Genomic DNA, 54624 nt, shown 5'->3' with positions numbered 1-54624 from the left:
GAGAACAACGACTTCAACCGGGGGAACACCAACCACTGGCTCGACCTGCGCTCGGACGACTTCGACCTGCGCAACAACTACTGGTACGACGGCAGCGGCGGCCAGACCAACGACAGCATCGACAACGAGACCAGCTCGGTGAAGAACCGCCGCGGCTGCGACGTCATGCTGTGGCAGGACGTCGGCGGCACCGGGGCCCACACCAAGTCGATCAGCGGCACCGACGACGGGTTCCTGGAGAACAACGCCATCGGGGACAACCGCCTCAGCGCCGTGGACGTGTGCGTCTAGGCCCGACCCGCTCCGCCGGTGGGGCCCACCCCCTCGGGCCTCACCGGCGGCCCTCCCGGAGGTCGCATGCCCGCGAAGGTCTTCGCCGCCGCCTTGGCACTCTTGACGCTCACCGCGTGCGGAGCCGAGCCGGTCCCGGCCACCACGTTCCCCGCGGAACGGCTCGCGCTGCCCTTCGACCGCTACCGCCCGGCGTTCGCCGAGGAGACGGAGGTCGGGCGCGCCCGTGCCAAGCTGGTGCGAGCCTGCCTGCACGACCACGGCGTCGAGCTCGACGTGCCGCCGGACGACCGCACACCCGGGCCCCTCGACCGGTCCCCGAACCTGCGCCGGTACGGCGTGATCGATGAACCGACGGCCACGGAATTCGGCTACCACTTCCCGCGGACGTCCGAGGAGCGCAAGAGCCAGGCCGAGCGGCGCCGCTGGTCGGCGGCCCTCACCGAAGCCCAGCGCACGGCGCTGTTCGGCGACCGGGGCTGCACGGCCGAAGCCGACGCCCGCCTCACGAACGTCGACGACGATTTCCTGACCGACGCTGACTTCCGCTCGCTGCGGGCTTCGGAGCGGGACCCGCGCGTCGCGAAGGCGGTCGCGGTGTGGCGAACCTGCATGGGGGAGCGGGGCTACGGCTACGAGACCCCGTCGGCGGCGATCTCGGACCCGCGCTGGAACCTCGACGCGGAGGTGATCCCCGCGGGGGAGAAGCAGACGGCCGTGGCGGACGTCCACTGCAAGGTGACGGCCCACCTGGTGGAGGAATGGCACGACGCCGAGGCGGCCGTCCAGGAGCAGGAGATCCAGCGCGACCGGCCCCGGTTCGACGCCCTGGCCGCGGCGAGGGCGGCACGGTTGGCCTCCACGCGGCGGGTGCTCGGATCGCCCTGACCGGTAAGCCGGCGGCGGCCAGGAAGTCCACCGCCCGATGCCCGCGCTGTCGAACGCACCGCTTTCAGCTGTGGCTGCCGGAGGTGAGGGTCGCCCAGACGACCTTGCCGCCGGACCAGCGGCGGCTGCTGCCCCAAGCCTGGGCGGTCTGGGCGATGATGCGCAGCCCGAGTCCGGGGTCGCGCAGGTCGGTGCGCTCGATGAGCGTCGCGGGCCGGGGACTGTCGTCGGCGACCGAGATCGTGAGCAGGTCGCGGCGGAGGTCGAGGCGGACCTCGGGTGCGGACGTCGTGTGCCGAAGCGCGTTGCCGACGAGCTCTCCGACGATCAGGGTGCCGTCGTAGACCAGCGTCGGGATGTCCCAGTCCGCCATGATCTCCCGGAGGAACGCGCGGGCGAGCTGCGTCGCGCTGTCCGTGCGGGGAAACGCCCGCAGGGCCCACCGGCGGATCGGGATCGTCTGCTGTCGTTCGGCGGCCTCCACGTCGGTGTGCACGGCGACGAACCGGTCGATGCCGGAGCGGTGGAAGGTGTCCAGGTGGGCCGGCTGCCGGGTGATCAGGGAGAACGGGATGCCGGGCCAGTTGCCGATCCGGCGGGCGACCAGGGGGAACACGGCGGCGGGGGACAGTTCGCCGATGCGCAGCCCGTCCACGTCGGCGATCAACCCGGGTGGGCCGTCGGCGGCGACCTTCAGCAGGCCGTCGCGCAGGAATCCGTAGCCGGAGAGGTCGAGGTCCCCGGTGACGGTGACCAGGGTGCTGGCCAGCCGGGCCGAGGGCTCCAACGTGACACTCCGGTCACGGCGTCCGGTCACGTTCCCCCGCTGTCAGCGCCGGATCGAGGTCGGGCGTCCACGCTCTCAAGCTACTCCCCGGCGAGTCACCGCGATACCGGCTGGGCGGCGGCCGGGGTCTCTTCCATGAGCAGCAGGGCGCCCTGGCTCTCGCCGCCGGCGGACCGCAATGCGCTGCACATCAGCCGGACGACCGCGGGCCGGCCCCGGCGGTTGATCGCCTTCAGCGTCAGCTCGGCCTGGAAGCCGGCGTCGGCCAGTGCGTCGCGTACGGCCGGCCGAAGCTCGGTCAGGGGCAGCCCGATGTCGAGGTTGAGCAGGTGCGTGCCCTCGGCCTCCTCGCGGCGCACTCCCCAGAGGTCCTCGGCGCCGCGGTTCCAGGTCCTGATCCGCATTTCGGTGTCGATCACGACGATCCCGGCTTGGATCGAGGTCAGCACGGACTCCAGGAAGTCGTTCAGCTCGTCCAGTTCGACGCTGCGATCGCGGAGGGCGTCGTTGATGGTCTGCAGCTCGTCGTTGGTCGACTGCAGCTCTTCGTTCATGGTTTCGAGCTCTTCGTTGGTGGACTGGAGCTCTTCGTTGGTCGTCTCCAGTTCCTCCACAGTGGACTGGAGCTCCTCGTTCGTGGTCTCGAGTTCTTCGTTGGTGGACTGGAGTTCCTCGTAGGCGGACTCGAGCCGGCGGTTCGTGTGTTCCAGTTCCAGCAGCAGCAGGTGCGCCCAGCTGACGTCGTGGAACACCACCGAGACGCCGAGCAGGCTCTTGTCCCGGCCCACCAGCGGGTTCACGTGCACCTCGTACCAGACCGTCTCGCTCCCGCGCCGCCACTCGACGTCCTTCACCCGCAGCGACCGCCGTTCCAGCCGGGCTTGCTCCACGTAGGGGCGCAGGCCGACCGGCCGGTAGGACACGTCGAGGTTCCACAGCTTGCGCCCGATGTCGCGGTCGTTGAGCCCGAACGAGAGTTCCGCCTGCCGGTTGATCAGGGCGACCACCTCGTCGGCGGTCACCACCAGCTGGGCCACCGGGCTCGCAGAGAAGGCGTGTTCCCGCAACTCGTCCAGACCCGACACGTCGATCGGCGTCCGTCCGGGAGGACCGGGGGAGGCGAAGTGGTTGTAGCCGGCCGCGCTGCCGGCCACCTTGCGGAAGACGCGCCGCTTGAGGTCGAGCGGCTCGAAGATGCGGGAGTGGCTGAGCAGCATCTCGGCCTTGCCCAGGAACATCAACCCGTGCGGCGCCAGCGCGAAGTGGAACCGCTCGAGGATCTTGGTCTGCGTCTCGGCGTTGAAGTACATCAGCGTGTTGCGGCACACGAGCAGGTCGATCCGCGAGATCGGGGCGTCCTGGACGAGGTCGTTGCGGCCGAAGATCACCGACCGGCGCAGATCCTTGCGGAAGCTGTACCGGCTGCCCTGGAGTTCGAAGTACCGCTCCAGCTTGTCCTCGGGCAGCCCTTCGACCTCCGCCGGGGTGTAGGCCGCGTGCCGGGCCTGGGTGAGGGCTTCCTCGTCGACGTCGGTGGCGTAGATCTTGACGCGCTGCCGGAACGCCTCGACGCCGATCGCGTCGGCGAAGGCGATGGCGAGGCTGTAGGCCTCCTGACCGGCGGCGCAGCCCGCGCTCCACACGCGGATCGGCTCCGCCGGGCTGCGCTCGGCCAGCAGCGCCGGGATCGCGTGGCCGCGCAGGTATTCCCAGGCCTCCGGGTCGCGGAAGAACCCGGTGACGTTGATGAGAATGGTGTTGAACAACGCGACGAACTCGTCGGCGTTGACCTGGAGCTGGTCGATGTATTCGGCGTAACTGCCGGCCCCGGCCTGGGTCATCCGGCGCTGGACCCGCCGTCGCAGGCTGCTGCGCTTGTAGCCGGTGAAGTCGAAGCCGCGCGACTCCTTGAGGTACGCGAGAACCGACTCGAACTCGCTGTCGTCTTCCGGCTGGGGCTCCGTCACGCTCCGCACGCTACCCGCCGAACCCGTGGTGGGATCGGCCGCGCCGGGCCAGCACGGCCCAGACGACCTTGCCCCCGGTCCAGGACCGGCTGCACCCCCAGACCCGGGAAGCCTCGGCGACCAGCCGCAGCCCGAGGCCGCGGTCCTCCCGGCCGGGCAGCTCGAGCATCACGGCCGCCCGCGGATCGTCGTCGGCGACCGCGACGGTGAAGACACCGCTCCGCAGCTCCAGCCGGAGCCGCGGGCGCGATGTCGTGTGCACGATCGCGTTCTCGACGAGCTCGGTGGCGATCATGAGGGCGTCCTCGGTGTGGCCCGGCACGCCCCATTGCGTGCAGACCCGTTCGACGAACGCCCGGGCCAGGGCGGACGAACGCGGCGACGCGGCCAGCACCTGCACCGCCCGCCGCCGGAACGGCCGGTCGCGCGCCTGCTCGGCCGCGGCGACGTCGGCGTGGACCGCCACGAACCGGTCCACCGCCTGCGTCGCCAACCGGGCGAGGTGGTCCGCGCGATCGGTCACCACCGCGAACGGGATCCCCGGCCACTCGCCGATCCGCATCGCGATCACCGAAAACACCGTCACCAGGGTGTCGTCGTCGACCTCGAGGCCCTGGATGTCGGCGATGACGCTCTCCGGCGCTTCGGCGGCCACTTTGAGCACGCCATCGCGCAGCCGCGCGTAGCCGGCCAGGGTCAAGAGGCCGGTCAAGGTCGCCACGGTCGACTCCGGCCGGTACCGCGGTACCAGCCGTAGGTCGCCTTCGGTGTTCACGAGCGCGCCTCGGGCGCGGCGTGGGTCTGGCGCAGCGCCTCGCCGCCACCCGCGGAGGCACCGATCACCACGACATCGCGTCGGAGGCCCACGGCGGTCACCTCCTCATCCCGGTCACGGTAGTCGCCTACGGGTGACTCCGCTGACGGGGAATCGGAACACGGGGCGTTACGCCCGTTCGCCGACCGGCGCACGCACCGCGCTCGATCGACAGCAGCGTCCACACAGGAAACCCCACGACGCCCAGAGGGATGCGCCGGCCGGAGCGGTCACGACCGGAGGACGAACTCGGCCACGTCGTGGCCGAGCTGCCGCCCGGCTTCGTGGTCGAGCCGGGTGTGGACGCCGGCGGCGATGCGGCTCAGTCCCGCTTCGTCGGCGGCGGCCTGGAACGTCGTGAACCGCCGGGTCACGCCCGGCAGCGCTTCGGACGTGACCGCCAGGGCCCAGCGCGGCCCGTACTCCTGGCGCAGGACCCGCGCACCCGCTTGCGAGATGACGCTGTGCGCGCCGGGGTACGCCGGGTCGGCCGGGGTGGTGGCGAGGCTCGACCAGTCCGGGACGCCGCCGGTGGCCGGGTTGCCGTCGTCTGCGGCCAGCCGGATCGCGGTGACCGGCCGCCAGATCCGGTAGTGGTACTTCGCGTCGTAGAAGGCGATCACGGCGTCGGCGAAGCTCAGGTTGAGGCGCGCGAACACCCGGGCGGCGACGAGCAGGCCGCTGCGCGAGCCGCCGACCACCGACTGCGTGATCTCGTTCCAGTGGTTCCAGATCGGCGCGGCCCAGAACCGCGCCTCCACGGTCTCGTCGGCGGTGCGGGTCGTGCTGGTGTCGCGGCCGGTCGCGGCCACCTCCCGCAGGGCGGCCGCGTACCGCGCGCCGCCGAGCGGGGGGTACGGCCCGGGCCGGAACCGGCCGGCCCGGTCGAGCACGAACGGCGTCACGGCCGCCCAGTGGGTGAACGCGGCGGGGGCGAACGCGGGTGGCGTCGGCCGGTACTGCCCGGGTGCGGTGCCCGGCGGCAGGACCGGCGGGACCGCCGTCGACCCGTCGTCCGCCCGCAGGCCCAGCAGCAGCCGGGCGACCAGCCGCCCGGCCCGGACGCCGGCGTCCCGCGCGGCCGCCTGCGGCACTTCCGCCAGCTGCCCGGCCAGCAGGCCGGTGAGCTCGCCGGCCCGGGTGGGGTAGAGCGCGGCCAGGACGTCGTGAGCGGCCTGCGCCGCCGCCGCTTCCGGCGCTGCCCGCTCCGGGACGTCGACGGTGAACAGGTACGGCCGCCCGGTGCCCGTCGTCGCGACGACGGCGTCGTGGATCGCCGCGTGCAGCAGCGCGAAACTGCGGGTCGGGTGCACGGTCGCCGGCTGCAGGCCGGCCGTGCGCACGATGGCCAGCAGCTCGCGGTTCCAGGCGAGGACGACGTCCGCGCCGCCCGGCCGTGCGGGCGTCGCGGCGGCGGGTGCCGGCAGGCCGGTGGTGGCGAGCACGGCGGCGGCCGCCCCGCCGGTCACGAGCATCGTCCGGCGCGACATCGGTGTGGTCATTTCGCTCCCCAGGTCGTCGGAGGGTTCGCCTGCCGATACGGTCCGGGGTTACGGCTGTAACCCGGGACCGTATTCCTCAAGTGGCGGGAAGAGTCGGTGGGGAGAAGGCGGGCGGTGCCGGTGGCACAGCGGTTCCGGCGCAGGCGCGCCGAGCAGGACGAAGCGGGCGTGGCGCCGCGCCCGCGGCTGCACGCGGTCGGGGCGGACGTCTACCCGGACTGGGAGGCGGTCTACCGCGACAACGTCGACCGCGTGTACCGGCTGATGTTCTCGAAGGTGGGCAACCGGCCGGACGCCGAAGACCTCACCACGGAGGTCTTCCTGACCGCGTTGCGGCCGCTGCGCGTCTCGGCGAGCGTGGGCGAGGTCCGGGCCTACCTGCTGGCCACCGCGCGGACCGTGCTGGCCGGGCACTGGCGGCGCACGCTCGGCCGGGAGATCACCACCCTGGACGAGGAGCACGACGTCGCCGCTTTCGAAGCAGGCACCGTCGACCCGGCCACGCTCGCCCGTGCCGAAGCGATTCTCGCGCTCCTGCCGGAGCGGTACGGGCGGATCCTGCGGCTGCGCTTCTTGCAGGCTTGCTCGCTCAAGGAAGCGGCGGAGCAGCTGGGCACCACCGTCGGCAACGCGAAGGTGCTGCAGCACCGGGCGTTGCGCCAGGCGGCCCAGCTGGCGGAAGGGATGGAGACGTGAGCACTCGAGGCGTCCGCCGGTTCGTGAAGGACCTCCTGCGGCGGCGACGGCCGCGCCCGTTCGCGGCCGGCCCGGACGACGAGGCCGAGCTGCGCACCGCGGTGCTGCTGCGCGCCGCCCGGCCCGGCGGCGCCGCGGCGAGCGAGGAGTTCGTCGCCGGGCTGCACCGCCGGCTCGCCCAGGAGCTCGGCGAGCCGGCGGCCGCGCCGGGCGGCAACCGTCGCCGGTTCATCCAGGTGTCCTCGGCCGCCGCGGTGGCGGCCGCGGCGGGTGCCGGCGTCGAGTACCTGGTGAACCCGGGTGCGGAACCGGCCGCGACGCCACCACCGGAGGAGACGACGCTGCGGCCGGAGAACGGCGAGTGGCGGGCCGTCGTCGCGGCGCAAGACCTGCCCGAGGGCGGGGTGCGGCCGTTCGACTTCGGGGCGGTGGCCGGGTTCGTGCACCGGTCCGGCGGCCAGGTGCGGGCGGTCTCGGCGACCTGCACGCACCTGGGCTGCCGGCTGAACCTCGACGCGCCGGCGCGTCGGCTGAACTGCCCGTGCCACCGGACGTCCTTCGCCGTCGACGGGGTCGTCCTGACGCACCAGCTGCCGGTGACGCCGCCCCCGCTGCCGCACCTGGTGGTGCGCGAAGCCGGGGGAGTGGTCGAGGTGCTGGTGCCGTCCGCCGGAGCGTAACCCGCGCGCATATTCCTGGTATGAGGATTTCCGTTGGGGTGAAACACTTTCTTCTGGTGGGTGCGGCGGCGCTGGCGCTCACGGCCTGTGCCGCGCCACCGCCGCCCGGCGCGTCGCCGCCGCCGCCGTCGTCGATGTCCGGCATGACGAGCATGGCCGCGCCACCGTCGCCGTCCGCGGCCGGGAACGCCACCTCGAACACGGTGGCCATCAAGGACTTCGCGTTCGCGCCCGCGGCGACGACGGTGACGAAGGGCACCACCGTCACCTGGACCAACTCCGACCAAGACGCGCACACAGTCACCAGCACCGGCTCCGGTGGCCCGCTGCGGTCCCCGACGCTCCAAACCGGACAGTCCTATTCGTACACGTTCGCGACGCCGGGCACGTTCGAGTACCTGTGCACCATCCACCCGTTCATGACCGCGACCGTGACGGTGACGCCGTGACCGAGGACGACCACGGCCCCGAAGGCATGACCCGGCGCCAGCTGCTGCGCCACACGGCGTGGTTCGGCGCCGCCGTGGTCCTCACGGTGGCCGGCGGCGAGGTGATCAGCCGGATCGCCGCACCGGGCGAGGCGGCGGCCGTCGACGACCCGAACGCGCTGCGGTTCGTCCAGATCAGCGACAGCCACCTCGGGTTCAAGGGCCCGGCCAACACCGCCGTCGAGTCGTCGTTTTCCGGGGCGCTCACCCAGATCAACGGGCTGGGGTACCGGCCGGACTTCGTGATGCACACCGGCGATCTGACCCACCTGTCCACGCCGGCCCAGTTCGACCAGGTCAAGCAGATGATGGGCACGCTGAACACCGGGCACGTGTCCACGGTGCCCGGCGAACACGACTCGGTCGACGACGCCGGGCAGAAGTACCGCCAGGCCTTCGGGGCCGGCACCGCGGGCGACGGCTGGTACAGCTTCGACGTCAAGGGGGTCCACTTCATCGCGCTGGTGAACACGCTGAGCCTGGAGAAGCTCGGTCACCTCGGCCCGGACCAGCTGGAGTTCGTCCGCAAGGACGTCGCGAAGCTCGGCTCGGACACGCCGATCGTGGTGTTCAGCCACATCCCGCTGTTCGCGATGTACCCGGCGTGGGGCTGGGGCACCGACGACGCCACCCAGGCGCTGTCGTACCTGCGGCGGTTCTCGTCGGTGACGTGCCTCAACGGGCACGTGCACCAGCTGTTCACGAAGACCGAAGGGAACATCACCTTCCACAGCGCGACGACGACGGCGTACCCGTTGCCGCAGCCGGGCACGCGGCCGGCGCCGACGCCGGTGACGCTGCCGGCCGGCAAGCTCGCCGATGCGCTGGGCATCCGCGAAGTGACCTACCGGCCCGGGCAGCCGGGCCTGGCGGTGAAGGACGTGAAGCTGGCATGAACCTCCTCCTGCGGATCGCGACGGCGGGGTGCCTGGCGGCCACCGGTTTCCTCCACGCGCAGCTGTACGTCGGCGGGTACCGGGTGATCCCGGTGATCGGGCCGGCGTTCCTGGCCCAGGCGTCGGCGTCGATGGCGGTGGCGTTGCTGCTGCTGGCGGGCAGCCCGGTCCTCCTGCGGCTCGCCGCGGCAGGCTTGGCGGCAGGGGCCTTGGCCGGCTTCGTGCTGTCGCGGACGACCGGGTTGTTCGGCTTTTCCGAGCGGGGCTTCCAGCCGGCGCCTCAGGCGTTGCTGAGCGTCTTGGCCGAGGTGGCGGTCCTGGTCCTCGTCGCGGTCGCGCTGCACCGCGACGGTTTCCGGTGGAGGGAGGCGGCCGGGACGGAAAAAATGCCGTCTTGACTTCATTGACGGAATCTGCGGTTCTTTGTCTCCGTCACGATGAGTGCGTTTCTTGTCGGTTCCGATGGTGCCGGGGTATTGTCCGCCCGTGCCGGATATCGTGTGGTCGCTCAGTGCTGCCGAGCAACAGCGGGCTCGCAGTTTTCAGTCGGTGAACGGGATCGGGCGGGTCCTGCTCGGCCCGACCGTGCCCGATGCGTCGGGATCGCAATTCAAGACGGCGTGGATCAGCATCGTGCTGCCGATCGTTCCCATCGCCCGCTACTACCTGATGGAAGAGGGCTCGCAGACCTTCGGGACCAAGACCACCACCCGGTACCGCATCGCCGGCCGCTCCCGGCTGGTGGGGGCGGAGATCGCGCGCACCTACCTGTACTGCTGGCTCGTCGCCCCGTTGATCGGTGCCGGTCCGGCCGCGCTTTTGTTGTCCCAGGCCGACGAGCTGGCCGATTCGATCGGCGTGTTCGGATTGATCGCGCTATTCCTGGTCACGTTGTTCGCATCGGTCGCGGCGCTGTCTTATGGGACCAAATTCGTTCGGCAACGGTTCTTCACGCCGCGATCGGTGGTTGTTCGACCGGAGCCGTGATTGACGACGGATTGTCGACGGTTTGTCGACGCGCTGGGGGACAGTGTGGTCGTCCGCGGGCCACGCGGGGAAGTCCCAGCACGTCGGGGAGGACGGATGAAGAAAGCACGCATCTTGACGGTGGTGACCGCGGTAGCCGGCTTGCTCGCCAGCGGGGTGGCCGCGGCCGGCGCCGCCCAGCTCGACGAGGTGATCGGCGCGGCCCACGGCACGGTGTTCCCGGGCGTCGGCGTGTTCGGCACCCCGTTGCTCGGCCGCTTCCAGTACCACTTCACCGGCGGAGACCACCACATCCGCCAGGTCGCGGCGATGCCGCTGCCGCAGCAGTCCGCGGTCGAGGTCACGTTCGCCGACGAGAACGGCGACGACGACTACAGCTACCTGGTCGCCCACGAGGTCGTCGACCCGGCCGGGATCGTGCCGGCGTCGTTCCACGGGACCTGCAAGGGCCAGTGCACCATGCCGCTCTCCACGCGCCCGGCCGGGGACTTCGTGTTCGTGCTCAGCGGTTTCCGGTTCGGTTTCGACAACGGCGACCACCACCTCGACATGATCGGGGTATCGGAGAGCGGCAGCCGGCTGACGGTGCAGTACAAGGACACCAACGGCGACGATCCGTTCACCTACGACGTCAGCTACGCCTGGGTGCCCCGGTCCCGGCTCGGGTTCCTGGTGTCCGTCCTCAACACCGTCCACGCCACCGGCACCGCGAACGCCGCCGCCCTGGGCGGGGAGAAGGTCATCCGGGGGTTCTTCCTGGACAACACCGCCAGTGGCGACGCGGGTGACAACCACATCCGTGATCTGGGCATCCAGGCCGAGGCCACCAGCTTCGACGTCCAGTACGGCGATGACAACCCGGCGGACTCGGCGGATTGGCGCTACCTGATCCAGTACGCGACCTTGGCCTGACCGAGCGGTGCTCGTGGGGGCGCGATTCCGGCGCCCCCACTTCACCGGAAGATCCGCCGGGCGAGCAGGCTTCGAACACACGCGGAGGTAGGGCATGAAGCTACTTGCCGTCTTCGCTCGACGTGACGGGACCGAGTTCCTGGTCCAGCCTGGCCGGCCAGTCATCGTGCGCCAGATCTGCGGCGACGAGCACGTCACGCCAGTCCTGCGTGCTCAAGGTGACGGCATCACGGAATCGCCGGATGTCCCCGCGGGCCAGCAGAACGATCGCCGCCTGCACGCGCTCGCCACCGTGGATCTTGCTGCCGGTTCGGCGGGGCAGGTCATCGAGGAGACGGATGATCTCCGGCGCGGAGCCGGGTTCGAGGAAGTCCCGCCGGATCCGGCGTTCCAATCGTGTTTCGCCCGTGGTCATGAGGCTCATTCAACCCAGCGACTGGCCGGACGCGCAGCAGCGATTCTCTAACGCGCCCCCGTGGACCACCTGACCGCGTGGAAGTGGCCGTCCGCGGTGATGGCGTACCCCGCCACCTGGCCGTTGTCGTTGACAGCGTTGGCGGTGGCGTCCTTGCCGTCCGCGAGCGGGGCGAGTTGCGAGACCGTGCCGTCGGCGTCCCAGCGCGCTGCGTGCCCGGTGTTGCCCGACGTGAACGACTTGCCGGCCATCACCCCGGAGGCCGCGATGCCCGACGCCCAGCTGGTGGCGTCCCCGGGCAGCGGGTTCAGCAGGGTGATGCCACCGGCGCCGTCCCAGCGCGCGACGCGAGAGGTGTCCGTTGTCTCGTAGCCGGAGACCGTGCCGTCGTTGTTGATCCCGGTGGCGATGCTGGTCGACGAGCCGGACCCGATGCCCAGCGCGACGATCGTGCCGTCCGGGGCCCACTCCACGGCCCTGGTGCCGGGGCAGCAACCGTACGAGTCGCCGACGATCGTGCCCGTGTCGTTGATCGTGCGTGCCTCGCTGCTGTGCTGGCCGGGCAGGGTACCGAGGTTGTCGATGGTGCCGTCGAGGTTCCACCGCACCGCGTGCCGGACGCCGTCCGGCTGCTGGGAGAAGCCGACGATGACGCCGGCGGAGTTGATCCCGCGTGCCTCGCTGGCGATGTCGCCGGGCAGCGTGCCCAGGTCGTCGAGGGTGCCGTCGAGGTTCCAGCGCACGGCGTGCGTGTGGAAGGTGTGCGCCGCGTCCCGCATGCTGCCGTGGCCGGCGACGACACCGGCGTCGTTGATGGCCATCGCCGTGCTGTCCACTCCGGTGGGCAGGATGCCGAGGTCGGTGCTGGTGCCGTCCGGGTTCCAGCGCGCGGCGTGGTCGCTGATTCCCACCGCGGACTCGCCTACGACGGTTCCGCTCGAGTTGATCGCGAAGGCGAAGCTGGAACTGCCGCCCGGGAGAACGCCGAGATCGGTGACCTGCGTGGTGGCCGTGGCCGGCGCTGGTAGGACGACAGCGCCCGCCAAGAGCGTGACGAGGCTGCCGGCCGCCAGGATGCCGGCGCGCGACAGTACTTGTGGACGTGCCATGGACGTTCCCCCCAAGACGTGACGCGTGCCGCTTGGCCGCACGCGGTTGCGTTCCGCCCCAAGTCAAGCGGTAACCAACTGCGGGGGCAATCCGTCATTCGCCGTAACGCACGGTGCCGGTGGTGACGCGATCGAGCAGGTGCCGGTGCAAGAAGGACAGTTCGGCCTCGACCGCCTGCTCGTGGCCCTCCAGGAAGGGGGCGTAGTGGCCGCCGGGCATGCGGACGAGCTCTCCGCGGGGTGCGCGCCCGGCCGCGCGGACGCCTGGCTCGGCGAACGCCGTCTGGTCCTCGTCGCAGACCAGGACCAGCAGCGGGCATCGCACGCGAGGAGCGGCACGGCCCGGCCGGTAGAAGCCGAACCAGAGCGGGGTCCGGGCGGCGATCGCCTGCTGCCATTCCGGATACCGGTTGCCCGGGTTGAGCGCCCGGTCGCCGTCGAGGCCGTCCGGCGTGGTCACGAACGCCACCGTGGCCGGCTCCCCGGCGAGCGGCACGAGCAGGGGCTGCCTGCCGAACAGGCCGCCCACGGCGTCGCGGAGACCTCGGCCGAGAAGACGCAGCATCGGGAGTGGCTTCCGGTGCCGCATCGTCCTGAGCGCGGCCACCCGGCCGTCGGCCAGCGGGGTCTGGGCGATCGCCGCGGCCAGCCGGGGGTTGCGCGCCGCGAGGCGGAGGGCGTGGCCGCCGGAGAGGGAGAAGCCCCAGATCGCCAGCTTCGCCGGGTCGACGTTCGGCAAGGTGGGGGCGAAGTCGATCGCCGCCTGCCAGTCGGCCAGTTGCTCCTTGACGCGGATGACCTGGCGCGGCCGGCCTCCGCTCTCCCCGAAGTGCCGGTAGTCGAGGGCGAGGACGGTGAACCCCGCCTCGTGGAATCGCGTGGCGAACGGGTCGGTGCCCGGTTCCTTGGTCACCCCGCCGCCCGGCGTCATGATCACGCAGGCGCCGTTGGTTCCCGGATAGTGCCAGGCGACGCACTCGGCGTCACCGCTGACGAAACGGACCTTTTCCCGGTCCTCGGACCTGCGCACAGCGACCTCCCGGTTGATGCGACTCGTTGGTGGCAAAAGCTTTCTCGCGGGGTCACCCGGCCGCCTCGAACTCGGCGGTGTGGTCGGCGGTCCATTCGGCGAAGGTGCGCGGCGGGCGGCCCAGGATCTTCTCGAGTTCCGGCGTCGGCGGGAACTGCGGGCGTGTGCGGTGCGCGGCGTAGCGAGCCATCATCGCGGTGACGAACGGCTCCGGCAGCCCGCTGGCCACCATTCCGCGTGCCGCGGGTTCGGCCGGGACTTCGTAGAACCGCAGCGGCCTCCCGAGCGCGACCCCGATCCGCCGGACCATCTCCTCGTGGGACAGCGACTCCGGACCGGTGAGGTCGATGCGCCGGCCGAGCAGGTCGTCGCCGGTGAGCGCCTTGTCCAGCGCCTCGGCCAGGTCGCGTTCGTCCAACGGCGACTCCTCGAAGCCGGCGTACACGTAGCGGACGTCGTCGCTCGCGCGGATCTGCCCGCCCCACGCGGTCAGCGCGTTGCCGGCGAAAGAGCTGGGCCGCAAGCTGACCCAGTCGAGCCCGCTCGTCGCGACCGCGTCGTCGGCTTCTTTGTTGCGGTCGCCTCGGAAGCGCGACGGCTGCGCGTCGAGCCGATCGTCCACATTGGCCGCGGCGAGCGCCACGACCCGGCGGACGCCGAGCTCCCGGGCCAGCGCGACGACGTCATGGGCGGCATCACCGACGGCGCGCGGGTGGAGGAACAACGCGTCCGCGCCGCGCAACGCCTTCATGAGGGTTCCCGGCCGTTGCGGGTCGCCCTCGACGACCTCGACGCCGGCGGGCAGCCCCGCGTGCCGCGGCGAACGCGTGACGGCGCGGACCTCGTGGCCTTCGGCGAGTTCGGCGGCCAGCAGGCGTCCGACGAGTCCGGTCGCCCCGGTAAGCACGATCATGGCAAACCCTTCCCTGGCTCCTCGACAGCTAATACGAGGAACATATCATATGAATCTCGTAGTATTTGGGTAAGGGTGTACCGATGATCGTGCGGTCGGACCCGGGGACGTGCGGTCAGTGTTCCCAGGCGGCGGCGCCCCGGAGCAGGTGGTGGTCCGACATCCCCGCCGTGCAGGCCGCGGCGTCGCCGCGCACGGTGGTGAACCAGTAGGCGCTCAGGAAGACGTAGTCGATCTTGCCGGGCTCGGACACGCGCGGTGAGCACGACGGTTCGGCGGTCGCTTCCCCGCTGCGGCACCGGTCGCCGGACTGGGGGCAGTCCGCGCCGGTGAACTCGGACTTGTCGTTCTCGTCGACCTCCTGGAAGATGCCGGTGCCGCCGCCGTGGTCGTAGAGCGGGTCCAGCCGGGCGTCCTTGGGGAGCACGTTGAAGTCCCCGCCGAGGACCACCGGCTCGCCCTGGGCCGCGTAGCCACGGGTGAGCGCGGCGACCTGGGCGATCTGCGCCTCCGGGTCACGGCCTCGGTAGTCGATGTGGGTGTTGCACGCGCGGACGCCCCGCCCGCCGATGGTCGTCTTGGCGCACAGCAGGATTCGCTGTTCGCCGCCGCTGGGGTTGGGGAGCATGGCGACGCTGCGGGAACCGTTGTCGATCGTGCCGGATCCGCCCTTGCTGAAGGTGGCCAGGCCGTACCGGGTGTCGCTGCCCCACTTCTGGCAACCGGGGTTGGCCGGCAGTGCCGCGCCCCAGACCGAGTCGTAGGCCGGGCCGGACGCGCGGTTCGCCAGGGTGTCGCGCAGCAGGGTCCATTGCCCGTAACACATTTCCTGGAACGTCACGAGATCGGCGTCCCAGTGGTCGATGGCGTCGATCATGGTGTCGCGCCAGGCGGTTTTCGAGCCCTGGTAGATGGCGCAGACCCCGCCGCAGACGTTGTAGGTGACGAACCGCGGGTGCGGCCAGTTCCGGGCATCGGGTTCGTCGGCCCGGGCCGGTGCCGTCGCGAACAGGAGGCCGAGGGAGAGGAGCAGGGACATGATCAGTTTGCCGGCTGGACGCACGAGTCGTGCCTTTCCGGAGCGTTCGGGAACCGAGGTGGTCGTCGCGAAGTGAACCACGTGGTTCGCAAACTGTCCAGAACGCGGTGTGGCACAGGGCGCGGGCTGCGAGGCCTATCGGGACCCGGCGCCGGCTTCCGGAACGGCGGTCTAGCGGCAGATCCAGCAGCTGCTGGCCACGATCCTGCTCCAGGCGAGCCGGCTCCCACCCCACGGAGAGCCGGAGTCCGACGGCGAGGTGTACGGGGCTTTCGAGCCGAACTGGAGCGCTCCACACCGGAACGACCCCGGGAGCGTTCCGCCGCGCCCACGAGACCTGGCTGGACGTTCCGATCAAGTGCCGTACGCCGGCTTCTCCGTGAGGAACGCGCGGGCCTCGGCGACGGTGGCTCTGATGGTCATGTCCCGGTCGAGTTCGGTCAGTTTCAGGTGCCGGAGCATCGTGCGCTGAGCACTGACCAGGCAGAACGCGACACCCGCGGAGTCCGCCGCGTGGGCGAAGATCTGGAGTGCCGCGAGCCCGGAGGACGAGAGAAAAGCAATGCGGTCGAGGTCGGCGATGACCGCGGCCGGCGAGCCGACGAGGGTTGATTCGAGGTGCCGGGCGAACACGCGTATCGTGGCGAGGTCGATCTCGCCGGACGCCGTCGCCAGGACCACGTCGGCGTCGCGGGTGATGGACAAAGCGAGTTTGTCCCCGTGGGAAAGGCTCACGAAGCCGTCGGGGAAAAGGTCCCCGGCAGGTGCGCGTTCACCGTCCAGCACCGCGAATTCGGGCCGGAAGGTCGCTGGCACCTGGTCGGGTGCGGCGGACGAATCGAACAGACGACGCATTTCCGTGCTCCATCCCGCTGGCGGCCGCACTGCGGATGCCCGCACGCGCGCACCGTTCGTTGTCTTGGAAACTCTTGGTTCAGTCCACTCCGGTCAATACCGTCCCGCCGGCGTGCGGGCGGCGGGAATCCGGTACGTCCAGTGGGGTGCCCGGCGTTCGCGCCGCGACCGCCGGACCAGGACCAGCAGCCACAGCACGCCGATCAGCGCGATCACGCCCTCGCCCAGCCACGTCGTCACCGTGTACACCGTCGCCACGTCCTCGGGCGGTACGACGAGGCCGCGCGGCTCGAACTGCGCCACCTGCCCGGTCAGCACCAGGGTGATCACCAGCGCGATGGACGACATGGAATCCCACAGCGCGTGCAGCAGCGCGACGCCGAGGAACGCCAGCGCCAGGCGCAGGCTCAGCACGAAGTGCTCGCGCGTGCTCCACGCGAACAGCAGGCCGCCCAGGATGGCCGTCCACAGCCCGTGCCCGACCGGCGCGAGCAGCCCGCGCAACAGCTCGGTCGTGACCAGGTCGTCGAGCGACAGGCCATGGGCGGTGAACAACGACGTGAGAGCATAGCCCGCGGATTCGAAGGCGGAGAAGCCGAAGCCGACCGTGGCGCCGAGAATCATCCCGTCCCGCATGGACTTCACGGCCAGTCCGCGCGTCAGCAGGGCGAGGGCGACCAGCTTGACCGCCTCCTCGATGAGCCCGACGCCCACGTACAGCCACGTCGACGGGTACAGCAGGTAGGCCTCCAGTACCGAAGCGCCGAGAACGCCGAGCACCCCGCCGACGAGGAAGGTCCGGAACACCAGCTCGGCGGTGATCTCCCCGGAGTCGCGGCGCTCGAACGCCCACGCCACGAACGTCACCGGCACCAGGAAGCTGCCGAGCAGCACGAGCGTGGGCAGCAGGTTGGGGTTGCCGGTCGCGTACGTCACGACGACCGACAGCACCCACAGCAGCAGGCCGATCACGAAGATCCGCGCCCACGTCCGCTGCCGGGGGCGGCGACCGACGGTGGTCATCGGCGCCTCCCGAACCGCTCGCCGCGCCCGGTGGCGCCGGTGTCGACGAACGCGCGGAAGCGGGCGGGGGAGCCGGGTTCGGCGACCCCGTCGAAGCCCTGCGGGCAGCGCAGCGCCGCCCACCGCCGCAGGCCGCTCTCGAAGGCGGCGCGGTACTGCGCGAAAACCTCGCCGAGGGCCTGGTCGTCCAGCTCGTGCAGCACCGGTGGGGTCAGCCCGATCAGTTCCAGCGCGCCGCCGTCCGCGACCAGCCGGTCGCCGAAGCGGCGCAGCAGGCCGAGGAGGTCGTCGCCGGGCCGGTCGACCCGGGAAAGGTCGATGACGAAGTGGCGGGCGCCCGCGTGGACGAGCCCGGCGAGGTATCCCGCGAGGGTCCGCAACGCCGGCGCGTCCGCCCGGCCGGCGATCGCGACGACGGTGTAGCGCCCCGGGTGCAGGGTGGAGCTGATGGTGAGTTCGGGCGGCGGTGCCGCGCGGCTGATCAGCCCATCCAGTTCCGCGAGCGCGATGGGTGGGTGGGAAAGCCTGGTGGTCATGGGAATCCTCCGGTTGTCAGCGTTCTTGCGCGAGGTGCTCGTGCACCAGCCGGACGGCCATGGCGCCCTCGCCCACCGCCGAAGCCACCCGCTTCACCGAGCCGTGCCGGACGTCGCCGACGGCGAACACACCGGGGCTGCTCGTCTCCAGCGGCAACGGCGCGCGCGAGATCTCGGCCACCCGGAACGCGCCGGCGTCGGCGCCGGTGAGCACGAACCCGTCCGCGTCGAGTGCGATGTGGCCGGAGAGCCAGCGCGTGTGGGGAGCGGCCCCGATGAAGACGAACAACGCGCGGGCGGCGAGCCGGGTCCGCTCGTGCGTGCGGTTGTCCTCGACCTCGACCCCCGACATCGCCTTGCCGTCCTCGGCGATCTCGCGGACCTCGGTGTGCAGGTGAACCCGGATGCGCGGGTGCCGCCGGACCTGGTCGACCAGGTAGCGCGACATGTTCTCGCCGAGGTCGCCGCCGCGCACCAGCAGGTGCACCACGGGCGAGGTCCCCGCCAGGAACACCGCGGCCTGCCCCGCGGAGTTGCCGCCGCCGACCACCGCCACCGGGTCGGCCAGGCACTGCCTGGCCTCCTCCGGGGTCGCGGCGTAGTAGACGCACGTGCCTTCGAGGTGCTCGAGCCTCGGGACGGGCAGCCGCCGGTACCGGGCGCCGGTCGCGATGATCACCGTCCGCGTGACGACTTCGGTGCCGTCGTCGAACCCGACCGCGTACAGCCCGCCCCGCGGGGCGAGCGTGCGCGCTTCGCCCGGGACGTCGACCCGGACGCCGAACTTGGCCGCCTGGATCACCGACCGCTCGGCCAGCTCCGCCCCCGAGATCCCGGACGGGAAGCCGAGGTAGTTCTCGATCCGCGAGGTCGTGCTCGCCTGGCCGCCGGCCGCGACGGCGTCGAACGCCGACGTCGCGAGCCCTTCCGAAGCGGCGTACACGACGGCCGCGAGGCCGCCGGGCCCGGCGCCGACCACGAGCATGTCGCGCACGCCGGACCGGGGTTCCTGGTGCCGCAGCCCGACCGCGCGCGCCAGTTCGGCGTTGCTCGGGTTGCGCAGCACGCCGGCGCCGGGCAGCACCACCACCGGGGTCTGGTCGACCGTGACGCCGAGCCGGCGCAGCAGCGCCTCGGCCCCGCGGTCCTGGTCGAGGTCGTCCAGCCGGTACGGCAGGCGGTTGCGGGCCACGAACTCCAGCAGCCGCCGGGTGTCCGGCGAGTAGCACGAGCCGACGATCCGCAGCCCGTCGCCCGAGCCGATGATGAGGGCGCGGCGGATGAGGTAGGCCCGCAGGATCAGGTCGCCGAGGACCGGGTCGCCGGCCACCAGCCGCTGCAGCTCGCCGATCGGGACGGCGAGCACCTCGCCGGGTTCGGCGGCGACGGCGCTGAAGAACGACGGCTGCCCTTCGAGCAGCCCCAGTTCGCCGAGGAACCGCCCGGGACCGTGGACGCGCACGGTTCTGGTCTCGTCCCCTTCCTGGTGCTGGACGGCCACCTTGCCGCTCAGGACGACGTACCAGTCCGGCGAGCATTCCCCTTGCTCGTAGAGCACTTCACCCGGCTGCACCGGCCGGCGCTCGCCCGCGGCGGAGAGCGTCTCGAGCTGCTCGCGGGTCAGCCGCGGGAACGCGCCGTGCGGATCCGGCGTCTCGACGAGGTCCTGCGCCGAAAGGGTCATACGAACGCCTCGTGCGCGTAGCACCAACGCCAGTTCTCACCGGGCTCGAACGAGCGCACGATGGGGTGGCCGATGGCGTGGGCGTGCCGGCGCGCGTGCCTCATCGGTGACGAGTCGCAACAGCCGACGTGCCCGCAGGTCAGGCACAGCCTCAGGTGCACCCACGCGGTGCCGGCGGCGAGACACTCTTGGCAGCCTTGGGGAGTCCGGGGCACCACCTCTCGGACGAGTGCCAGGTGCGGGTCGGTGACGGTGGTCATGCCTTTGCCTCCTCCGGGGAGTTCAGTGCTTGGTCGAGCCAGTCGCGCAGAACGTTTTCCGGCGCCGCGCCCGCCTGCCGCCGGACGACTTCGCCGCCGCGGAGCACCAGGAGGGTCGGCACGGCCATGACGTCGAACCGGCGCGCCAGTCCCGGTGCCCGGTCGACGTCGACCTTGACGAGCTTCACCTTCCCGGCCCGCGCGCGGGCGAGCCGGTCCAGCGCCGGGCTCACCGACCGGCAGGGGCCGCACCAGGTGGCCCAGAGGTCGACGAGCACCGGGATGCTCGCCTGCTCGGCGACCGGCGCGAAGTCGGCGTCGCCCGCGTCGACCACCCACGGCAGCGGCTGGTGGCAGTTCCCGCACTTCGGCGTTCCGTCGGCGGCGACGGGAATCCGGTTGCTCTTCCGGCAGTGTTCGCAGGTGACGACGACGGTCCTCATGCTGCTGCCTCCTGTCCGGCAGCGCGGAAGTCGACGGTCAGGTCACCGTCGGCCGCGTCGACCACGATCACCAGCCCCTCGGTCAGCTCGCCGCGCAGCAGCGCGCGCCCGATCCGCGTCTCGACCTCGTGGGAGATGTAGCGGCGCAACGGGCGGGCGCCGTACACGGGGTCGAAGCCGCGCTCGGCGATGAACCGCCGCGCGTTCTCGGTCAGCTCGACCGTGCTGCCCTGCTCGGCCAGGCGGCGGCGCAGCTGGTCGAACTGCAGCTCCACGATCCGCTCGATCTCCGGCAGTCCCAGCGGGGTGAACAGCACGATGTCGTCGACGCGGTTGAGGAACTCGGGCCGGAAGTGGTGCCGCAGCTCCGCCAGCACCGCCGCCCGTGCTTCCGCTTTGATCTCGCCGGACGACGTGACGCCGTCGAGCAGGTGCTGCGAGCCGATGTTGGACGTCATGATGATCACCGTGTTGCGGAAGTCGACGGTGCGGCCCTGCGCGTCGGTGATCCGGCCGTCGTCGAGCACCTGCAGCAGCGTGTTGAACACGTCGGCGTGGGCTTTCTCGATCTCGTCGAACAGAACGACCGAATAAGGCTTGCGCCGCACGGCTTCGGTGAGCTGCCCGCCCTCGTCGTAACCGACGTAACCCGGCGGAGCGCCGAGCAGCCGCGAGACCGTGTGCCGCTCCTGGTACTCGCTCATGTCGAGCCGGACCATGTTGTCCTCGCTGTCGAACAGTGCCGCCGCGAGCGTCTTCGCCAGCTCCGTCTTCCCGACTCCGGTCGGGCCGAGGAAGAGGAACGACCCGATCGGCTTGCGCGGGTCGCGGATGCCCGAGCGCGCGCGGATGATCGCGTCGGCGACCAGCCGGACGGCCTCGTCCTGCCCGACGACCCGCTCGTGCAGGATTTCGTCGAGCCGCAGCAGTTTTTCGCGCTCGCCCTCCTGCAGCCGCGACACCGGGATGCCGGTCCACTGCGAGACGATCTCGGCGATTTCGTCCTCGGTGACGACCTCGCGCAGGAGCCGCTTCTCGCCCTGCTTCCGGCTCAGCCGTTCCTCTTCCGCCTCGAGCTGGCGCTCGAGCTCGCGGATCTCGCCGTAGCGCAGCTCGGCGGCGCGGTTGAGGTCGTAGTTCCGTTCCGCCTCTTCGGCTTCGTGACGCACCCGCTCCAATGCGGACCGCAGCTCCTGCACGCGCCGGATCGCCTGGCGTTCGGCGTCCCACTGCGCCTTCTTGGCGTCGGTTTCCGCCCGCAGGTCCGCCAGCTCCTTGCGGAGTTCCGCCAGCCGTGCCTTGCTCGCCTTGTCGGTTTCCTTGGCCAGCGCGGCTTCCTCGATCTCCAGCCGGGTCAGCCGCCGGGTGAGCTCGTCGAGCTCGGCCGGCATCGAGTCGATTTCCGTGCGCAGCCGCGCACACGCCTCGTCGACGAGGTCGATCGCCTTGTCGGGCAGGAACCGGTCGCTGATGTAGCGGTGCGACAGCACGGCGGCGGCGACGAGCGAGCTGTCCTGGATCTTGACGCCGTGGAACACCTCGAGCCGTTCGCGCAGCCCGCGCAGGATGGAGATGGTGTCCTCGACGGCCGGTTCGGGCACGACGACCGGCTGGAACCGCCGTTCCAGCGCGGCGTCCTTCTCGATGTGCTTGCGGTACTCGTCCAGGGTGGTCGCGCCGATCATGTGCAGCTCGCCGCGGGCGAGCATCGGCTTGAGCATGTTGCCGGCGTCCATCGCGCCTTCGGTGGCGCCCGCGCCGACGATCGTGTGGAGCTCGTCGACGAACAGGATGATCCGGCCCTCGGCGGCCTTCACCTCGCCGAGCACGGCCTTCAGCCGTTCCTCGAACTCGCCGCGGTACTTGGCCCCCGCCACCAGCGCGCTCATGTCGAGCGAGAAGATCGTCCGGTCCCGCAGGCCTTCCGGCACGTCGCCGCGCACGATCCGCTGCGCCAGCCCTTCCACGATCGCGGTCTTGCCGACGCCGGGATCGCCGACGAGCACGGGGTTGTTCTTCGTCTTGCGCGAGAGGATCTGGACGACGCGGCGGATCTCGGTGTCGCGCCCGATCACCGGGTCGAGCTTGCCGGCGCGCCCGTCGGCGACCAGGTCGCGGCCGTACTTCTCCAGCGCCTCGTACGCACCCTCGGGCGTCGCCGACGTGACGCGCTGGTTGCCGCGGACCTTCGTCAACGCGGTCAGGAACGCCTCGCGGGTCACGCCGTGGTCCTGCAGGATCCGCCCGGCCGCCGACTTCGTCCCCTCCTCGGCCAGCGCCAGGACCAGGTGCTCGACGGAGACGTACTCGTCCTTGAGCCGCTTGGCTTCCCGCTCGGCGGCGTCGAGCAGCCCGGCCAGCCGCCGGGTGAGGTACACCTGCCCGGGCGAGGCGCCGGGGCCGGTCACCTTCGGCCGGCGGCCGAGTTCCGCCTCGACCGCGGCGCGGAGCGCGTCGACGTCCGCGCCGGTCTGCGCGAGCAGCCGCGGCACGAGGCCCTCGGGCTGGTCGAGCAGCGCGAGCAGCAGGTGCTCGCCGTCGGTCTCGGTGTGGCCGTGGCGCTGGGCGATGCTCTGGGCTTCTTGGAGTGCTTCCTGCGATTTCTGGGTCAGCTTGCTCATGTCCATCGCCGACGGCTCCTGACTTGTCCTTCGAGGACGTCGATGCGGTCGAGCAGGTCGAGCACCAGCCCGATCGCGGCGTAGTTGAGGGGCAGGGCGTCGTGCAACCGCTGGATCCGGGCCACCCTGGCCACCGTGGACAAGGGGAAGCACGGGCGCCCGTTCGCGTCCGGGGTCGTCTCCACCAGGCCGAGTGCCGCGAACCGGCGGAGCAGCTCGGGGTGCAGCCCGGTGCGCGCGGCCACGGTCTCGAGGTCGAGCCGCGCCGGGCGGACGAGCACGTACCGGGCCATCAGGTCCTCCTGGGATCGAAGTCGGACACCGCGGCGAGCTCTTCGTACAGCTCGCGTTCCCGTTTGCCCGGGCGCTTCGGCACCATGATCTTGACCTCGGCGTAGAGGTCACCGGGCTTGCCCTTCGGGTTCGGCATGCCTTCGCCGCGCAGCCGGAGCCGCCGTCCGCTGGACGATCCGGAGACGACCCGGGCCTTCACCTCGCCACCGGGGGTGGTGATCGGGACGGTGGCCCCGAGCGCGGCCTCCGAGGGCGTCACCGGGAGCTCCACGTGGATGTCGCGCCCCTCGAGCCGGTACCGGCGGTCCGGCCGGATGCGGACGACGAGGTACAGGTCGCCCGCGGCGGCGTTCCCCGCGCCCCGGCCGCCCTGGCCGGCCAGCCGGATGCGCTGGCCGTCGAGCACGCCCGGCGGGATCGTGACGTCGTACTCGCGAGCGCCGCCGATGTTCAGGTGCCGCCGCCCGCCGCGGTAGGCCTCCTCGACGGTCAGCTCGAGTTCGGCTTCCTGGTCCGCGCCCGGGACCGGGCCACCGCGGCCCCGGCCGGCGAAGAAACCGCCGAGGAGATCCTCGATGTCGACGCCTTCGAACCCTTCGAATCCGTCGAACCCGCTGCCGGAGGTGCTGTACCGGACCCGGCCGCCGCGCTGCCCGGCACCGGTACCGGCGCCGACGCGCTGCTCCCAGTCGTCGGGCACCTGCCGGAAGTCGTCGCCGAACCGGTCGTACTTGCGCCGCTGCTCCGGGTCGGACAGCACCTGGTAGGCCTCGCTGACCTCCTTGAACCGCTCTTCGGCCTTCGGGTCCTTGTTGACGTCCGGGTGGTTCTCGCGGGCGAGTTTCCGGTACGCCCGCTGGATTTCCTCGGTGCCGGCGTCCCGGCCGACCCCGAGCGTGGCGTAGAAGTCCCGTGCCACCCGTGCTCACCCCCGCGGTTTGGCGACGGCGACCGCGGTCGGCCGCAGCTGCCCGCCACCGGTCCCGTACCCCGGCCGGACCACCCGGGTCACCGTGTTCGGTTCGCTGCCCGGCTCGTCGACGACGGCGACCACCTCGTGCCGGGCCGGGTCGAACGGGACCTCGCTCTCGTCGTCCCGCTGGTACCCGAGGCCGGCCAGCAGCTGCACGGCCTGGTCGCGGATCGCCAGCACACCCTGCACGACGGCGGTGGGATCGGCTCCGGCGTGCGAGAGCGCCAGTTCCAGGTTGTCGATGACGGGGAGGAAGGCCGAAGCCACCCGGGCCCGTTCGGCCTCGCGCTCGGCGCGCAGCTCCGCCACGTGCCGCTTGCGGAGGTTGTCGGCGTCGGCCATCGCCCGGCGCCAGCGGTCCTCGCATTCGGCTGCTTTCGCTTCGAGCTCCTGGATCCGGTCCGGCCCCACCGCCGAGACGGGCGCGTCCTGGGGGCCGGACTCGGCGCCCGTCCCGGCGGCGTCCACGGAGGGTTCGCCCGGCTCCGTGGATTTCCCTGTGGTGGCCATGGTTTCCTCACGCCCGATCGAAGTCGGCGTCGATCACGTCGTCGTCCTCGGCCCGTTCTTGCTGCGGCGGTGGCGGACCGCCGTCTCCGCCCGGCCGGGCCGCGGTGAGCCCGGCCAGCACCTGCTGCAGTTCCGAGGTCAGCTCGCGCACCCGGTCCAGCGGCGCGTTCGACTGGACGGCTTCGCGTGCGTCGGTGATCAGCATCTCCGCGCGTGCTTTCTCGTGCGCCGGCGTCTGCTCGGTAATCGCTTTCTCGGCCTGGTAGGCGACGGTGTCCAGCAGGTTGCGCGCCTCGACCTCCTCGCGCAGGCGTTCGTCGTCGGCGCGGTTGCGCTCGGCCTCGGTGACCATCCGTTCGATCTCGCCGTGGTCGAGGTTCGAGCTCTCGGTGATCGTGATGCCCTGCTCGGCGCCGGTGTCCTTGTCGCGCGCGGTGACGTTGACGATGCCGTTCGCGTCGACGTCGAACGTCACTTCGATCTGCGGCTCGCCGCGAGGTGCCGGCCGGATGTCCTTGAGCTGGAACCGCCCGAGCACCCGGTTGTCGGCCGCGCGCTCGCGTTCGCCCTGCAGCACCACGATGTCGACCGCGGGCTGGTTGTCCTCCGCGGTGGAGAACACCTCCGTGCGCCGCGCCGGGATCGTCGTGTTCCGCTCGATGATCTTCGTCATCACGCCGCCGCGGGTCTCCACGCCCAGGGACAGCGGGGTGACGTCGAGCAGCAGGACGTCCTTGACCTCGCCCTTGAGCACCCCGGCCTGCACGGCGGCGCCGAGCGCGACGACCTCGTCCGGGTTGACGCTCATGTTCGGGTCCTTGCCGCCGGTGAGCCGGCGGACCAGGCTCTGCACGGCGGGGATCCGGGTCGAGCCGCCGACGAGGATGACCTCGTCGATGTCGTTCGCGCTGACCTTGGCGTCGGACATCGCCTGCTGCACCGGGCCGAGGCAGCGCTCGACGAGGTCGGCGGTGATCTGCTCGAACTCCGACCGCCGGACGGTGGCGGTCAGGTGCTTCGGCCCGCTCGCGTCGGCCGTGATGAACGGCAGGTTGACGCTCGTCTGGGCGACCGACGACAGTTCGACCTTGGCTTTCTCCGCCGCTTCGAACAGCCGTTGCAGCGCCTGCGCGTCCTGCCGCAGGTCGATGCCGTTGTCCGCGGCGAACTTGTCCGCGAGGAAATCCACGATCCGGCGGTCGAAGTCGTCGCCGCCGAGGTGGCTGTCGCCCGCGGTGGCCCGCACCTCGACCACGCCGTCTCCGACGTCGAGCAGGCTCACGTCGAACGTGCCACCGCCGAGGTCGAAGACCAGCACCGTCTCGTGGCCCTTCGAGTCGAGCCCGTAGGCCAGCGCGGCCGCGGTCGGCTCGTTGATGATCCGCAGGACGGTCAGCCCGGCGATCTTCCCGGCGTCCTTGGTGGCCTGCCGCTGCGCGTCGTTGAAGTACGCGGGCACGGTGATCACGGCCTCGGTCACCCGCTCACCGAGGTGCTTGCCCGCGTCGTCGGCCAGCTTGCGCAGCACCTGCGCGCTGATCTCCTCCGGCGAGTAGAGCTTGCCGTGGATGTTGAACCGGACGACGCCGCCCTCGCCCTCGACGACGTCGAACCCGACCGCCTTAGCCTCGTCGGACACTTCGTCGAACTTGCGGCCGATGAACCGCTTCGCGGAGTAGATGGTGCCCTTCGGGTTGAGGATCGCCTGGCGGCGGGCGAGCTGCCCGACCAGCCGTTCACCGCTTTCGGTGAACCCGACGACCGATGGTGTGGTCCGGGCACCCTCCGTGTTGGGGATGACCCGCGGCTCACCGGCTTCCCAGACGGCGATCACCGAGTTGGTGGTGCCGAGGTCGATTCCGACCGCCTTGGCCATCACGCACCCCCCGCCGCCGGGGGCAGTTTCGCCAGCAGCGCCCGGGCGTCGTCGGCGACTTCGGCGTCGGCGACGACCTCGTAGCGGGTGGGCGTCATCGCGCGGACCGACGCGAAGTCCCGGCGACCGCGTTGGAGCGCGTGCGCGACCAGCCCGAAGATCGCTCCGATGATCGCGCCGAAGACGAGCCCGTAGAGCGCGAGCGTGAGCGTGGCGAGGACCGGGGTGAACCAGTTGAACAACGCGAACAGCCAGCCGATCAGGAGCCCGGTCAACGCGCCGGAGCCGGCCCCGCGCAGGGCGGCGCCGCCGTGGTTCAGGCGCCCGATGACCTGCTCGACCAGCTGCACGTCGCGGCCGATGATGGCGGTCCGCTGGACCGGAAAACCCTGGTCGGAAAGGTAGTCGACGGCACGCTCCGCGTCGCGGTAGTCGTCGTACGAAGCGATCGGGACCCGTTCGGCGGCGTGGCGGGGGGCAGGCGCGGTCGCGCCCGGCTGTGCGGTCATGGTTCGCCTCCTAGGCGTTCGCGTGTTCTTCGGCTCGAGCTTGCGCGGGGGTGCTCGCGCGGTCGTCGGTCAGCTGCCGCCGCTCGTCGCGGCTCCCGATTTCGACGCGGCGAGGCTTGCTCGACTCCGCCACCGGAATCCGGAGCGTCAGGACGCCGCGCTCGAAGTCGGCCGACAGCTTGGTGGTGTCGAGGTTGTCCCCGAGGAACAGCTGCCGGCTGAACTCGCCCTGCGGCCGCTCGTCGATGATCAGCTCGGCGCCCTCGTCGCGGGCCGGCTGGCGGGTCGCCCGCACCGTGACGACATTGCGTTCGACGGACACGTCGACGTCGTCCGGGTCGATGCCCGGCAGGTCGAGCGCGACCACGAATTCGTCACCGCGGCGGAACGCCTCCATCGGCATGGCGCGTGGGGCCGTGCGCCCGCTCAGTGCCTGTTCGCTCAGCCGCTCCCAATCACGGAAGGGATCGAAGCGCATCAGTGTCATGATCTTGTCCCAATCCGGGACGGATCGTCCTACCGGGAGTGTCCGATCCGAACCGATTTTCGCGTTGGTTTGTCCGGCGGGCAGGCCTTTTCCTTCGTGTCGCGCCCGGCTTGCGGTGACGAGGTGCCTGTCCGAGGTGTTCCACGGTGGCAAAGGCGCCTGCTGCCCGCGTGCGCCCGGCAGGCCGAATTTCCGGGAGCCTTCTCGGCCCGCCAGAACAGATCGCAACGGCGTAAGGTGCGAAACACCAGGTCGGGGTCGGGGAGGCCGGAATGACGCCCGAGAACGATGCGGTCTCACGGGGCCATGGAGCCAAGACGGACAGCTGGTGGCGCGCCCAGTTGTCGAATCTCTACGGCCTCTCCGCAATTTCGATGATGATGTTCGACGGCCGCGAAGCGGCGGACATCATCCGGCTCGCCGCGACCTCGGTGCCGTCGCTGAGTGGTTGCGCAACCGATGCGGCGTACCTCGTCGACGAGGACGGCACGGTCATTCCGCAGGAGGGTGCGGAAGAGGCGCATCCCGACCTCGTGACGGAAGTCGGCAAGCTCGACGGGCAGAGCGGGCGGATCGAGCTGGCCGACGGTCTCTGGCGCTGGTGCTACGCGCTGCAAGGGGTGGGCGGCTTGACGGGCAACCTCGTGGTCCGGGCCGAGCGGTCCCCGTCACGTGACGAGTTCTTCCTGCTCAACTCGCTCGGCCAGCAGACCGCCGCGGCGCTGGCCAGCTCCGCACTGCTCAAGCGGGAGCGGCGGCAGTCGGTGGCGCTGCGGGAGCTCAACGACCAGCTGTCCACGTCGGTGGAGCGGCTCAAGCAGCAGACGCAGGTGCACGACGTGCTGTCCACCATCTCGGCTTCCGGCGCCGGCGAGCCGGGCATTGCCCACGCGCTGCACCAGCTGACCGCGCTGCCCGTAGCGATCGAGGATCGATTCGGCAACCTGCGCACCTGGGGCGGCCCCGGCCGGCCGGACCCGTACCCGAAGGTCGGTGTGCACCGCCGCGAGGAGCTGCTCCGGCACGCCGCGACCCTGCCCGAGCCGGTCCGCGTGAAGGACCGGCTCATCTCTCTGGTGCAGCCACGGCACGAGGTGCTCGGCGTGCTCGCCCTGATCGATCCGGCGCGGACCGCCGGCGCGTACGAGGTGTTCGCGCTCGAGTACGGCTCGACCGTGCTGGCGCTGGAACTCTCGCACCAGCGCAGCCTGGCCGAGGTCGAGCAGCGCCTGCGCCGCGACCTCGTGGACGACCTCATCGCCGGAACCGACGACGCGAGCGCGTACGCCCGTGCTGAGGCGATCGGGCACGATCTTCGCCGCCCGCACCACGTGGTCGTGCTGCGGTGGTCCGGCGACCTCGCCGAGGACATCGTCACCGAGGCCACGGGACGCGCCGTGACGACGCTCGGGCACGCCTGGCTCGTGTCGCGCCACTCGGGCGCGGTGGTGCTGCTGGTCGCCGGGCGGCTGGACGGTGCGGCGCTGCACGCCTCGCTGTCGGACAGCCTCGGCGCCGGCGGGGCGATCGGCGTCGGCAGCCGCTGCGACACCCCGGGGCGGTTGCCCAAGTCCTACGCGGAAGCGGTGCGGGCGCTCGAGATCCGGCGCAGCTCGCATACCCCGAACGGGGTCACCAAGTTCGAACAGCTGGGGATCTACCGCATCCTCGACACCGGGCAGAACCACGGCGACGTCGTCGAGTTCGTCCGCGAGTGGCTCGGGAAGCTGCTCGACTACGACGCCCAGCGCAACGCCGAGCTGGTCGCGACGCTCGCGCAGTACCTCGAGTGCGGCGGCAGCTACGGCGACACCGCCGCCGCGCTCATGATCCACCGGAGCACGCTGCGCTACCGGCTCGGCCGGATCCGGGAGATCACGGAGCTCGACCTCAACGACGTGGACAGCAGGCTGAACCTGCACCTCGCCACCCGGGTGTGGCAGGTGCTGCGCGGATCGCCATGACCGGAGGTGACGATGGACCAGCACGATCGGACCGATCGCGAGGTGACCCTCGGCGGGGTCGCGCTCGCGCCGGGTGACCACCTCTGCGTCTTCCACCGGGGGAGAGCCGACCGGGACCGCCTGCTGATCCCCTTCCTCGCCGAGGGCCTGTGCGCGGGGGACGCCGTCCTCTACCTGGCCGCCGAGGGCGAGCGGGAGGACATCCGCGAACGGCTGGCCCAGGCCGGCGACCTCATGCTGACCGAGCCGGGCTGCGGCCACCTCCGGGACGGCGAGTTCGCGCCCGACGCGCTCTTCGCGATGCTGGACGGCTGGTCGCGGCGCAAGCTCGGTACCGGGGCACGTTCGTTCGGGCGCATCGTCGGCGACATGAGCTGGGCCGCGCCCCGGCCGAACGCCGCGCTGATCGACGCGCTCCTCGCCGAAGAAGTCGCGGTGACCGCGTGGGGCGAGGACTTCCCGCAGGTCGTTCTGTGCTTCTACGACTTGGACCTGTTCGGCGGCGACCTGATCATCCCGATGATCAAGCTGCACCCGAAGGTCTGGCTGGCCGGGACGCTCGTCGAAAATCCTTATTACCACTCAGCCGCGGGGAACGGGCACCACCCCGGCTTCGAACGGAGGACCCCGTCATGACCGCTTCCCGGAAGTTCGGCACCCCCGGCGTGGTCATCGAGCCGGGGCAGCACATCTGCGCGGTGCACGTGGGCGAGGAAGATCGGGACCGCGTCCTCCTGCCCTTCCTGCGCGAGGGCTTGCGGGCCGGCGAAAAGTGCCTGTTCGGCGTGCACGAGGCCGAGGTCACCGGTTTTCTCGACCGGCTCGGCGAGGACGTCGACGACATCGAGGCGCGTGTCGACTCGGCGCAGCTGGACATCCGGGCCGCGGGGGACACGCTGCTGTCGCCGGACGACTTCACCGTGGAGCGGATCGTCGAGTTCTGGGACGAGGCCGTGTCCGCCGCGATGGAAGCGGGCTACCCGTTCGTCCGGCTCGGAGCGGAGGCGCGCTGGTGGCACCCGCAGCTGCCGGGGCTGCCCGAGCTGTTCCGGTACGAGGCCGCGTTGAACGACTTCACCAGCCGCTACCCGCAGGCGATCCTGTGCATGTACGACATCTCGCGGTACCGCGAGAACATCGTGATCGACCTGCTCAAGACCCACCCGCAGGTGCTGATGTGCGGAGTGCTGCTGGAGAACCCGTACTACTCGCCGCCGTCGACCCTGGTGTAGCCCTCCCTCGGCTCTTCCTCGTGTGAACGGCGAATCGGCGGGTACGCGACCCGAAGAGCACCCGTGGGAAGGAGAATGCCGTGGTACAGCACGAGAAGTGGCTCACCGGCGTCGAAGACCTCGCCGAGCTGGCCGGCCCGGCCGAAGCGCGGGCCGTGCTCGGCGCGGTCGTGGCCGCCCTCGCCCGGTGCCTGCCGGACGCCGGCCGCGAGTGGCTGGCCGACCGGCTGCCCAGTCCCGAGGCCGGACCGGCGCGCGATGCCGGGCCGGCGAACCTGAAGTCGGGCACCGACGTCGAAGCCGCGGTCGCCCGGCGGCTGCGGACCACCCCCGGGCGGGGCCGCTACCTGACGCAGGCGGTCCTGGCCGCCCTCACCCGGACCGATCCCGCACTGGCCGAGGAGCTTCGCGGCCGCCTCCCGCGTGCCGTCGTCGATACCCTCGCCCCCGCGGGCGAGTCGCCCCGCGACGCCGCGAGCCACCGGCCGGGGGTGCCGACGCGGCTCTCGGACGAAGAGGTGGCCCGCGGCCTGCGTCACCTGACCGGGTGGTCCGGGGACCGCCACGGGATCGAGCGCACGGTGCAGCTGCCCGCCGACCGGATTACGCCGCTGGTCGAGCGCGTCCAGCGGGAAGCGCGGACGATGAACGAACACGCCCACGTCGAGCGGGCCGACGGCGGGGTGACGTTCCGGCTGCGCACCGGTCGCGACGGGGTCGTCACCGAACCGGATCTGTGGCTGGCCGAGCGGATCGACGAAGCCGTCGCCGCGGTCGGGTCCGGCGGACGACCCGGTTGAGCGCGGCCGGGAGCGGCTACCCGCAGGCCATGGACGACTCCGAGAACTGGTGGCGCGACGCCGTCGTTTACGAGGTCTACCCCCGCAGCTTCGCCGACGCGAACGGCGATGGCACCGGGGATCTCGCGGGCCTGCGCTCGCGGCTCGGCTACCTGGCCGACCTGGGTGTCGACGCGGTGTGGACGACACCGTGGTACCGCTCGCCCATGGTCGACGGGGGCTACGACATCGAAGACCACCGGGCCGCCGACCCGCTGTTCGGGACCGACGCGGACGCGCTCGAGCTGATCGCCGAGGTGCACCGGGCCGGGCTGCGGCTGCTGATCGACGTCGTGCCGAACCACACTTCCGACCGCCACCGGTGGTTCCGGGCGGCGCTGGCCGCCGGGCCCGGTTCGCCCGAACGAGCGCGCTACCACTTCCGGCCGGGGCGGGGCGCCGGCGGTGAGCGGCCGCCCACCGACTGGCGCAGCGTCTTCGGCGGCGCCGCGTGGAAGCGGGTGCCCGACGGCGAGTGGTACCTGCACCTGTTCGCCCCGGAACAGCCCGACTTGAACTGGGACCACCCCGAGGTGCGGGCCGAGTACGAGGACCTGCTGCGGTTCTGGTTTTCCCGTGGCGTCGACGGCGTCCGCATCGACGTCGCCCACGGACTGGTGAAGGACACGTCGTTCCCCGATCTGGGCGCCGACCACGGAGACCTGGTGCAGCCGCCGGACCGCGGCCGGCACCCGCACTGGGACCTCGAGGGCGTGCACGACATCTACCGGTCGTGGCGCAAGGTCGCGGCCGAGTTCGGCCCGGACCGGGTGTTCGTCGCCGAGGCGTGGGTCGCGAAGCCGGAGCGGCTGGCGTGCTACGTCCGCCCGGACGAGCTGCACACGGCGTTCAACTTCGACTTCCTGCGCTGCTCCTGGGACGCTCGCGCGCTGCGCTCGGTGATCGACTGCACGGTGAAGGCCCTGCACGCGGCGGGCGCACCCGCGACGTGGGTGCTGTCCAACCACGACGTCGTCCGGCACGTGACGCGGTTCGGCCGCGCCGCCACACGGGTCGAGGACCACCCGTGCCCGCCCGGGCCGGCCGACCTCGCGCTGGGCCGGCGGCGGGGGCGGGCGGCGTTGCTGCTGATGCTGGCGCTGCCCGGCGGCGCGTACCTGTACCAGGGCGAGGAACTGGGCCTGGAGGAGGTCGAGGACCTGCCCGAGGAAGTGCTGACCGACCCGACGTGGGAGCGTTCCGGCCACACCCGCCGCGGCCGCGACGGCTGCCGGGTACCGCTGCCGTGGTCGGGAACGGCACCACCATTCGGCTTCACCGACGGCGGCGCGCGAACGTGGCTGCCGCAGCCGGCCCGGTGGCGGGAGCTGACCGTGCAGGCCGAGGGCGACACCCCGGAGTCGATGCTCTGCCTGTACCGCGCCGCTCTGGCCGCGCGGCGCGAGCACCCGGCGCTGGGGGACGGGACGATGGCGTGGCTGCCGGCGCCGGAGGGTGTGTTGTTCTTCGGGCGTGAGCCGGGGTTTGAGTGTGTGGTGAACTTGTCCGCTGAGCCGTTCGTGTTGCCGGAGGGTGTGCGGGTGTTGCTGGCCAGTGTGCCGCTGGTGGGTGGCCGGGTGCCGCCGGATGCTGCCGCGTGGCTGGTCAGAAAGTGACGAGGCGCGGGCACGCGGTGTTGGGGACGGGTCGTTGAGGTGGCTGCCGGCGCCGGAGGGTGTGCTGTTTTTCGCGCGTGAGCCGGGGTTCGAGTGTGTGGTGAATCTGTCTGCTGAGCCGTTCGTGTTGCCGGAGGGTGTGCGGGTGTTGCTGGCCAGTGTGCCGCTGGTGGGTGGCCGGGTGCCGCCGGATGCTGCCGTGTGGCTGGTCAGGAAGTGACGAGGCGGATCCAGCGGTAGCCGTGGCCGGCGATGGCCACGTCCGCGGGGTCGATCCGGTCGTCGTAGCCGCTGTCTTCGAACACCGCCATCGCGACGTCGTCCGCCTCGGCCGGGATGCGGAGGCGGCAGGCGGTGGGGCCCAGGTTGTGCACGAACACCATGCGGCCCTTCGCCGTTTCGGCCCGGTGCACCAGCACCTCCGGCGGGCCGCCGTCGACGGGCTCGTGCCGGCCGACGGCGATCTCCGGGCACTCCTTGCGGGTGTGCAGCACCCGCTCGAACCAGGTGAGCAGGCTGTTCGCGTCCCGGCGCTGGCCGAGGACGTTGACCCGCTCGTACCCGAACGGCCCGCCTTCGACGAGCGGGGCGACCAGCTGCTCGGCAGGCGCGCGGGAGAACCCGCCGTTGGGCCCGTCGGACCACTGCATCGGCGTGCGGATCGCGGTGCGCTCGGGCAGCGTCAGGTCCTCGCCCATGCCGATCTCGTCGCCGTACCGCAGCACGGGGCTGCCCGGCATGGTGAGCAACAGGCTGTAGGCCAGTTCCAGCCGCCGCCGGTCGCCGTCCAGCATGCAGGCCAGCCGGCGCCGGATGCCGCGGTCGTAGAGCTGCATGTGGGGCTCCGGCCCGAACCGGCCGATCACGTCACCGCGTTCGGCGGGGGACAGGCCGCCGAGGTCGACCTCGTCGTGGTTGCGCAGGAAGGTGGCCCACTGCGCCTGGCCCGGTAGCCGCGGCGAGTGCCGCAGCCGCTCGCGGACCGGCTCCGCGTCGCCGCGGGCCAGCCCGAGCATCAGGGCCTGGTTGAGCCGGAAGTCGAAGAGCATCGTCGCGCGGCTCGCCTCGTCGTCCGCGGTGCCGAAGTACTCGAGCAGCTCGTCCTCGGGCACGTTCGCCTCGGCGAGCAGGATGGCGTCCCCGCGTTGCCAGGAAGCGGTTTCCCGCAGCCGCCGGAGGAGGCCGAAGTCCCGTCGCCCGCGCGACTCGATGAGGAACGGGGCCGCGTCGATCCGGAAGCCCGCGACGCCGAGCCGCAGCCAGAAGGTGACGATCTTGGCCAGCTCGGCCGCCACCTCCGGGTGTTCGACGTCGAGCTCGGGCTGGAAGCGGTAGAACCGGTGCCGGTACCAGCGGCCGACGGACTCGGCGTAGCTCCAGGTCTCCTCTTCGGACCCGGGGAACACGCCGCCGTCCCACCGGTCGGCGGGCTCGTGGTCGGCCCACACGTACCAGTCGTGGTACGGCGCCTCCCGGCCCGAAAGCGCCGACCGGAACCACGGGTGCTCGTCGCTGGTGTGGTTGACCACCAGGTCCAGCACGATCCGGATGCCGGCCTCGTCGGCCTGGCTCACGAGTTCGGCGAAGTCGCCGAGCGTGCCGAAGCGCGGGTCGATGCCGTAGTAGTCGGTGATGTCGTAGCCGCCGTCGCGCCGCGGCGAGGGGTGACACGGGTTGAGCCAGATGGTGTCCACCCCGAGCCGGCCGAGGTAGTCCAACCGCTCGGTGAGGCCGCACAGATCACCGACCCCGTCGTCATCGGAGTCCTGAAAGGTCTCGATGTCGAGGGAGTAGATCACTCCGTTGCGGTACCACCGATCCACGATGCGGCGGCTACCCGTGCGCCTCCCCGGCAAACTCAATCATGGGCCCGCGCCAGGTGCTGGCCGCGAAGGATGGCGTAGAGGTGGTCCGGGTCGTGGGGGAACGGAAAGCCCATGGCGCAGGCCCGTTCGGCGTCCTGCCGGATGCCGCGCAGCGCACCGGGGGACAGTTCCCGGACGCCCGGGCCTTCGGAGCGCAGCCAGTCGAGCAGGTCGTCCCACCCGGCCCAATCGCCGGCCGCCAGCACCGTCCCCACCGTGGCGCGGTCGAACTCTTCCGCGCGCAGATCGTCGTCGGTCGTCGTTTCGTCCTTTTCGGTCATGGAAGGGCCGTACCCGGTGCTCCGGGCGGCAAACTTCCGGCCGGGTTTGGCGGTGGCCAAGCCGGGAACCCGAAGGGCTCCCTTCGAGGAAAGGCTCGAGCATGACCGCCCAGCGTGCGCCGGAGGCCCTGGTGGTGGGCCTGCTGACCGATGACGGGTTGCCGGGGCAGCTCGCTGGGAGAATCGCGGACGACCTGCCCGCCCGCCTGGCCCGCGACCTCGGCGAGGAGACGAGCTGGCGCGTCGAGCACGAGACGCAGTCCCTTCCCCTGAACGAGGAGGGTGACATTCCCATGCTGGCCCTGGCGGAGGAGCGCCGGGCCGAACACGGCTGGGACCTGCTGGTGCTGATCACCGACCTCCCGCGGCGAGCCGGGACGGTCCCGATCGCGTCGGACTACAACGGCGACCACGGCGTGGCGATGGTGTCCCTGCCCGCGCTCGGTGCCCTGCGGCTGCGCGGCCGGGCGTCCCGGCTGGTCATCCACCTGGTCCGGCACCTGGTGGCCCACCGCTCGGAGAAGGAGGCCGATCCGCCGCGGGGGATCCTCGACCGGCTGCGGGAGCTGGTGACGCCGACGCGGCACATCCGCGGCCGCGGCGCCGCCGACGAGCACCTGGCCCTGGTGGGTGTGCGCGGCCGCTTGCGCCTGCTCGCGGGGATGATCCGCGACAACCGCCCGTGGCGGCTGGTGCCCAACCTTGCCGGAGCCACCGCGGCCGCGGCGGCCACCGCCGCGTACGGCATCATCACCACCTCGTTCTGGAAGCTCGCCGAGGCCTTGCCCGCGCTGCGGCTGGCCGGGATCACGGTCCTGGCGATCGTGGTCATGTCGGGCTGGCTGATGGTGCACAACCACCTCTGGGACTCCCCGTCCGGGCACTCCGAACGGCAGAAAGCCTTGCTGTACAACGCCTCGACCGCACTGACGCTGTCGATCGGCGTCGCCTGCATGTACGCCATCCTTTTTGTGCTGGCCCTGGTGGCGTCGATCGTCCTGATCGAAGGCTCCTACTTCGGGGAGGTCCTCGGCCATCCGGCCGGGCCGGCTTCGTACCTCAAGCTGGTGTGGCTGTCGACCTCCGTGGGCATCGTCGCCGGGGCGGTGGGGTCGAGCGTCGAGGACGAGGACCGCGTCCGCCGGGCGACCTACAGCCGCCGTGAGCGGGAGCGGCAGCAGCGCAACCGCGAGCGCGCCGAGGAAGCCGAAAGCGGTGACGATTAAGCGGTCATCGGGCTTTGAGGGGCTTCGGCGACCGTGCCGGAAATCGCGTCCGTGGGCATCATCGCGGGGGTGGTGGGGTCCAGCGTCGAAGACGAGAACCGTGTCCGCTGGGCGACCTATAGCCGTCGTGAGCGGGAGCGGCAGCGGCGGAATCGCGAGCGTGCGTAGGAAGCCGGAAACGGCGGTGATGACCGAGCGGTCGCCGGGCTTCGAGGGCTTCGAGGGCTTCGGCGATCGTGCCGAGGACGCCGATAACGGTGACGACTGAGCCGTCACCGTCACTCTCGTGAGGATGGGGGTAGCCCGGCGCCTTCCCGCTGCTAGGTCCGGTTCGCGGCCCGCTTGACGGTCTTGATCACCGGCGCGGTCTCGATGTGGGTTATGGCGGGCAGCGCGGCCACCCGGGTGGTCAGGTACCGGTACAGCTCCTGCTGACCCGCGCACACCACGCTCGCGAACAGGTTCGTCGGCCCGGTCGTGGCGGCGGCGAACGCGATCTCCGGGTGCCCGGCCAGTGCCGCGCCGGCTTCCTCGAGATGGGTGGGGCTGACCGAAAGCCAGAGCAGGGTCCGGGGGCCGACGCCGAACATGCGTCCGTCGACGTCGATGTCCAGGTACAGCAGGCCGCGTTCACGGAGTTCGGTCATCCGGCGCCGGACCGTCGTCGGCGACCAGCCGGTCACCGCGGCCAGGTGCTCGAACTCGGCGCGGCCGTCGGTGGCCAGCGCGGCGAGGAGCTTGCGGTCCCCGTCGTCGAGCCGGACCGGGCCGGGGCGGTGCGGCACCGGGCTCGCGCGCAGCCGCTCGATCGCCGCCTCGTCCAGCGAGCCGAGCTTGGCGACCAGGCTGTCCGGGCCGCCGTAGAACGCGTGCAGCACGGAGTGCGCGGTCACGCCCTCCACCCGCGGGGTGCGGGGGAGCTTGGCCAGCAGCAACGCCTCGCTGTCGGCCGCGCTTTCGGTGCGGACCGTGCAGGTGATCTCCGTGCCGCCGGAGGTGATGCTCACCCAGGACGTGTCGGGGCGCCGCGCCAGCGCTTCGGCGACCGGGACCGACGCGGCGGGCGCGCAGCGCAGCCGCAGGAACCACAGCACCGCGCCGAGCGCCGTCGGATCGACCCCGCCGACGACGCGAACCGCGCCGGCCGACCGCAGCCGGGCGTACCGGCGGGCGATGGTGCGATCCGACACGCCGAGAACTTCGCCGATCGTGCTGAACGGGGCGCGTCCGTTGACTTGCAAGGCGTGCACGAGCCGGCGATCCAGCTCGTCGTAGTCGGATTCCACCGGAATGAGCCTAATCGTTGCCTGATATCGACGCGAACGAGCGTGTTTCTGGCGCCTCGGCGTCGGCGGGCGGAGCGTGGCCCAGGTCCTGATCGACACAACCCGGGGGAAAACCCATGGACACCGAAGTACTCGTCGTCGGCGCCGGTCCGACCGGCCTGGTCCTGGCCGATGAACTGCGGGTGGCGGAGGTGCCGGCCGTGCTGGTCGACAAGCTGCCCGAGCGCAGCGCGCTGTCGAAGGCGGGCGGCGTGCAGTCCCGCACGCAGGAAGCCTTCGACCAGCGCGGTCTGCTGGATGCGTTGCTGGCCACCGGAGACCACCCGGCCGGCACCGCGCACTTCGCCGGCATCACGCTCCCGCTCACCAGGGACCGGCACCGCCATCCGTGGCGGTCCATCCCGCAGGTGGTGATCGAGGGTTTCCTCGAGCGACACCTTGCGGCACAAGACATCCACGTGCGACGCAACCACGAACTGACCGGCCTCGCCCAGGACGCGGACGGCGTCACCGCGACCTTCGCCGGCGGCGGCGTTCTCCGCTCGCGTTACGTGGTCGCGGCCGACGGCGGCCACAGCACGGTGCGGAGGTTGCTGGGAGCCGAGTTCCCCGGGAGGCCGGGCACGGTGACCTTGGTCGCCGCCGACGTGCGGCTGGGTGGCGAGGACCAGGCCATGACGCACACCCGGAGCGAGACCGGGCACTGGGTGTCGGTGTTCCCGCTCGGCACCGATCCGCAGGGCCGGCCGCTGCGCCGGCTTTCGATGGGCGGGCCGGGCCGATCACGGCCGCGAGAGGCTCCGGTCACCGAAGACGAGATCCGCGAAGGCTTGCGTGCCGTCTTCGGTGACCGGGTGCCACTGCTCGAATTGCGCTATGCCCGCCGTATCACCAACGCGGCCCGGCAGGCCGCGCGGTACCGGCACGGGCGGGTGTTCCTGGCCGGCGACGCCGCCCACGTCCACCTCCCGATCGGCGCGCAGGGGATGAACACCGGGATCCAGGACGCGCTCAACCTCGGGTGGAAACTCGGAGCCGCGGTGCACGGCTGGGCCCCGGCCCACCTGCTCGACACCTACCACGCCGAACGCCATCCGGTGGCGGCCGGCGTCCTGCGCAACGTCCAGGCGCAGAGCCTGCTGATGGACCAGGAGGGCACCCGAGACCCGGATGTGGCTGCCGCCAAGCACTTGTTCGCCGGCCTGACACAGCTGCGAGAAGTGCAGCACCACCTCGACGACACGTTGTCCGGAATGGGAATCCGCTACCCGATGCCCGGCACCGAGGGCCGGCCGCTGGTCGGCTTTCCGGCGCCGGACCAGGACCTCGGCCCGGTCCGGTCGCACGAATTGCTGCGGCCCGCGCGCGGCGTCCTCATCGACCCGGCCGACGGGTTCGCCGAGATCGCCGCCCCTTGGCAGGACCGGGTCGACCGGGCGGGGCAGGGCGTCACGGCCGAGCCGATGCTCATCCGCTCGGACGGCTACGTGTGCTGGACCCCCGCCGCCGGCCCGGACAACGGCACGGCCGGCCTCGAATCGGCGCTCCGCCACTGGTTCGGCGAGCCGCACTGAGGACCCGAGCTTTCGTTGGTGATTCAGAGCTTCCCGAGAAGCGCGCGGAGAGTGTCGCATCGCCGAGGGTGACTTCCCAAGACGAAGCGGCCGTTCGGCTGCTTCACTTCCTGCACGTGTTCGATCGGCGAAGGGGAGGAGCGGCAAATGCGCTCGTTCTAGAGCAAATTGGCGACCGTGGGCACGGCGGCGGTGCTGATGCACTTTCTCCGGTGCTCGCCGAGGTGGGTGGCCCGAAGGCCGGCCTCCGGCAGTGGCACCGGAGGCCGGCGGCGGCAAGTTACGAGCGCACGAACGTCCACGTCACCGGGATGTTCCCCAGGCCGGGGTCGGCCAGCTGGGCGAACGCCGGCGCGCTGAGGTCGATGTGCGCGCTGTCGCAGCTCGGGCACTTGTCGACCACGGGCACCGTGATGGTCCGGCCGTTGTACGACACGCGGATGGACGCGCCCCGGCACAGGGGGTCGTTGTTCGGGTTGGCGGTGGTCCAGTACGCGGCCGGCGCCGCGACGAGCATCTGCGTGGCGGCGTTGATCTGCGTGCCGCAGGCGCCGAAGCCGGCGTCGTTGTAGTAGGTCGCCCGCCCATTGATCGGCTGGTCGAAGGGAATGTCGGCCCATGCCGTCCCGCTCGTCGTCAGGGGAAGCGCGGCAGCGGCGGCCAGTACGGCGAGCGACTTGATGGTCTTGCGCATGAGGTCCCTTTCCGTTGTGTTCCGGAAGTGCCTGTGCCGCGCCGAACAGTACTGCTCCGCGCAATACCTGGCTATGACAAAGAATTGTCCGGACAAGATCGGCTGACATCGTTGACAACGGGAAGGAATTCGGTCAATTCGAAATCATTTGCCGCGGTGGTCCGGCATTCCGGAAATCGTCGCTCAGCAGCCTTTGAAGTGATCGTCCGCGGCCCAGCCGGTGTTGGCCCAGGACTGCGCCGACGCCGGTGCGAAGCCGGGGAACAGCTTCGCCAGCTCGGCGAGCAGCCAGCTGGTGAAGCGGGCGGCGCCCTGGGGGCAGGTGTGAATGCCGTCGGCGCTGCGGTCCGCCTTGCCGTCCTTGACCTGCTGATAAGCGGTGCCCCACACCGTGCCCGCGTCGAGAACCGCGGCCTTGCCCGTGGCTGCGACCTCCCGGGCGACCTCGGAAGTGCGGTTCAGGTCGGCCAGGTGCGGCTGGTAGAAGTCGTCGGGCTTGATCGGGGGTGTGGTGACGAAGACCAGTTTCGCGCCGGCCGCGGTGACCGTCGTCGACAGCTTGCCGTAGGCGGCCTGCTGCTCTTCCCTGCTGCCCCAGTCGTACGTGGTCAGCTGGTAGACGACCACGGCGGGACGGGCCGACGTGATCTGCCCGGGCAGCTTCCGCCAATTCTCCTCGGAGAACGGTCCGACGACGTTTCCGCCGCCGTCGGCGGCGATCGACTGGAACTCGACGCCGCTCGCCTTGAACGCGGCGGCCAGGGGCAGTGCCTCGCCCGCGGCGACGGAGTCGCCGAGGAAAAGCACCTTGCCCGGTCCGCTTCCGTTCGCCGGTGCCGGCGCGGCGGTCGTCGTGGCCCCGCTGGAGCAGGCGGTGATCAGCAAAAGCAGGCCGGCCACGCCGAGGAGGGGAATTCGCGTTTTGCTCATGGCTTCGACGGTGCCGCCGCCGTGTCCGCGCGCTTCCGCTGTCTTGTCCCGGTCGTGTCGCAAGAACCGGCCCGGCCGGCGCGGATTGTCCATACTGGACGGGTGGCGGCGATTCTGCTGATCGAAGACGACCCCTTGGTCCGGCGCGGGCTCGAGCTCGCGCTGGGCCGGCACGGCCACGACGTCCGCACGGCGGAGACCGGCGAGGACGGCCTGCGTCAGTTCCGCTCGGCCCCGCCGGACCTGGTGGTGCTCGACCTGATGCTGCCGGGCATCGACGGGTTCGAGGTCTGCCGCGGCATCCGAGCCGCCGGCTCGGTACCGGTGATCATGCTGACCGCCCGCGGCGACGACTTCGACGTCGTCGGCGGCTTGGCGGCGGGCGCGGACGACTACGTCGTCAAACCGGCGCGGCCCACCGTGATCGACGCGCGGATCCGCGCGGTGCTGCGCCGCGGCACGAGCGCCCCGGACGGCGTGCGGGTGCACCGCGACCTGCGCATCGACACCACGTCGCTGACGGTGTCGGCGCGCGGCGAGCCGGTCTCCCTGACGCCGACCGAGCTGCGGCTGCTGCTGACCTTGTCGCGGGCCCCCGGCCGGGTGTTCAGCCGGCAGCAGCTGCTCGAAGAGGTGTGGGAGCACGACTACCTCGGCGACTCCCGGCTGGTCGACAACTGCGTGCAGCGGCTGCGGGCGAAGATCGAGGCCGATCCGGCGACGCCGGAGTACGTGCAGACCGTACGCGGGTTCGGCTACCGGTTCGGACCGGTGTGAGGACCGGCTCGCCGGAGTCCGGGGCCCGGCCGCGGACAAGGCTCCGGCCGCGTGGCCTGCGCGCCCGGCTGCTCGTCGCGTTCGTGCTGGTGACGGTGCTCGGCGCCGCCGCGGCGGCGTGGTCGAGCGCGGGGTCGGCGAGCACCGCGCTGGTCACCTCGACGCAGCAGCGGATCACCGAGGGCATCGCCGGCCGGCTCGGCGCGATCACCCCGTTGCTGACCTATCCGCCGGACCAGGACGCGCTCGACCGGCTGCGCACGGCCGCCGGGGGGAACACCGTGGTCACCTACCGGGACCTGCGGTCCTCGGCCGGCCCCGATCTGGTCCCCGACACGCTGCGCACCGCCGTGCGCAGCCGGAACCGGCTCGTCACGCAGCGGGTCACGGCCGGGAGCCGGCCGTGGCTGGTGGTCGGCACGCCCATCACGATCACCGCGCCGGACGGGGCCCGCACCCCGTCCGGCATCGAGGTGTACTCCGCGCACGACCTGACCGACGTCGAACGGCAGATCGACGAACTCACCCGGTCCGCGACCGTCACCGCCGCCCTCGCGCTGCCGCTGGCGGTGCTGCTGGCGCTGCTGGCCGCGGGCAGCGTGCTGCGCCCGGTGCGCGATCTCCGCGACACGGCCCGCCGGCTGGCCGGCGGCGACCTCGACGCGCGGTCGCCGCCCCAGGGCGCCGACGAGCTGGCCGAACTGACCGTCACCGTCAACGCGATGGCCGAGTCGGTGCAGACGTCGATGTCGGCGATGGCGCGGATGCAGGCGGACGCCCGGCGGTTCGCCGCCGACGTCTCGCACGAGCTGCGCACCCCGCTGAGCACCCTGACGGCCGTCGTGGAGGTTCTGGCGGCCACGGCGGACGGGATGGAAGCCGACGCCCGGGAGTCGGCGCAGCTGGCGATCGTCGAGACGCACCGGCTGGTCCGGCTCGTCGAGGACCTGATGGAGGTGGCCCGCTTGGACGCCGGCACCGCGCAGCTGCGGGTGGAGGAGGTCGACGTGGCCGGTGCCGTGCGGGACTGTCTTCGTGCCCGCGGCTGGCCGGACCGGGTCGAGGTGGTGGCACCGGACGGGCTCCTGCTGCGGGTGGACCGGCGCCGGCTGGACGTCATCGTGGCCAACCTGGTCGGCAACGCGCTGCGGCACGGAGCGCCGCCGGTGCGGGTGGCCGTTTCGGAGTCCGGCGAGCGGGTGCGGATCGAAGTCACCGACCGCGGGCCCGGGCTGCCGGCGGACGTGGTGCCGCGCGTGTTCGACCGCTTCTACAAGGCCGACGCCGCGCGCACCCGCACCCCGGGCAGCGGGCTCGGGCTGGCGATCGCGCTGGAGAACGCCCGCCTGCACGGCGGCGACCTCACCGCGGGCAACGCCGGCGGCGGCGGTGCGCGGTTCGTGCTGTCCCTGCCGCGGAACCGGGAGGAGTCGTGAAGCGGATCTGGTGCGTGGCAACGGCTTTCCTGCTCGCGGGCTGCGGGGTCCAGCCCTCCGAAGTGGCCGACGGGGGAGAGGCTCCGACGGGCGTGGCGCCGGGGATGACGCTGTACCTCGTCGACGCCCACGAGCAGCTCCGGCCGGAGCTGCGGCCCACCGGTCACCTGGGTTCGATCTCCGATGCGCTGGCGCTGCTGCTGAGCGTGCCCAGCGGTTCGGACCTGCACACGGAGATCGCGCCGACACCGGTGACGAGGGTCGTCGTGACGCCCACGACGGGCGTGCTCCAGCTGTCGGTGCCGCTGACGATCCACGACGTGACCCCGCTGGGCATCGACCAGCTCGTGTGCACCGCACTGGGTGCCCACGTCCAGGCCGGCGGAGACCGGAGCACGAAGGTGCAGGTCCGTTTCGTCCAGCTCACTCCGGAGTCGGACCGGGTACGGACCTGCCCGCTGATCACAGCCCGGTGATGTCGACGACGACCGGGGCCGGGGCGGGCAGCACCACCCACAGCACGGCCAGCCCGGCCGTCACCGCGGTGAACGCCAGCACCCCGCTCCGGCCCCGGGCCCACCGGGCCCGGAACCGGATCGGGTCCTCGACCAGGTACTTCGACAGCGTGGCCAAGCCGAGGGACACCGCGAGCACCGCCAGCGTGCGGGGCAGGCCGCCGAGCCCGGTGCGCTCCGGGGAAAGCAGCACGAACACGGGCCAGTGCCACAGGTACAGGCTGTAGGAGAGCAGCCCGCACCACCGCAGGGCCGGCCAGGCCAGGGCGGACGTCACCCCCGTTCGCGGCGTCTGTGCACACAGACCGATCAGCAGCGCGGCGGCGAGCGAGTGCGCGAACAGCCCGCCGGTGAACAGCCACGGCGAGGTCGTCCCGTCGGCCAGCGACCACAGGATCCCGATGCCGGCCATGAGCGACGCCGTCACGGCGCCCGCCCACCGGACGGCCGTGCGGGCCAGCACCGCCCGCACCGGCCCGGTGGCGACGAGCGCGCCCAGCAGCAAGGAAAACGCGCGGGTGTCGGTGCCGGTGTAGACCCGGCTCGGATCGCCCGCGCCGGCGAGCGTGACCATCAGCGCCAGCGAACCGACCGAGGCCGTGGCCGCGACCACCGCGACCCAGGTTTCCGGCCGTTTCGCGAATCGGGCGACGACCAGCAGGACCGGCGGCCACAGGAGGTAGAACTGTTCCTCGACGGCGATGCTCCACAGGTGTTCGAAGACCCGCTGCGACCCGAAACGGTCCCAGTAGCCCGCCGACTCGGCGAGCAGGTGCCAGTTGAGCAGGTTCAGCTGCACCCACGGGCCGTCGTCCAGGGTTGTCCGCACCAGGTCCGGCGGTCCGGCCGCCCACACCAGCAAGGTGACCCCGGCGAGCATCGTCACCAGCGCGGGCAGCAGCCGGCGGATCCGGCGGCCCCAGAACGCGCCCAGCGACACCGCGCCGGTCGCCCCGACCTCCCGCAGCAGCAAGTCGGTGATGAGGTAGCCGGAGAGGGTGAAGAACAGGTCCACGCCGAGGAAACCGCCGGGCAGGTGGCCGGTGTGGAACGCCAGCACCCCGAGGATCGCGACCCCGCGCAACCCGTCCAGCGCGGGCAGGTGCGGCTTGCGTTCCGTGGTGCGCGGAACGGCCTCGGCTCGGTTCATGACGCCGACGGTGCCGGGCCCGTGTCGGCAGGCCGTCCCGGTGCCGTCGCGGTCCGGTCGCAGCCGGCGCGATCACCGGCCGCGATACGATGGCTCCTTAAGGTGGGGGAGGCGGCATGGCGGAAGAGCCCTTGCCGGGGGTGGACCTGGAGCATCCCAGCGTGGCCCGGGTCTACGACTGGTATCTCGGCGGCACGGCCAACTGGGCGATCGATCGTGAGTTCGGCAAGAAGGTCCTGACGACGTTCCCGGCCGGGATGTACTGCGCCCGGGCCAATAGGGCCTTTCTGCACCGCGCGGTGCGGCACCTGGTGGCCCGGGGCGTGCGGCAGTTCGTCGACATCGGCTCCGGTGTGCCCACGATGGGCAACGTGCACCAGATCGCCGATGCGGTCGCACCGGACTCCCGGGTCGTCTACATCGACTACGAACCCGTCGCGGTCGCGCACTCCCGGATTTTGCTGGAGCAGCACGGCGACCCCGCCCGCCACGCGGTGATCCACGGCGATCTGCGTGATCCCGACGGCGTCTGGGACGCGGTCGCCCAGACCGGTGTGGTCGACCTCGAACAGCCGCTGGCGCTGCTGGTCACCGCGGTGCTGCACGTTCAGCAGACCGGGCCCGACGGCCGGGACGTGGGTCCGGAAGCCATTGCGCAGTACCGGGACCTGCTGCCGGCGGGTTCGTACCTGGTGCTGTCCCAGATCACCCACGAGGGACTGCCCGAGGACATCGCGGCCCAGCTGCACGCGATCATCCGGATGTACGACGACGACGTCAGCAAGCACGTGCTGCGGTCGAAGGCGGAGTTCGGCGCGCTGTTCGGCGACTTCGCGATGCTGGAGCCCGGCGTCACGTGGACGGCGTCCTGGCACCCCGAGGACGGTGGCCCCGACACGCCCGTGATCGACTTCGCGGACCCCAGCGAGTCCGTGATGCTGGCCGGAGTCGGGCACAAAGCCTGACCCGGAAACGATAGGGTCCGGGTGTGAAGTACCCGGAACTGGAGGCGGCCGTCCTGGAGCTCGTCATCGCGGCGGGCGAGGAGAGCGCCGAGGCGTTCGGCGCCGCGACGATCACCCGGCTGCTCCGGGACGAGGTCCTGGCCGACGCGGGGCAGGATGAACTCACCGAAGACGCCTGGGCCGCGCTGACCCGCGCCCGGGAGTCGATCTTGACCCTCGATGCCGCAGAGCTGCAGACCTTGATCGCCCGGATCGACGAGGGGATCCTCGTGGACGACGACCTGGATCGCGGAATCGTCGCCGCGCTGACCGCGCTCATGCACTGGAGCAGCTACCTCCGGGGCCGGCGGCGAGGCGAGCTCTACGAACTGGCCATCCGCTCGATCGAGGACGTCGACTTCCAGGTGAACGCCGATCTCGACGACGTGCTCGCCACCCCGGAGATGTCCGCGGAGTACGAACGGATCCAGCGGCTCCTCACCGCTCAGCCCGCCTGACGGCGGAACTCGGTTGAGCGCGCGGTCCGGAGAAAGCGCTACCCCCGAGCCAGGCTGTGCGTGAACGGGCCGCGGAGCCAGGCGTTGACCTGCCGTTGTCCGCGCAGCCGAACGATCACCAGGCTCCGGTGCGGGTTCTCGGCGATCACCTGGCGGACCCGCGCGCGCGTCACCGGGTGCCGCCGCCACGACTCCCGGACGATGTGGCCGGGATCGGCGAAGAAGGTGCGCAGCGGCGACTCGACGTTGCCGCCCGCGATCGCGATTCGAACTCGACGAACGGGAGGCCCAGCCGCGCGCAGAGCGTCCGTGCGAGCGTCGTCTTGCCCGCGCCGGGGGGCGCCGGCGACCGCGATGCGCCGGACCGGCTCGACCGGCAGCGGGTCGCGGGGGCCGAGGACTCTCATCGCGGGAGGCCGGGCAGCGGACACCGGCAAACCCTAAGATCGTCCGAACCCATCCGACACCGGTTTTCGCGCCGTAGAGTGCCCGCATGCCCGCCGACAGCGAGTACAGCCGGTTCCTCGACGAACTGCTCCCCGAACTCGAGTTGTCGCTGAGCGAGCGCAAAACCGCCGAAGCGGTGCTGGAGCGGCTTCGCGCCCACTACGCGGGATTGCCCGCGCCCGAACGGGAACCGGGGCGGGTCGCCGTCATCGCGCTCGATCCCTGGCGTGACTGGTCCGCCGAGGTGAAGAGCGCGGTGCTGGTCGCGGACCTGGTGATCTGCGACGACCCGCTGCTGTACGTGCAGGACCACATCGAGCGGTTCGCCCACTTCTACCGGCGGACCTTCGGCAGGCGAACCGGCACCCGGCTACTGGCCCACCTGGCGACGCAGCTCGAGCGGATGTGGGACGTGCTGCCGCTGGTGCGGGCCGGGCTCGTCGTGTTCCGGCCGCTGCGCATGGCGGCCGAGGAGACCGTCACCGCCGTGGAGCGCGCGGTCACCGACCACCTCGGCGACCACCTGGAGATGCTCGGCTACGACGTGCTCGGCTACCCGCAGTGGGTCGAATACCGGCTGCCGTTGCTGGCCGAGCACGCGAAGATCGAGCTGGACCGTGAACTGTGGACGGAATTCGGCATGGGACCGGCCGAGATCGCCCGCTTCACCGTCGAGCCGCGGCTGACCCTGCAGTCCCTGACCACGTGGAACGGGCTGCTGCACGCGGAAGCCGTCGAGGGGACGTTCTGGAGCACGTCCGACGCGTACTGGCGGCTGGCCCGGGACGCGATGAACGGCCTGCACCCCGGGACGCGGCTGCTGTCCTTCGTCGACACGTTCACCCGGCCGGTCCTGGAAGAGGTGCCGACGCGGGACCTGCTCGCGATCCGGGGGAACGACGAGGCGTTCGACGCCTTCCGGCGGCACCTCGCGCTGACCGAAGACCTCATCGGCTCCGATCCGGACGAGGAGCGGTTCCCCGCCGACGTCGCCCGGATCTTCGACGAGGTGTTCCGGCCGAACATCCGTGTCATCGAGAAAGCCATGCGGCGCAACACTTTGCTGCGCGACCTGCCCTTCGTCCTGGCCACCGCGGGCTTCGCCGTGGCCGGTGGGGTGGCGAGCGCCGCGCCACCGGCGGCGACGATCTTCGGTGCCCTGTCGAGCCTCCTGGGCTTCGGTCCCGCGGTCCGGGACGGCCTGCGCCGGGAAGGCAAGGTGCAGCAGGAGCCGGCGTTCGTGTTCTGGAAGCTCGGCGTGCCCGGCACGTCCCCGGCCTGAGTCAGAGCAGCCCGGCGGTGGCCGCCTGCGCGGCGGCCGCCGCTCGCGACGACACGCCCAGCTTGCCGCGGATGTTCGACACGTGGCGGTGCGCGGTGTGGGCGCTGATCCCGAGCCGGCGCGCGATCTCCTGGTCGCTCAACCCCTGCGCGACGAGGCGCAGCACCTCGAGTTCGCGTGCGGAGAGCTCGTGGCGCGGCGAACCGGCCCGGCGGGCGGGCCGGCCGGCGCCGAGGAACTCCCGCACGGTGCGGACGAGCGCGTCCACGTCCCCGCGCCAGGGCAGGTGGTCGGTGCCGTCGAGCGGGACGAAACCGGCGCCGGGGATGCGGGCGGCGACGTCCTGACCCAGGACGAACGGGATCGCGCGGTCGTCGCGGCGGTGCAGGACGAGCGTCGGCACCTCGATCTTGCCCAGCTCGTCTCGGACGTCGAACGCGTACACCGCCGCGAGCGAGCGCGCCGCTTTCTCCGCGGTGAGGCTCGCGCGCTGGAACCGGACGAACTCGTCGCGTTCGGCCGGGGTCGCGGTCGGCAGGAACAGGTCGGCGAGCACCCGGGACCCCACGCCCCAATGCCGTCCGACGACCGCCAGCACGGAATCGCGGGCTTCCGCCGTGGCGATCTCGGCGCCGCGGGCGTAGCTGCCGTAGAGGACGAGCCGCTCCACGCGGTCGGGGTGGGCCGCCGCGTACGCCATCGCCGCGCAGCCGCCGGACGATCCGCCGAACAGGCTCACCTTCTCCCCGGCCGCCTCGACGACGGCGCCCAACGCGGCCACTTCGTCCGCGAGCGAGGTGACCAGCGGCCCGGCGGCGTCGGACATGCCGACGCCGGGCCGGTCGTAGCGGACGAGGGTGAACCGGTCGCCGAGCAGGCCGGCGAACCGGCGGAACACCGGGTTCTGCCAGTCCAGTTCGAGGTGCCCGCACCACCAGCCGCCGACGACCAGCGGCGGCCCCGCACCGACGGTGGCCCAGGCGAGGGAGCGCTCGCCGGGGCCACCGGTGAACCGCACGACCTGGTCTTGTCCCGGCATGCCCCGAGCGTAGGCCGTGGCCCCGGCCCGCGTGGCCCGTTCCGGCCAGCCGCCGCGATGGCACGAGCGGGGGATGCGGTGGGTGGCCGGTGACTGATGTGCTGCGTCGCATCGGCGGTGCGGAGGAGGAACGATGACCGGAGGGGACAGCGTGGGGGCACGGGACGGGCTCTGGGACCGGTTCGGGGCGGCACTGTACGAGCCGTTCCTGCGCCGGGGGGAGCGGCTCGGCTTGGCGGAGCGGCGCGGGGAACTGCTGCGGCGCGCGCACGGCCGGGTGGTCGAGATCGGGGCGGGGACCGGGCTCAACGTCGGGCACTACCCCGCGACGGCGGAGGTCGTGCTGACCGAGCCCGTCCCGGCGATGTACCGGCGACTCGAAAAGCGCGTGGCGGGCCACGCCGGGATGCGACCGGTGCAGGCCCCGGCGGACGCGCTGCCGATGGCGGACGCCAGTGTCGACACGATCGTGTCGACACTGGTCCTCTGCACGGTGCCGGACGTCGATCGGGTGCTGGCCGAGCTCGCGCGGGTGCTGCGGCCCGGTGGGCGGCTGCTGTTCTGCGAGCACGTGCGCGCCGAAGAACCGAAACTGGCGCGCCGGCAGACGCAGCTGGCGGGCCCCTGGGCGGCGTTCGCGCAGGGCTGCCGGTGCGATCGCGACACCGTCGCGCTCCTCAAGCAACGGTTCGACATCGAGGACCTGAGCACCGCGCGGTGGCAGGGGATGCCTTCGGTGGTGCACCCGCTGATCATCGGGACGGCGACCCCGGCCCGATGACGCCGTCGGCGGGTCAGCCGTCCCGGGCGGCCCCCAGGAGGGTGTCGGTGGCCCACCGGTAGTCCGGTTTGCCGGAGGGGGAGCGTTCGATACGGGGGACGACGCAGGTCAGCCGGGGGAGCTTGTAGCGGGCGATCAGCGGGGCGAGGTGGGCTTCGAGGTCTTCGCGGCTCACCTCGTCCGCCGCCGGGGCGAGCTGGAGCACGGCCGCGACCTGCTGGCCCCAGCGCGGGTCGGGGATGCCCGCGACGACGGCGTCGGCGACCGAGGGGTGGGACTTGAGGGCGGCTTCGACCTCTTCGGGGTGGATCTTCTCGCCGCCGGAGTTGATGCAGATCGAGCCGCGGCCGAGGAAGCAGACCTTGCCGTCGGTGTCCACTGTGGCCTGATCACCGGTGAGGGCCCAGCGGACGCCGCCGGCTTCGACGAACGTGCGGGCGGTCTTCTCGGGGTCGCCGTAGTAGCCCAGGGCGATGTGGCCGCGGCGGGCCACCTGGCCCACGACCCCGCTGCCGGGGGTGACGGGCCGGAGCGCGTCGTCGAGGACGGTGGTGGTCTCGTTGACGGTGAAGGACCGGCTTTCGTCCACGCCGGCTCCACTGTGGCCGGTCTCGGTGGAGCCGAAGCTGTCCACGATGAACAGCTCGGGCAGGTGCGCGCACAACCGGTCGCGGACCTGCCGGGTGAGCAACGCGCCCGCGCTGGCGATGATCTTCAGCGTCGGCAGGGGCCGGGGCGCCGCGTCGAGGGCTTCGATGAGCGGCATCGCCATCGCGTCGCCGACGATCATCATCGTCTGGCAGCCCTGTTCCTCGATGAGGCGCAGGGCCGGTTCGCCGGCGTACTTGCGGATCAGGCAGACCTTGCTGCCGCCCAGGAAACTGATGAACGAGGCCAGCACGGAGGTGCCGTGCATGAGCGGCGGGGCGGTGAACATCACGAGCGGGTCGGCCGCGGCCGCGCGGGGGCCGGCCTCCTCCGGCTTCGTGAGGCCGGCGGTGCCGGCGGTCATGCCGCCGAAGAGCAGGTCGACGTGGCGCCACACGACACCCTTGGGCAGGCCGGTGGTGCCGCCGGTGTAGATGATCAGCCGGTCGTCGGCGGACCGCGCCGGGAACCCGCCGCGGTCGTCGGGCTGGGCGGCCAGCGCCTCTTCGTACCGCTGGGTACCGAGCCCGGGTTCGCCGGTGCCGACCGCCAGCAGGTGCCGCAGCCGGGGCACGTCCGGCAGGACGGCGGCCACCCGGTCGGCGAACTCGGTGTCGTACACCAGCCCGGCGAGGTCGGCGTTGTCGTAGAGGTAGCGCAGCTCGTCGCGGACGTACCGGAAGTTCACGTTGATCGGCACCGCGCGGATCTTCAGCAGTCCCAGCAGGGTTTCGAGGTATTCCGGGCCGTTCATCAGGTGGCACCCGACGTGGTCGCCCGCCCCGACGCCGGCCGCGGCGAAGTGGTGGGCGAGCCGGTTGGCGCGCCGGTCCAGCTCCCGGTAGGTGAGGGTCCGGCCCGCGCAGTACACGGCTTCCCGGTCGGGGACGGCGTCGGCGATGTCCTCGAAGAGGTCGGCCAGGTTGAACTCCATCACGCCTCCCGCGGGTGCGCGGCGGTGGTGCCGCCGAGGGGGAGGGCGGGCAGGTCGAGCTTGCGGTGGTCCCAGGACCGGGTCCGCTCGACGTCGAGCCGCACGGCGACCCGCTTGGCCAGCATGAACTCGACCATCGGGCGGGTTTCTTCGGTGTAGGGGCCGGTGTACCGCTCCCAGATGTTCACGCCGACGGCCCACAGCGCGTCGGCGTCGTCGACGATCTCGGCGCGGCCTTCGAGGGCGACTCCGCGCAGCGTGTCGTAGGTGTCGCCGGTCTCGACCATGACGGTGACCCGGGGGTTACGGCGCAGGTTCGCGGCCTTCTGCGACTTGGCCTTCGTCTCGAACCAGAGCACGCCGTCGAGCACGGCGTACCACATCGCGACCAGGTGGGGCTGCCCCGACGGGGCGATCGTCGCGAGTGTCGCGACCCGCTGCTCCGTCAAGAACTCGGTGATCTCCGCCGCGGCCATGACGATCTGCCCGCGCTGGTTCACGCCCATGAGAGCCCCTTTGCTCCTCGACGAGACTGTATTTATTTTGAGACATAGTCCAGAATGAGATTATGTCTCAGAGTGAACCGGAAAGCCTCGCGGTCCGCAAGAGGCGGGCGACGAACGCGCGGATCGCCGCGTCGGCGGCCCGGCTGGCGGGCCGGCACGGGGTCGGCGGCACGACGGTGGACCGGATCGCGGCGGACGCCGAAGTCGCGCGCGCGACCTTCTTCCGCTACTTCGACACCAAGGAAAGCGCGGTCGCCGAAGGCATCACCGGGCCGTGGCTCACGCTGGTCACCGGAGCGATCGCCCGCCAGCCGGGCGACCTGCCGGCGAAGGACGCCCTCGTGACGGCGTTCGCCGAACTCGCGGCCGAGTTCCCGGCGCACGCCGGCCAGATCCGGGAGCTGGCCCGGCTCACCCGCTCGTCGACGACGCTCGCCGCGTGGACCGCGCAGGCCTACCAGCGTTACGAGCGAGCCATCGCCGAGCTGCTGGCCCCGCGCTTCGGCGAGCTCCCCGCCCACGACCCGAAGCCGCGCCTGCTGGCGGCACTGGCGATGGCCGCGGTCCGCATCTCCCTCGACGACTGGATCGACCACGGCGGCGAGCTGCCGGACCTCATCCGCCGCGCGCTCGACGCGATCTCCGTCGAGCCGCGCCACGCCGATCGCTAGCCGATTCGTCGCGAGGGCAGGTCACCGCAACGAGTTCAGGAACTCCGCGCCGAAGTCGTGGTCGTCGTCATCATCGTCGGCGGTGTCCGGCGCCGGCTCCGTGAGGTCGAGCGCCGCGAGTGCGGCGATCTCCGCCCGCGTCCGGCCTTCGGCCCCGTCGACGTCCGCCTGTCGTTCGGCTTCGGGGAGGGCGTTCCACGCGTCGATCTCCGCGTGTGCCGTCCCGAGGGTCTTTTCGCTCAGGTACGACCGGTAGAGCAGGTCCTCCGGCTTCGCCCGGCCGGCCAGGACGTCGCGAGCGAAGTCGGCCAGGTCGCCGTCGCCGCGAGCCAGCAGGATCAGCTGGTTGTGCCGCGCGCGCCGGCCCTGTTCGGTGCGCCACGGTGAGATTTCCACGTCAGGTCCCCGGGTGCTTGTAGGGCTCGCCGGGCCAGGATTGGGCGGCGATTTCGCCGTTGCCCGCCACCAGCTCGGACACCGACGCGACCGTGTGCGCCAGCGCGGTGAGCGTGTCGATGGCGCCGCGCAGCGGGGTGGCCTCGGCCAGGATGCCGGCGATGGCCTGGCGCACGGATTCGCCGTCGCTGAGGCCGACGATGCCGAGCAGGGCCAGCTCCAGGGCCTTCCCGATCTTCAGCACCTTGCTGAGCGCCGCGTCCAGCAGGGACTCGAGGGCGATGTCGAGGGCCTGCATGGCGTCGTAGGCCGCGCGGGCGAAGTTCTTGATCTTCCAGCCGGCGTCCGTGCAGAACTTGGCGTGCGCGGCGCAGGCGTACGAATAGTCGGTCAGCCAGGCGCGCGCCGCTTCCCCGGCGTGCCCGGTCCAGCGCTCCTGGATGCCGAGGCGGCCGCGGTCGATGTTCTGCTTGATCTTGCCGAACGCGAGCCCGGTGTCCTCGAACACCATGCCCTGGCGCAGCAGCAGGTCCCAGTCGCCGGTCACCAGCTTCTCGACCACCGTCAGCAGGTCGATCCCGACGATCTTCGTCAGCAGCCCGCGCACCGGCCCGGAGATCGAGGCCCCGCCCGCGATCTTGTCCGCGATCTTCTGGAGCTCGATGTTCCAGCCGCCGAACGCGTCCTCGGCCGGGTTGAGCGACCCCGGGTACGGCTCGAGGGTCCGGGGGTTGAGGGACGCGTTGTCGAAGTCGGTGAAGGTCGCGGCGGTTTCCGGGGAGACGACGCCGTCGGCGGCGATCCGCTCGGAGTGCGCGTCCGGGTAGGACCGGTCGGCCTTCGCCGCGGCCTCGTGGTCGGTCTCGCGGTACAGCTTGGCCACGGCGACGAGCGCGGTGTCGAAGGCGTCGGCCAGCGATTCGGCCTTGCGGTCGTTGGCGAGGCAGAGGGCCTGCCACTGGTCGAGCGGCTGGGCGAGGAGGTTGACCAGCAGCCCTTCGCCCAGCTCGTTCGGGCCGTCGGTGGCCGCGGCATAGAGGCCGGCCGCGGAGCCCGCCCGCCCGGCGAGCGCGCCGAGTTTCCGGATCGCGTCCGGGTCGGCCTGGAAATCGGTGTTGATGGTCGTTCCTCCGGGTTGCGTGTTCGGGTGCGGTGTCCACGCCCGACCAGCCGGACCGGTTTAGTGCCGGTGCCCCGGGTGACACCGGCCGCCGACGGGCCGGCGGACCTCCGGACGTGGCGCACGCCGATCTTCCGGGACGGCACATCGTCTCGCTGCGCAGCGTGATCGCGCGACAGCTGTCACCCGATCGAGTGGCGGGTGGTTACCGCCACCAGGGGCGGTGGCGTTGGGCTGCCACGACGGCGGCCGGCTCGACGAGTTCGGCGAGGCGGGCGGAGGTGTGCTTGATGTGCTCGTGGACCCACAGGGCGCAGGCGAGGTCGCGTACCGAGGCGCCGGGTTGCTGGAGGAGGTCGGGGAAGGCGGCCGCGGTGGTTACCGCCACCAGGGGCGGTGGCGTTGGGCTGCCACGACGGCGGCCGGCTCGACGAGTTCGGCGAGGCGGGCGGAGGTGTGCTTGATGTG

Annotated in this window: 59 protein-coding genes and 1 pseudogene (1 of these 60 running past the window's edge); 25 read left to right on the top strand and 35 right to left on the bottom strand. The window is 71.6% G+C overall.

The genetic code is table 11. The features are described 5' to 3' along the window. Positions 1-291 carry the 3' portion of a peptidase inhibitor family I36 protein gene (locus AB0M30_RS12935; RefSeq protein ID WP_103336567.1) on the top strand. It extends 117 nt beyond the left edge of the window, so 291 of the gene's 408 nt are visible here — the last part of the coding sequence; the start codon falls outside the window, past its left edge; its stop codon occupies positions 289-291. A gap of 66 nt (positions 292-357) precedes the next feature. Next, positions 358-1179 (top strand): hypothetical protein, encoded by an 822-nt coding sequence (locus AB0M30_RS12930; protein WP_364583464.1) that lies wholly within the window; start codon positions 358-360, stop codon positions 1177-1179. Between the two features lie 64 nt (positions 1180-1243). Here the strand turns inward: AB0M30_RS12930 and AB0M30_RS12925 are convergent, their stop codons facing one another. The 4 genes from AB0M30_RS12925 to AB0M30_RS12910 all read right to left on the bottom strand — a co-directional run bounded on the left by AB0M30_RS12925 (position 1244) and on the right by AB0M30_RS12910 (position 6249). Next, positions 1244-1996: an ATP-binding protein gene (locus tag AB0M30_RS12925; RefSeq protein ID WP_364583461.1), complete on the bottom strand. Its 753-nt coding sequence runs from the start codon at positions 1994-1996 to the stop codon at positions 1244-1246. A gap of 65 nt (positions 1997-2061) precedes the next feature. Then, positions 2062-3933, bottom strand: a complete 1872-nt coding sequence (locus tag AB0M30_RS12920; protein ID WP_364583458.1) for a CheR family methyltransferase — start codon at positions 3931-3933, stop codon at positions 2062-2064. 10 nt (positions 3934-3943) lie between these two features. Next, the gene (locus AB0M30_RS12915) at positions 3944-4708 is read right to left on the bottom strand and encodes an ATP-binding protein (RefSeq protein ID WP_364583457.1); all 765 of its coding nucleotides are present in this window, start codon (positions 4706-4708) and stop codon (positions 3944-3946) included. Positions 4709-4977: 269 nt separating this feature from the next. Beyond that, on the bottom strand, positions 4978-6249 hold the full coding sequence (locus AB0M30_RS12910) for a vanadium-dependent haloperoxidase (protein WP_364583454.1): 1272 nt from the start codon (positions 6247-6249) through the stop codon (positions 4978-4980). A 114-nt stretch (positions 6250-6363) separates the two neighbouring features. On the opposite strand from AB0M30_RS12910, the gene AB0M30_RS12905 reads away from it, so the two are divergent. From AB0M30_RS12905 to AB0M30_RS12875, 7 genes are all read left to right on the top strand, one after another. Next, positions 6364-6945 carry a sigma-70 family RNA polymerase sigma factor gene (locus AB0M30_RS12905; RefSeq protein WP_364583452.1) on the top strand — a complete coding sequence of 194 codons (582 nt, stop codon included), beginning with the start codon at positions 6364-6366 and terminating at the stop codon, positions 6943-6945. After that, positions 6942-7625, top strand: coding sequence for a Rieske (2Fe-2S) protein (locus AB0M30_RS12900; protein ID WP_364583450.1), 684 nt, complete (start codon positions 6942-6944; stop codon positions 7623-7625). The genes AB0M30_RS12905 and AB0M30_RS12900 overlap by 4 nt, the downstream gene beginning before the upstream one ends. Before the next feature lie 38 nt (positions 7626-7663). Beyond that, positions 7664-8074 carry a plastocyanin/azurin family copper-binding protein gene (locus tag AB0M30_RS12895; RefSeq protein ID WP_364583447.1) on the top strand — a complete coding sequence of 137 codons (411 nt, stop codon included), beginning with the start codon at positions 7664-7666 and terminating at the stop codon, positions 8072-8074. Then, complete coding sequence (locus tag AB0M30_RS12890) at positions 8071-9009, top strand: metallophosphoesterase (protein WP_364583445.1); 939 nt, start codon at positions 8071-8073, stop codon at positions 9007-9009. Before AB0M30_RS12895 ends, AB0M30_RS12890 begins: the two co-directional genes overlap by 4 nt. Further along, on the top strand, positions 9006-9407 hold the full coding sequence (locus tag AB0M30_RS12885) for a hypothetical protein (RefSeq protein ID WP_364583443.1): 402 nt from the start codon (positions 9006-9008) through the stop codon (positions 9405-9407). The genes AB0M30_RS12890 and AB0M30_RS12885 overlap by 4 nt, the downstream gene beginning before the upstream one ends. Before the next feature lie 88 nt (positions 9408-9495). After that, positions 9496-9996: a hypothetical protein gene (locus AB0M30_RS12880; protein ID WP_364583440.1), complete on the top strand. Its 501-nt coding sequence runs from the start codon at positions 9496-9498 to the stop codon at positions 9994-9996. Between the two features lie 96 nt (positions 9997-10092). Continuing rightward, complete coding sequence (locus tag AB0M30_RS12875) at positions 10093-10908, top strand: hypothetical protein (protein WP_364583439.1); 816 nt, start codon at positions 10093-10095, stop codon at positions 10906-10908. A gap of 100 nt (positions 10909-11008) precedes the next feature. Here AB0M30_RS12875 and AB0M30_RS12870 read toward each other — a convergent pair whose 3' ends face one another. The 18 genes from AB0M30_RS12870 to AB0M30_RS12785 form a co-directional block, all read right to left on the bottom strand. Next, positions 11009-11323, bottom strand: a complete 315-nt coding sequence (locus AB0M30_RS12870; protein ID WP_364583436.1) for a hypothetical protein — start codon at positions 11321-11323, stop codon at positions 11009-11011. Positions 11324-11370: 47 nt separating this feature from the next. Then, positions 11371-12432: a hypothetical protein gene (locus tag AB0M30_RS12865; protein ID WP_364583434.1), complete on the bottom strand. Its 1062-nt coding sequence runs from the start codon at positions 12430-12432 to the stop codon at positions 11371-11373. Positions 12433-12526: 94 nt separating this feature from the next. Further along, on the bottom strand, positions 12527-13462 hold the full coding sequence (locus tag AB0M30_RS12860) for an alpha/beta fold hydrolase (RefSeq protein WP_364583431.1): 936 nt from the start codon (positions 13460-13462) through the stop codon (positions 12527-12529). 52 nt (positions 13463-13514) lie between these two features. Continuing rightward, positions 13515-14375, bottom strand: a complete 861-nt coding sequence (locus AB0M30_RS12855; RefSeq protein WP_364583429.1) for an NAD(P)H-binding protein — start codon at positions 14373-14375, stop codon at positions 13515-13517. A gap of 115 nt (positions 14376-14490) precedes the next feature. Beyond that, positions 14491-15414 carry an endonuclease/exonuclease/phosphatase family protein gene (locus AB0M30_RS12850; protein ID WP_364583426.1) on the bottom strand — a complete coding sequence of 308 codons (924 nt, stop codon included), beginning with the start codon at positions 15412-15414 and terminating at the stop codon, positions 14491-14493. A 354-nt stretch (positions 15415-15768) separates the two neighbouring features. Beyond that, the gene (locus AB0M30_RS12845) at positions 15769-16269 is read right to left on the bottom strand and encodes an STAS domain-containing protein (protein WP_364583423.1); all 501 of its coding nucleotides are present in this window, start codon (positions 16267-16269) and stop codon (positions 15769-15771) included. Positions 16270-16362: 93 nt separating this feature from the next. Further along, the gene (locus tag AB0M30_RS12840; RefSeq protein ID WP_364583421.1) at positions 16363-17292 is read right to left on the bottom strand and encodes a PrsW family glutamic-type intramembrane protease; all 930 of its coding nucleotides are present in this window, start codon (positions 17290-17292) and stop codon (positions 16363-16365) included. Further along, complete coding sequence (locus AB0M30_RS12835; RefSeq protein ID WP_364583418.1) at positions 17289-17828, bottom strand: STAS domain-containing protein; 540 nt, start codon at positions 17826-17828, stop codon at positions 17289-17291. Before AB0M30_RS12835 ends, AB0M30_RS12840 begins: the two co-directional genes overlap by 4 nt. Before the next feature lie 16 nt (positions 17829-17844). Further along, positions 17845-19512 (bottom strand): FAD-dependent oxidoreductase, encoded by a 1668-nt coding sequence (locus tag AB0M30_RS12830; protein ID WP_364583417.1) that lies wholly within the window; start codon positions 19510-19512, stop codon positions 17845-17847. After that, entirely contained in the window at positions 19509-19772 is a 264-nt protein-coding gene (locus AB0M30_RS12825) for a UBP-type zinc finger domain-containing protein (RefSeq protein ID WP_364583415.1), read from the bottom strand. Before AB0M30_RS12825 ends, AB0M30_RS12830 begins: the two co-directional genes overlap by 4 nt. Continuing rightward, the gene (gene trxA, locus AB0M30_RS12820) at positions 19769-20215 is read right to left on the bottom strand and encodes a thioredoxin (protein WP_364583413.1); all 447 of its coding nucleotides are present in this window, start codon (positions 20213-20215) and stop codon (positions 19769-19771) included. The genes AB0M30_RS12825 and trxA overlap by 4 nt, the downstream gene beginning before the upstream one ends. Next, on the bottom strand, positions 20212-22842 hold the full coding sequence (clpB, locus tag AB0M30_RS12815) for an ATP-dependent chaperone ClpB (RefSeq protein ID WP_364583411.1): 2631 nt from the start codon (positions 22840-22842) through the stop codon (positions 20212-20214). Before clpB ends, trxA begins: the two co-directional genes overlap by 4 nt. After that, positions 22833-23129, bottom strand: a complete 297-nt coding sequence (locus AB0M30_RS12810; protein WP_103347615.1) for a chaperone modulator CbpM — start codon at positions 23127-23129, stop codon at positions 22833-22835. The genes clpB and AB0M30_RS12810 overlap by 10 nt, the downstream gene beginning before the upstream one ends. After that, a complete protein-coding gene (locus AB0M30_RS12805) occupies positions 23129-24049 on the bottom strand; it encodes a J domain-containing protein (RefSeq protein WP_364583408.1) in 921 nt (306 codons plus the stop codon). The genes AB0M30_RS12810 and AB0M30_RS12805 overlap by 1 nt, the downstream gene beginning before the upstream one ends. 6 nt (positions 24050-24055) lie before the next feature. After that, positions 24056-24613: a nucleotide exchange factor GrpE gene (locus AB0M30_RS12800; RefSeq protein ID WP_364583405.1), complete on the bottom strand. Its 558-nt coding sequence runs from the start codon at positions 24611-24613 to the stop codon at positions 24056-24058. Positions 24614-24620: 7 nt separating this feature from the next. After that, positions 24621-26489, bottom strand: a complete 1869-nt coding sequence (gene dnaK / locus AB0M30_RS12795; protein ID WP_364583402.1) for a molecular chaperone DnaK — start codon at positions 26487-26489, stop codon at positions 24621-24623. Next, positions 26489-26998, bottom strand: coding sequence for a general stress protein (locus AB0M30_RS12790; RefSeq protein WP_103347619.1), 510 nt, complete (start codon positions 26996-26998; stop codon positions 26489-26491). The genes dnaK and AB0M30_RS12790 overlap by 1 nt, the downstream gene beginning before the upstream one ends. Before the next feature lie 10 nt (positions 26999-27008). Continuing rightward, positions 27009-27485 carry an Hsp20/alpha crystallin family protein gene (locus AB0M30_RS12785; RefSeq protein WP_364583399.1) on the bottom strand — a complete coding sequence of 159 codons (477 nt, stop codon included), beginning with the start codon at positions 27483-27485 and terminating at the stop codon, positions 27009-27011. 272 nt (positions 27486-27757) lie between these two features. Here AB0M30_RS12785 and AB0M30_RS12780 point away from each other — a divergent pair, with 272 nt between their 5' ends. The 6 genes from AB0M30_RS12780 to AB0M30_RS12755 all read left to right on the top strand — a co-directional run bounded on the left by AB0M30_RS12780 (position 27758) and on the right by AB0M30_RS12755 (position 33356). Then, the gene (locus AB0M30_RS12780) at positions 27758-29449 is read left to right on the top strand and encodes a helix-turn-helix domain-containing protein (RefSeq protein ID WP_364583396.1); all 1692 of its coding nucleotides are present in this window, start codon (positions 27758-27760) and stop codon (positions 29447-29449) included. Positions 29450-29461: 12 nt separating this feature from the next. Next, positions 29462-30085 (top strand): MEDS domain-containing protein, encoded by a 624-nt coding sequence (locus AB0M30_RS12775; protein ID WP_364583394.1) that lies wholly within the window; start codon positions 29462-29464, stop codon positions 30083-30085. Further along, complete coding sequence (locus tag AB0M30_RS12770; protein WP_364583391.1) at positions 30082-30681, top strand: MEDS domain-containing protein; 600 nt, start codon at positions 30082-30084, stop codon at positions 30679-30681. Before AB0M30_RS12775 ends, AB0M30_RS12770 begins: the two co-directional genes overlap by 4 nt. Before the next feature lie 80 nt (positions 30682-30761). Continuing rightward, a complete protein-coding gene (locus AB0M30_RS12765; RefSeq protein WP_364583389.1) occupies positions 30762-31481 on the top strand; it encodes a DUF2267 domain-containing protein in 720 nt (239 codons plus the stop codon). A 29-nt stretch (positions 31482-31510) separates the two neighbouring features. Continuing rightward, positions 31511-33136 carry a glycoside hydrolase family 13 protein gene (locus tag AB0M30_RS12760; RefSeq protein WP_364583386.1) on the top strand — a complete coding sequence of 542 codons (1626 nt, stop codon included), beginning with the start codon at positions 31511-31513 and terminating at the stop codon, positions 33134-33136. A 34-nt stretch (positions 33137-33170) separates the two neighbouring features. After that, positions 33171-33356, top strand: a complete 186-nt coding sequence (locus AB0M30_RS12755) for a DUF3459 domain-containing protein (RefSeq protein WP_364583383.1) — start codon at positions 33171-33173, stop codon at positions 33354-33356. Here AB0M30_RS12755 and AB0M30_RS12750 read toward each other — a convergent pair. Both AB0M30_RS12750 and AB0M30_RS12745 read right to left on the bottom strand, forming a co-directional pair. Beyond that, positions 33346-34959, bottom strand: a complete 1614-nt coding sequence (locus AB0M30_RS12750) for an alpha-amylase family protein (RefSeq protein ID WP_364583380.1) — start codon at positions 34957-34959, stop codon at positions 33346-33348. The two genes, AB0M30_RS12755 and AB0M30_RS12750, sit on opposite strands and share 11 nt — an antisense overlap. Positions 34960-34994: 35 nt before the next feature. Beyond that, entirely contained in the window at positions 34995-35282 is a 288-nt protein-coding gene (locus AB0M30_RS12745) for a hypothetical protein (protein WP_360167647.1), read from the bottom strand. Positions 35283-35383: 101 nt separating this feature from the next. Between AB0M30_RS12745 and AB0M30_RS12740 the strand changes: the two genes are divergently transcribed. After that, entirely contained in the window at positions 35384-36508 is a 1125-nt protein-coding gene (locus AB0M30_RS12740) for a hypothetical protein (RefSeq protein WP_364583377.1), read from the top strand. Between the two features lie 320 nt (positions 36509-36828). On the opposite strand, the gene AB0M30_RS12735 is transcribed toward AB0M30_RS12740, so the two are convergent. Then, complete coding sequence (locus AB0M30_RS12735) at positions 36829-37794, bottom strand: Lrp/AsnC family transcriptional regulator (RefSeq protein ID WP_364583374.1); 966 nt, start codon at positions 37792-37794, stop codon at positions 36829-36831. A gap of 116 nt (positions 37795-37910) precedes the next feature. Between AB0M30_RS12735 and AB0M30_RS12730 the strand changes: the two genes are divergently transcribed. Continuing rightward, the gene (locus AB0M30_RS12730; protein ID WP_364583371.1) at positions 37911-39368 is read left to right on the top strand and encodes an FAD-dependent monooxygenase; all 1458 of its coding nucleotides are present in this window, start codon (positions 37911-37913) and stop codon (positions 39366-39368) included. A gap of 280 nt (positions 39369-39648) precedes the next feature. Here the strand turns inward: AB0M30_RS12730 and AB0M30_RS12725 are convergent, their stop codons facing one another. Continuing rightward, complete coding sequence (locus AB0M30_RS12725; RefSeq protein ID WP_364583369.1) at positions 39649-40062, bottom strand: cysteine/serine endopeptidase inhibitor; 414 nt, start codon at positions 40060-40062, stop codon at positions 39649-39651. Positions 40063-40245: 183 nt separating this feature from the next. Next, positions 40246-40992, bottom strand: a complete 747-nt coding sequence (locus AB0M30_RS12720) for an SGNH/GDSL hydrolase family protein (protein ID WP_364583367.1) — start codon at positions 40990-40992, stop codon at positions 40246-40248. A 102-nt stretch (positions 40993-41094) separates the two neighbouring features. On the opposite strand from AB0M30_RS12720, the gene AB0M30_RS12715 reads away from it, so the two are divergent. Genes AB0M30_RS12715 through AB0M30_RS12705 form a run of 3 tightly spaced genes read left to right on the top strand, consistent with a single transcriptional unit; the run spans position 41095 to position 43681 of the window. Then, the gene (locus tag AB0M30_RS12715; RefSeq protein WP_364583365.1) at positions 41095-41769 is read left to right on the top strand and encodes a response regulator transcription factor; all 675 of its coding nucleotides are present in this window, start codon (positions 41095-41097) and stop codon (positions 41767-41769) included. Further along, on the top strand, positions 41766-43205 hold the full coding sequence (locus AB0M30_RS12710; protein ID WP_364583362.1) for a HAMP domain-containing sensor histidine kinase: 1440 nt from the start codon (positions 41766-41768) through the stop codon (positions 43203-43205). Before AB0M30_RS12715 ends, AB0M30_RS12710 begins: the two co-directional genes overlap by 4 nt. Next, positions 43202-43681: a hypothetical protein gene (locus AB0M30_RS12705; RefSeq protein ID WP_364583361.1), complete on the top strand. Its 480-nt coding sequence runs from the start codon at positions 43202-43204 to the stop codon at positions 43679-43681. The genes AB0M30_RS12710 and AB0M30_RS12705 overlap by 4 nt, the downstream gene beginning before the upstream one ends. On the opposite strand, the gene AB0M30_RS12700 is transcribed toward AB0M30_RS12705, so the two are convergent. Next, positions 43668-44870 carry an acyltransferase gene (locus AB0M30_RS12700; protein WP_364583358.1) on the bottom strand — a complete coding sequence of 401 codons (1203 nt, stop codon included), beginning with the start codon at positions 44868-44870 and terminating at the stop codon, positions 43668-43670. The two genes, AB0M30_RS12705 and AB0M30_RS12700, sit on opposite strands and share 14 nt — an antisense overlap. Positions 44871-44986: 116 nt before the next feature. Between AB0M30_RS12700 and AB0M30_RS12695 the strand changes: the two genes are divergently transcribed. Continuing rightward, positions 44987-45835, top strand: coding sequence for an SAM-dependent methyltransferase (locus AB0M30_RS12695; RefSeq protein ID WP_364583356.1), 849 nt, complete (start codon positions 44987-44989; stop codon positions 45833-45835). 23 nt (positions 45836-45858) lie between these two features. Next, the gene (locus AB0M30_RS12690; RefSeq protein WP_364583355.1) at positions 45859-46332 is read left to right on the top strand and encodes a hypothetical protein; all 474 of its coding nucleotides are present in this window, start codon (positions 45859-45861) and stop codon (positions 46330-46332) included. A gap of 169 nt (positions 46333-46501) precedes the next feature. Here the strand turns inward: AB0M30_RS12690 and AB0M30_RS12685 are convergent. Next, positions 46502-46636: pseudogene (locus tag AB0M30_RS12685) on the bottom strand (hypothetical protein); the annotation flags it as partial. Positions 46637-46825: 189 nt separating this feature from the next. Here AB0M30_RS12685 and AB0M30_RS12680 point away from each other — a divergent pair. Next, on the top strand, positions 46826-48061 hold the full coding sequence (locus AB0M30_RS12680; RefSeq protein WP_364583353.1) for a hypothetical protein: 1236 nt from the start codon (positions 46826-46828) through the stop codon (positions 48059-48061). Position 48062: 1 nt separating this feature from the next. Here the strand turns inward: AB0M30_RS12680 and AB0M30_RS12675 are convergent, their stop codons facing one another. Further along, on the bottom strand, positions 48063-49100 hold the full coding sequence (locus tag AB0M30_RS12675; protein ID WP_364583352.1) for an alpha/beta fold hydrolase: 1038 nt from the start codon (positions 49098-49100) through the stop codon (positions 48063-48065). A gap of 133 nt (positions 49101-49233) precedes the next feature. On the opposite strand from AB0M30_RS12675, the gene AB0M30_RS12670 reads away from it, so the two are divergent. Then, on the top strand, positions 49234-49881 hold the full coding sequence (locus AB0M30_RS12670; protein ID WP_364583349.1) for a class I SAM-dependent methyltransferase: 648 nt from the start codon (positions 49234-49236) through the stop codon (positions 49879-49881). 13 nt (positions 49882-49894) lie between these two features. On the opposite strand, the gene AB0M30_RS12665 is transcribed toward AB0M30_RS12670, so the two are convergent. Together AB0M30_RS12665 and AB0M30_RS12660 are read right to left on the bottom strand one after the other, a co-directional pair. Next, positions 49895-51463 (bottom strand): acyl-CoA synthetase, encoded by a 1569-nt coding sequence (locus AB0M30_RS12665; protein WP_364583346.1) that lies wholly within the window; start codon positions 51461-51463, stop codon positions 49895-49897. Continuing rightward, entirely contained in the window at positions 51463-51969 is a 507-nt protein-coding gene (locus AB0M30_RS12660) for a PPOX class F420-dependent oxidoreductase (protein WP_364583344.1), read from the bottom strand. The genes AB0M30_RS12665 and AB0M30_RS12660 overlap by 1 nt, the downstream gene beginning before the upstream one ends. A 62-nt stretch (positions 51970-52031) precedes the next feature. On the opposite strand from AB0M30_RS12660, the gene AB0M30_RS12655 reads away from it, so the two are divergent. Further along, positions 52032-52640, top strand: coding sequence for a TetR family transcriptional regulator (locus tag AB0M30_RS12655; protein ID WP_364583341.1), 609 nt, complete (start codon positions 52032-52034; stop codon positions 52638-52640). A 21-nt stretch (positions 52641-52661) separates the two neighbouring features. Here AB0M30_RS12655 and AB0M30_RS12650 read toward each other — a convergent pair whose 3' ends face one another. The 3 genes from AB0M30_RS12650 to AB0M30_RS12640 all read right to left on the bottom strand — a co-directional run bounded on the left by AB0M30_RS12650 (position 52662) and on the right by AB0M30_RS12640 (position 54544). Next, positions 52662-53036: a hypothetical protein gene (locus AB0M30_RS12650; RefSeq protein WP_364583338.1), complete on the bottom strand. Its 375-nt coding sequence runs from the start codon at positions 53034-53036 to the stop codon at positions 52662-52664. Between the two features lies 1 nt (position 53037). Further along, entirely contained in the window at positions 53038-53919 is an 882-nt protein-coding gene (locus tag AB0M30_RS12645; RefSeq protein ID WP_364583336.1) for a hypothetical protein, read from the bottom strand. Positions 53920-54361: 442 nt separating this feature from the next. Further along, the gene (locus tag AB0M30_RS12640) at positions 54362-54544 is read right to left on the bottom strand and encodes a hypothetical protein (protein WP_364583335.1); all 183 of its coding nucleotides are present in this window, start codon (positions 54542-54544) and stop codon (positions 54362-54364) included. Positions 54545-54624: the final 80 nt, after the last annotated feature.

This window comes from Amycolatopsis sp. NPDC051716 (genome assembly GCF_040681595.1).
Lineage (GTDB): Bacteria > Actinomycetota > Actinomycetes > Mycobacteriales > Pseudonocardiaceae > Amycolatopsis.
Note: the sequence above shows the minus strand (reverse complement) of the source record. Positions and strands in the feature narration are given on the sequence as shown.

Excerpts from the sequence above, each read along its gene's own strand:
- AB0M30_RS12665 (WP_364583346.1), bottom strand. The coding sequence starts at position 51,463 with ATGGAGTTCAACCTGGCCGACCTCTTCGAGGACATCGCCGACGCCGTC.
- AB0M30_RS12700 (WP_364583358.1), bottom strand. The coding sequence starts at position 44,870 with ATGAACCGAGCCGAGGCCGTTCCGCGCACCACGGAACGCAAGCCGCAC.
- AB0M30_RS12785 (WP_364583399.1), bottom strand. The coding sequence starts at position 27,485 with ATGACACTGATGCGCTTCGATCCCTTCCGTGATTGGGAGCGGCTGAGC.
- AB0M30_RS12670 (WP_364583349.1), top strand. The coding sequence starts at position 49,234 with ATGACCGGAGGGGACAGCGTGGGGGCACGGGACGGGCTCTGGGACCGG.
- AB0M30_RS12830 (WP_364583417.1), bottom strand. The coding sequence starts at position 19,512 with ATGACCCTTTCGGCGCAGGACCTCGTCGAGACGCCGGATCCGCACGGC.
- AB0M30_RS12780 (WP_364583396.1), top strand. The coding sequence starts at position 27,758 with ATGACGCCCGAGAACGATGCGGTCTCACGGGGCCATGGAGCCAAGACG.
- AB0M30_RS12720 (WP_364583367.1), bottom strand. The coding sequence starts at position 40,992 with ATGAGCAAAACGCGAATTCCCCTCCTCGGCGTGGCCGGCCTGCTTTTG.
- AB0M30_RS12840 (WP_364583421.1), bottom strand. The coding sequence starts at position 17,292 with ATGACCACCGTCGGTCGCCGCCCCCGGCAGCGGACGTGGGCGCGGATC.
- AB0M30_RS12675 (WP_364583352.1), bottom strand. The coding sequence starts at position 49,100 with ATGCCGGGACAAGACCAGGTCGTGCGGTTCACCGGTGGCCCCGGCGAG.
- AB0M30_RS12730 (WP_364583371.1), top strand. The coding sequence starts at position 37,911 with ATGGACACCGAAGTACTCGTCGTCGGCGCCGGTCCGACCGGCCTGGTC.
- AB0M30_RS12930 (WP_364583464.1), top strand. The coding sequence starts at position 358 with ATGCCCGCGAAGGTCTTCGCCGCCGCCTTGGCACTCTTGACGCTCACC.
- dnaK (WP_364583402.1), bottom strand. The coding sequence starts at position 26,489 with ATGGCCAAGGCGGTCGGAATCGACCTCGGCACCACCAACTCGGTGATC.
- AB0M30_RS12835 (WP_364583418.1), bottom strand. The coding sequence starts at position 17,828 with ATGACCACCAGGCTTTCCCACCCACCCATCGCGCTCGCGGAACTGGAT.
- AB0M30_RS12810 (WP_103347615.1), bottom strand. The coding sequence starts at position 23,129 with ATGGCCCGGTACGTGCTCGTCCGCCCGGCGCGGCTCGACCTCGAGACC.
- AB0M30_RS12760 (WP_364583386.1), top strand. The coding sequence starts at position 31,511 with ATGGACGACTCCGAGAACTGGTGGCGCGACGCCGTCGTTTACGAGGTC.
- AB0M30_RS12855 (WP_364583429.1), bottom strand. The coding sequence starts at position 14,375 with ATGATCGTGCTTACCGGGGCGACCGGACTCGTCGGACGCCTGCTGGCC.
- trxA (WP_364583413.1), bottom strand. The coding sequence starts at position 20,215 with ATGAGGACCGTCGTCGTCACCTGCGAACACTGCCGGAAGAGCAACCGG.
- AB0M30_RS12725 (WP_364583369.1), bottom strand. The coding sequence starts at position 40,062 with ATGCGCAAGACCATCAAGTCGCTCGCCGTACTGGCCGCCGCTGCCGCG.
- AB0M30_RS12885 (WP_364583443.1), top strand. The coding sequence starts at position 9,006 with ATGAACCTCCTCCTGCGGATCGCGACGGCGGGGTGCCTGGCGGCCACC.
- AB0M30_RS12875 (WP_364583439.1), top strand. The coding sequence starts at position 10,093 with ATGAAGAAAGCACGCATCTTGACGGTGGTGACCGCGGTAGCCGGCTTG.
- AB0M30_RS12695 (WP_364583356.1), top strand. The coding sequence starts at position 44,987 with ATGGCGGAAGAGCCCTTGCCGGGGGTGGACCTGGAGCATCCCAGCGTG.
- AB0M30_RS12660 (WP_364583344.1), bottom strand. The coding sequence starts at position 51,969 with ATGGGCGTGAACCAGCGCGGGCAGATCGTCATGGCCGCGGCGGAGATC.
- AB0M30_RS12910 (WP_364583454.1), bottom strand. The coding sequence starts at position 6,249 with ATGACCACACCGATGTCGCGCCGGACGATGCTCGTGACCGGCGGGGCG.
- AB0M30_RS12845 (WP_364583423.1), bottom strand. The coding sequence starts at position 16,269 with ATGCGTCGTCTGTTCGATTCGTCCGCCGCACCCGACCAGGTGCCAGCG.
- AB0M30_RS12680 (WP_364583353.1), top strand. The coding sequence starts at position 46,826 with ATGCCCGCCGACAGCGAGTACAGCCGGTTCCTCGACGAACTGCTCCCC.
- AB0M30_RS12870 (WP_364583436.1), bottom strand. The coding sequence starts at position 11,323 with ATGACCACGGGCGAAACACGATTGGAACGCCGGATCCGGCGGGACTTC.
- AB0M30_RS12655 (WP_364583341.1), top strand. The coding sequence starts at position 52,032 with ATGTCTCAGAGTGAACCGGAAAGCCTCGCGGTCCGCAAGAGGCGGGCG.
- AB0M30_RS12850 (WP_364583426.1), bottom strand. The coding sequence starts at position 15,414 with ATGTCCCTGCTCCTCTCCCTCGGCCTCCTGTTCGCGACGGCACCGGCC.
- AB0M30_RS12825 (WP_364583415.1), bottom strand. The coding sequence starts at position 19,772 with ATGACCACCGTCACCGACCCGCACCTGGCACTCGTCCGAGAGGTGGTG.
- AB0M30_RS12775 (WP_364583394.1), top strand. The coding sequence starts at position 29,462 with ATGGACCAGCACGATCGGACCGATCGCGAGGTGACCCTCGGCGGGGTC.
- AB0M30_RS12745 (WP_360167647.1), bottom strand. The coding sequence starts at position 35,282 with ATGACCGAAAAGGACGAAACGACGACCGACGACGATCTGCGCGCGGAA.
- clpB (WP_364583411.1), bottom strand. The coding sequence starts at position 22,842 with ATGGACATGAGCAAGCTGACCCAGAAATCGCAGGAAGCACTCCAAGAA.
- AB0M30_RS12865 (WP_364583434.1), bottom strand. The coding sequence starts at position 12,432 with ATGGCACGTCCACAAGTACTGTCGCGCGCCGGCATCCTGGCGGCCGGC.
- AB0M30_RS12790 (WP_103347619.1), bottom strand. The coding sequence starts at position 26,998 with ATGACCGCACAGCCGGGCGCGACCGCGCCTGCCCCCCGCCACGCCGCC.
- AB0M30_RS12770 (WP_364583391.1), top strand. The coding sequence starts at position 30,082 with ATGACCGCTTCCCGGAAGTTCGGCACCCCCGGCGTGGTCATCGAGCCG.
- AB0M30_RS12800 (WP_364583405.1), bottom strand. The coding sequence starts at position 24,613 with ATGGCCACCACAGGGAAATCCACGGAGCCGGGCGAACCCTCCGTGGAC.
- AB0M30_RS12740 (WP_364583377.1), top strand. The coding sequence starts at position 35,384 with ATGACCGCCCAGCGTGCGCCGGAGGCCCTGGTGGTGGGCCTGCTGACC.